This window comes from Deltaproteobacteria bacterium, from assembly GCA_016235345.1.
In the GTDB taxonomy this organism is placed as follows: domain Bacteria; phylum Desulfobacterota; class Desulfobacteria; order Desulfobacterales; family Desulfatibacillaceae; genus JACRLG01.
In genome coordinates this window covers 1-57671 of the sequence record JACRLG010000006.1, presented here as the reverse complement: position 1 = coordinate 57671, position 57671 = coordinate 1, and the positions used below count along the sequence as shown (strand labels likewise).

The window sequence follows — 57671 nt, the reverse complement described above, 5'->3', positions numbered from 1 at the left end:
CCGGGGTGCAGGCTTCCATGTTTTCGGCGGCTGACTCGACTGCATCCACAATCTTTTGATACCCCGTGCATCTGCAAAGGTTCCCGCTAATGGCGGTTCGTATTTCCGGGCGGGTGGGCTTGGGGTTGCGCCTTAGAAGGTCGGCGGCGGAAATGAGCATTCCGGGGGTGCAGTATCCGCACTGCACCGCCCCTTTTTGGATGAAGGCGTCCTGGAGCGGATGCAGTTCCTCGCCGCAGGCAAGGCCCTCCACGGTTGTAATGATTGCTCCCTCAAGCTGGCAGGCCATCATGAGGCAGGAAAGCCTGCTTTCGCCGTTAAAAAGCACAGCGCAGGCCCCGCATTCGCCTGATCCGCAGGATTCCTTGACCCCAGTGAGACCAAGGTCCTCCCGCAGAAGGTCCACTGCCCGCCGTTCGGCGGCGGCTTCAATGTTAATGGGCTCTCCGTTTAAAGTGAACTTTATCAGCATGGATTATAAGCCTTTTCCATTGAACGGCTTACGTTTTCGCCGGTAAAGGGCGCTTGGTGCGGAAACGCGCCCAAAGCATCGTTTAGCGCGCAGGCCACCGCCGGAAGGGGTGGCAGCATACCTATTTCACCCACGCCTTTCATGCCGTAAGGCCCCTCGGCCTCCTCGGTCTCTATGGACACCGACTCCATGTCGGGCAAATCCAGCGAGGTCGGGATGATGTAGGTTGCAAGGTCCGGGGTTTCGATTTTGCCGTTTTTTACGATGCAGGCCTCTGTCAGAGCGTAGCCGAGCCCCTGGGCCACCGCGCCGTGAATCTGCTGCTCGTAAACCATAGGGTTCAGCACCCGCCCGGCGTCCGTGACCGTCAGATAATCGCAGACCTTGACTTCGCCGGTCAAAAGGTCTGTTTCGATGCGGGCCAGATGGGCCGCGTATGAAAAAATGTTGTGAGGAAAACCGTGGGTGCTCGCCATGTCCCCCGTAAAAGGGTCCTTGGGAACGCGGACCATGAACTCGTTCACGACAACCCTGTCCTCATCGCCCATAACCCCCGCAATGACCTTCAAGGGGACTTCCTTTCCGGAGGGGATGTGCCGCACCTTTCCGGGCAGAAGCGCAAAGCCGGAGTCGTCCGTGATGAACATGACCAGGGCCGCCCGGTTGAGGAGCTTTTTCTTCATTATTTCGCAGGCGCCCATAAGAGCCCTGCCGTAGGTGAAGGTGGTGCGGCTGGCGGAGGATGACCCGGAAGGATGGGTGCGAAAGGTGTCCGGCTGCACAAGCTCCATGTCGCCCGCCCTCTGGCGCAGGATTTCCCCCGCTATCTGAAGATACGTGGCCGCGTTTCCCTGGCCCATATCCGATACGCTGTTATAAACTATGAAAGTGCCGTCTTTTTTAATCTCAAGTTTCGCTATGGCGTTATCCGGCACGCCCCTGCCGTAGCCCATTGCCTGAAAAAAAGAGGAAACCCCGATCCCCCGCTTTTTGTGCGGCCCGGCCTCTTGTTTCCAGATTTGCGCGCTTTTTCGCAAAGGATGGTTTCTTACGCCTTCAAGGCAGGCGGAAAGGCCGTTGGACGTGGTGATAAAGGCCCCGGATGGGTGCCTGTCGCCGCGCACCAGGGCGTTTTTCTCCCTTATGGCCAGCGGGTCCATGTTAAGCCTTGCCGCCATAAGGTTCATCATGGATTCCATGGCAAAGGCCGCCTGTGCCGCCCCGAAGCCCCGCATGGCCCCTGCTATGGGGTTATTTGTGTAGATTGCCCGGCCCCGGATTTTTGTGTGGGGAATGCGGTAGGGCCCCCCTGCGTGTTCGATTCCAGCGTTTAAAACCTCGCCGCCCAGGTGGGCGTAAGCCCCGGTGTCGTAATCAAGCTCGCAGGCAAGCGCCACAAGGCTTCCATCTGCGTCCGCCCCAAGCCTGTAATGCATTTTTGCAGGGTGGCGCTTGTAGCCGGAAAAAAAACTTTCCTCCCGGCTCCACCACATTTTTACGGGCCTTCCCTCGCTTTTCATGGCCCCAAGGGCCAGAAGGCACTGGACAGTGGCCCCGTCCTTGCCTCCGAAGCCGCCGCCAAGGTAAGGATTTATGATCCTGATGCCGCTAAAAGGAAGCCCTAAGGCGTGGCCGATCTCCATGCGGTCCCGGAAAGGGGCCTGGGTGGAGACAGTAAGGGTGATTACGCCGTCCTGGCCCATCCTGCCAGTGCCGTTTTCGGTTTCCAGAAATCCGTGAACCTGCATGGGGGTTTCAAACACGCCCTCAACCACGGCGTGGCATTTTGAAAGGGCGTCTTCAGCCTCACCCACGGAAAGCTCGCGGTCGGCGTAGACGTTTCCGCCGGGGCAGGAAGGGTGAAGCACCGGCGCATCCTTTGAAAGCGCGATATCCATGCCTGAAACAACCGGAAGGGGCTCGTAATCAACCCTTATAAGGTCCAGGGCCTTTTCCAGGGTTTTGCGGTCCTCCCCAAGAACCAGGGTCACAGCATCGCCGCAATGGCGAACAATTTCATCGGCAATAACCGGCTGGTCCTTCACCACTATTCCCTGGCGGTTGGTTCCGGGAACGTCATTCGCGGTAAGGATTTTGAATACGCCAGGAAGCGCCGCAGCTTCCGCCGTGTGAATCCTCAAAATTTTGGCGTGTGGGATTCCCGCGCGTTTGGCCGCAGCCCAGAGGAAGCCTTCGTCGTAGAAATCCGTGGCGTATTTTTCCCGGCCTGTCACCTTGGCCAGTGCGTCGGCCCTTGGCAAGGACTCGCCTATGTGGGGAACCTGGTTTTTCACGAGGATTGGGACTCCTCTTTCGATATCGCGTAAGATTGCTTTATAGTTGGCAATGATGATGATATTGAGATACCAAAAAATTTGCGCCGTAACAACCAATAAGCGTGTTTGCAGAAAGTCCGCCCTTGGCGGCCTTATTGAATGGAGGAACGGGGATGGACTCGCCCGAAAATTCAATTTTCGCCCTTGCCGCCCAATATTGCGCGGAGCATCGGCCCTTTGTTCTGCTTACTGTTGTGGGTGTCGAAGGCTCCACCCCGGCAAAACCGGGGTCAGCAATGATAGTTACGACGGACGGGCAATGCAAGGGAACCATAGGGGGCGGGCAAACCGAACACCAAGCCATTCAAAAGGCCCTGGCCATCCTTGGTGGGGAAGGCGCAAGCGTGAAGGAAAAATTCGAGCTTAAAGACCCAGGCGGCCTTGCCTGCGGAGGAAGCATGGAAATATTTTTCGATGCCCACCTCTTTTCACGTCAAGTGCTTGTTTTCGGCGCGGGCCACGTTGCCGAAGCCCTGTGCCCGATTCTGCAAGGCTGCGGCTTTTCGATAGCGGTTTACGACGAGAGGCCCGAACGACTCGCTCTTCCGGCTTTTAGAGGAGCGCGCCGGGTGGAAGGACCCTTCGGGGCGGTTTCGGGCGAGGCCGGATTCAGCCCGGAAACGCATGTTCTTGTCATGACCCCGGATCACAGCCATGATTACGAGGTTGTGCGCCAAGCCCTTGAAATGCCGTTCAAAAGCCTTGGACTCATGGCCTCGGTCAATAAACGCAAGGGATTTTTGAAAAGGCTTCTTGAAAACGGCGCAGACCAGGAAAAGGCGGGCCGCATCAATTCGCCGGCGGGCCTTAACATCGGGGCCGTCACCCCCAACGAAATAGCGGTGAGCATAGCGGCCCAACTGATAAGATTTGAAGCTGACCCTGAAAAGCTCGCAAAATGGCCGAAATCATCTTTGACGGAATAATCCTCGCAGCCGGGGAGGGAAGGCGCATGGGCCTTCCCAAGGCCCTTCTTGAAATCGGGGGAGCGCGGCTGGCGCTTCTTCAACGGAACCTTCTGATGGATGCCGGGTGCGGAAGCGTTGCCACGGTGATAGGAAGCGAGGCCCGAAGAGTGAGGGACGGCCTTGGCGATTTTCCCGGAATCGTGGAAAACCCGGATTTCAAGGACGGGCAGTTTTCATCGCTGGTAAAAGGGCTTCTGTCAATAAACCCCGAAAGATGGGCCGTCGTGCTTCCGGTGGACGTTTTCCCGGTTCAGGTTCAAACGGTAAAATTTCTCATGGAAAAGGCCTCTCCCCCACTCGATGCCGTAAGCCCGGTTTTTGACGGCAGATCAGGGCATCCGGTCATCCTCTCCCCAAAGCTTTGCGCATTGATTCGCGCCATGCCCCCCGCATCCTCCCGCCTGGACCTTGTCCTGCGCTCCTGCCGCCGCGCCTTCGCAGGCGTTTATGACAAGGCGGTTGCAAGCAACCTGAACCGCCCGGAGGATGCCCGCTGTTAAGATATCATCATTTTCAGCCAAGCTCGAAGGAAGTGATCCCGTAAAGCCGGTTGAGCGGGATATCGGGCTTTTCCCTGGAGTACATCCTTGCGGTTTCGAACATGACCTTCATTCCGAAGCCCTCCGCCAGCGCTAAGGCGTCCCGGTTGTCTTCCGGGGTATCGAGATAGAACGGCTCGTTGGGCCCCAGCCCGGATATCAGGGACTTGAAAAGCTCTCCGGCCACTTCCCTGCTGTCGGCAAAAAGCGGGCCTATCTTGAAACCCGTGCGGCATTTGCGAATGACCCCGCAGCCAATGAGTTTGCCGTTGTTTTCAAATCCCACTGCCTTGCAGCCGGGCTGGTTGATCCAGGCTTCAAGGAATAGCCTCCGGCCCTCAGGAAAGAACAGCCGGTCATATTCATCGACTGTTTCAAAAGGAAAATCGGACAGGCTTTTTATTGCCGGATTTTGAGGGAAAACCCCTCCGCCCTGCCCTTCATGCCGCAGATTCCTCCATGCCGTGAAAAAACCGGCTTTTTTGTAATTTTCCTGCTGGGCCACGACTCCGTCGCCACCCATGTTTCTTCCTTCGAGATACTTCAGCGCCGCTTCCCATATCGCAATGCCATAGCCCCTGCCCCTATGTTCCTCCTTTACGATGTAAAAGCCTATCATGCCCAAGGAATCCCCATATCTTACCGCCGAGATGGTCGCAACCGGCTCGTTTCCCAAAAGCCCGATGAAAAAGCCCGTGGGATCAGCCGAATAAAAACAGCCTGCATCGTAAAGACCGGGGTTCCAGCCTTCCTTTGCGGCCCAGTCGATGGCCAGATCGACTTCCCTGTGGGTCATCGTCCTTACGATGCAGTTATCGTCAGCCATGATTATCTCCGGGACGGAGTCAGTTCCCCGCCGAATCCAAGGTTGTCATGCCCGCAATTTTGCCTCTTTCCTCATTTTTCCCCACGCGTCGGCGGCCTTTATCATGTCGGCCACCACTTCCGGGGAGGTCTCGAAGGGCTCGTTGTGCATGCTCTCCCCTTCGGCGCAGGCCTTTTCGGCAACCCGGCAGAGGTCCTGGTCCGTGGCCCCGGCAAGGCCGAGATCGGAAAGTGTCGTGGGAAGGCCCACCGACTCGCAGAAGCCGTAAACCTGATCAACTTCCGAGGGGCGCCTGCCGGTTAAAAACAATGAGACCAGAACGCCGAAGGCGACTTTTTCGCCGTGGTAGTAATTCTTCGACCGGGGAAGCACCGTAAAGCCGTTGTGTATGGAGTGTGACGAGGCGAGCCCCGCGCTCTCGAATCCAAGGCCGCTCAAAAGGGTGTTGGCCTCCACCACGCGCTCGAAGGCGGACGTGACCACCCCGGCCCCGCAAGCCGAAAGGGCCGATGCGCCGTATTCCCTTATTGTGTCCCAGCAGAGCCGGGCCAGGGCGTAGGCGGTCATGGAGCCCACAGCTCCCGCGATATTCGGGGCTCCTTTTATCCGGCAGCTTTCGGCCTCGAACCACGTGGCCAAAGCGTCGCCCATGCCCGCCGCCAGGAAGCGGGCCGGAGCCCCGGCAATGACCCTGGTGTCCACCAGCACCGCGTTGGGGTTGTTGGGCAGGCAGTCAGCCCGAAGGAAGATTCCGTCCGGGGTGTAGACAACGCAGACCGAACTGCACGGAGCGTCCGTGGAGGCGATGGTGGGGACCATGATGCAGGGAGCCTTCGCCAGATGCGCAACGGCCTTGGCCGCGTCCAGGGTCTTGCCGCCGCCCATGCCCACCACAAGGTCGCTTCCGGCTTTTTTGAAGAGGCCCGAAAGCCTTTCAATTTCCTCGTCGGAGCATTCCCGCCCGAACGGCTCCACAACGACCCTTAATTTGTCCCGGATGCCCGTCAAAACCGAAGGCGCAAGATTTTTTTGCGCACTGGGCGAGGCGATGAGAAAGGCCCTGCCTCCAAGCCTTGCGCATTCGCTTCCCAAACCGGCGAGTGCCCCCTTGCCCTGGATGTAGCGGCCCGGAAACAGGGTTATGCTTGTCATGTCGGATTCCTTGATACCGGCGGCCATAAAACCGCCCTGGAGGAAATGTAATTCAGAGGAGTCGATTTCACTCCGTAACAGCCTATTGAAAAAGGCAAGATGCAAAGCCCGTCTAAAAACGATGAAGTGCAACGCCGCAGTTCGCGTTTTTAGACGGGCTGGTGCCGGTTATCCCGAAAAGGCCCTTGAGCCACGCCAGATAAGCCCCGTCATCGCACATGCCCTTTCCGGGGGAGTCGGAAATCTTGGCGACGGGGCGACCGTTAACGCTCACCATCTTGATCACGATGTCCAGGGGCGCTATTCCCGTGTCGTTGGTGAGGTTGGTACCTATGCCGAAGGCGGTTTTGATCCGGCCCGAAAATCGCCTGTGAAGCTCGATCATTACAGGAAACGTGAGGCTGTCCGAGAACACCGCCGTCTTGGAGGCGGGGTCGATGCCGAGGCTCTCGTAATGGGCGATGAGCTTTTCGCACCATGCCACCGGGTCCCCGGAGTCGTGGCGGCAGCCGTCGTAGAGCTTTGCCAGAAACGGATCGAAATCGGCCAGAAAGGCGTCAAAACCCAGTACGTCCGAAAGGGCGATTCCGAGTTTTCCCCGGTACTCGCTGGCCCAGGCCATGAGGGCCTCCTTCTGGCTCTCCCTTGGATGCACGTCAAGCTGCTGGTGGGCCTGGAGCCACTCGTGGGCCATGGTGCCCGCCGCCGGCAGCTCATGGATCATGGCCAGATGCAGGTTGGAGGTGCCCGCGAAACACTCCGGAATTTCACGCTTGATAATGGCCGTCAGCTCGTTCTCCCAGGCGAAGCACGCTCTGCGCCGGGTGCCGAAGTCCACGAAGCGGCATGGGCTGCCCTTTACTGAGCAGTTGTAAGATTTAAGGGTTTCGATCTTCCCCGAAAGCCTTTTCCGGGCCTCGGTGAAATCAGGCGGGCCAGACGATTCATACCGGGTATGAAGCTCGCTGATGATGGCCAGAAGCGGCACCTCGAAAAAAATGGACGCGTACCAGGAGCCTTCCACGGTGAGCGAAAGCCCGCCCGACGCGTTCATCTCCCATTTCACAAAGTCCGGGTTGGGCCTGAAAAGGCGAAGGAACTCAAGAAATCCCGGCTTGAAAAAGCCGAGCCCGAACAGATAATCAAGTTCCGCGCCGGTGTGCCCAAGCGAACAGAAATGCGCCACCTCGCGTTCCAGGTCATGAAGGAATTCCCTTTCCCTGCCTTCCGGGAGGTCTTTCCCCTTACGGCAGCGGTAGCGGTATCCCGCGTGCGCCTCCGGGTACCTGCCCCACACGGCCTGGCTCATGGTGTACTTGTAGAGGTCCGTGTCCAGAAGGCTTTTTATGATGGGCTCTTCGTTCATGGCCCTCAGTCGGCAATCGTCGCGCCGTAAATGTCTCTCATGCGCGAAAACGCCGCGCTTTGTGCCTCAGGGTTGAAATCGGCCACCAGGCTCTTTTGAACGATGCTGTGAATGTGACGGTTGATGAGATCGCCCACCGTGTCCATTACGCAGATGCTGGTGCAGACTCCGGCCACCTCCACCGGGTTGCCGGGAATTCCGGGAGGAATGCCCATCCTGTTGAGTGTTTCTTCGAGGTTTGTACCGTAAAATCCTGAATATCTCGTCTTTTCGATAATGTCGTACCAGTCGCCCTCGTCGAGAAGCTCCTTGATTTCCTTGATAATCTCCGCGCCCCATGTTCCCTTCACCGCGTGGGGCGCGAACATGGCGAACTCCAGGTCGTCCGGCGCGTGGGCGTCGCACAGAAAGATCACATGCCCCCCGTTCTTTCTGAATTCCAGGATTCTCTGCTTCACGGGGAGGATTATTTTCCGGGCCTCATCCCCGCAAAAGAGGGCTCCTTTGGGGTCGAGGAAATCGTTTAACAGATCGATCACAATCAATACCCTGGCCTGCATTGAAGCCTCCGAAGTCATTTTGGACGCACCGGAAAAGCTCGCGGCGCGGCCCCGATTCATTTGGGAACGCCGCAATCGAGCCCTTACGGACAATTTTACATATAGTTACTTTTTTCCCTTTTTTGAAATCCTGTCAAGGAATTTGCCCGGATGGGAGCACATGCCGACCCGCCTTATTCTGATTTTGTTTACATGGGGGAAGGATTACGATAAGGCTTCGGTTTAAAATCGATCATGGCGAGGGATGAATTTTAACGCCCGGATCAGTCATCGGAACCCGGATACCAGGCCCCCCCGATTCATTTCAGGCGGTTTCGCTGCATGATTTGCCGGGCAACCCACAATAAGGAGAAGCACCGTCATGAAGACCAAAAAAGCGAAGACTGTCTTTTGCGGAATTGCAATACTGCTGCTGCTGGCCGCTGCGGGCTGCAAGGGCAAGGCCGAAATAACGAGCCTTTCCCAACTGAGTGAGAGCGAGTTCGCCGTTCCGTCCGGGACAGCCGCCGACAAGCTGGTTCTGTCGAAGTTCCCCAAGGCCAAGTTCCAGTACTTCAACAGCGTTCTTGACGCAGCGCTTGCGGTAAAAACCGGCAAGGCGGATGTGGCGGCCTATGACGAGCCCATCCTGAAGAACATCGCCGCAAAAAACAGCGGGCTTGTGGTGCTGCCTGAAATGATAACCGTGGACAACTACGCGGTGGCAGTGGGCATCGACAACAAGGAACTGAAAACGGCCATCGACGGCGTTCTGGCCGAACTCAAGGCAAGCGGCGCATACGACTCCATGATGCTGAGGTGGTTTCCCAAATCCGGCGCTCCGGCGAACATGCCCGACCTGCCCTTAACCGGCGAGGCGGGAGTGCTGAGGCTCGGCACAGCAGCCATCACCGAGCCTTTTTCATTCATGGACGCCTCCCGGAAAGTGGTGGGTTTCGACATCGAGCTGGCGCAGCACGTGGCCCGGAAGCTCGGAAAGAAGCTGGAGATCGTCAACATGGATTTCGGTGCGATGATTCCCGCCCTGATCTCAGGCAAGGTTGATATGATCGCAGCCTGCATAACGGTCACTGAGGAGCGGGCCCAAAAAGTCCTTTTCTCCGAGCCTTACTACACGGGCGGAATAGCGGCCCTCGTGCGCGAGCCCAAGCAGAAATAAAGGATCGGTCTTTCTGTCATCGGAACCCGTCCCGAAACGTTTTTGGTGACGGGTTCCATCAGGCGCTTTTTACCAGCCATTTTTCCGGCCAGGCAGGAGAGTAAGGAAAGTTCGCATGGCGAGGTTTGTTTCAGCAATATTGCTGGCGGTTTTTTCCGCCGTTTTCACAGCAGGCTGCAATGGGCAAGAGACAGCCTTGTCGACGCTCAAGGACGCCGAACACGCCAGAATCGGCGTAATGGTGGGCTCAACCGGGGAAGCCGTGGCAAAGGCCAGGTTTCCCGAAGCCGACCTTCAGAGCTTTGACGATGTAATGGACGGAATCGCCGCCATGAGTTCGGGTCAACTGGACGCTGTGGTGATCTCCGAGCCCACCGCCATCCATCTTCTGAAGCTGAACCGCGAATTTACGATCATTCCCGAACCCCTTACCAACGAGGACACGGCCATCGCCCTTAAAAAAGGCGACCCGGAAATGCTGGCCGCCTTGAACAGGATCATTGCGGAGCTTAAAAGCGACGGCACCCTTTCTGACATGAAAAGGCGCTGGCTCAAGGCTGATCTTTCGCCCTACGAGGACAAAAGCCCCCAGGCCTCCACCGAGGGGCCGGTTTTTAAAGTGGGAGTTACCGCCACCCGCGAGCCGGTTTCCTTTGTGGACAAAAACGGAAAGGTTTCGGGCCATGACGCGGAACTGGCCAGAATAATTGCGGCAAGGCTAAAAAGGCCCGTTGAGTTTTTCAACATGAAATTCATGGCCCTTATTCCGGCCCTTCAATCGGGTAAAATCGATTGCATCATAAGCGGCATGACGGCCACCGGCGAGCGCAGAAAATCGGTGGATTTCTCCGAGCCATATTTCGCCAACAAGCAGGTGATGATCGTAAAAAAGCCTGTCGGGGATAAAAACGCCGCCGGGCTTTTGTACTCCGTGAACGATTTATACGACAAGCGAATAGCGGTCATTTTGGGCACCACCCACGACAAGTGGGCCACGAAGACCTTTCCCAAGGCCACAGTGCTTCATTTCAAGACGCCCTTTGACATGATACTGGCCCTCAAATCCGGGAAGGCCGACGCGGCGGTCTACACCTACGACGAGGTGGCCATTTTCCTTAGGGAGGCCAAGGAGCTTGCGGTCCTTGGCGAGCCCCTCTGGTCCAGCCAGGCTGCCATCGGTTTCAACAAGGAAAGCGTGGAGCTTCTGGCCGCGTTCAACCGTTTTCTGAAGCACATAAGGGAAAACGGCCAGTATGACGACATGGTGAAACGCTGGATGGAAAAAGGCGACACCGTCATGCCGGTCATCCCCCCCGCTTCCACCGATGAAGTGCTGACGGTGGGAATCCTGGGCGACAACGGGCTTCCCTTCGCCATCGTGAAGGACGGAAAGCTGATCGGCTTCAACGTGGAGCTTCTGGACAGGTTCGGCGCGTTCATCGGCAAAAGGATCAAGTACGACGACATGGAGTTCGGCAGCATCATAGCTGCGGCGGCCACCAAAAAAATAGACATGGTCGGCGCAACCATAGCCATAACCGAGGAAAGGAAAAAGCGGATCGCCTTTTCCGATCCCTATCACGAGCTGCACTCCGTGGCCTTTGCCCTGAAGAAAAACATAGCCCAATATCAAAAACCGACCCCGCCCGAAAAAAAAGGGGCGTTCTCCGCGTTTTTCAAGGGGCTCGGAGAGAGCTTTCACAGCAACATCATACTGGAAAACCGATACCTGCTGATTTGGGACGGGCTCAAAACCACCATGGTGATCTCTGTGTTTTCCACCATACTGGGAACGCTTCTGGGCGGGCTGGTCTGTTTCATGCGAATGTCGAAAAAACGCCTGCTGAACCTGCCAGCCCAGGTCTATATCTCCGTTCTGCGCGGCATTCCGGTGCTGGTCCTGCTGATGCTGATCTATTACGTCGTCTTCGCCTCGGTCAACATAAGCCCTGTGCTGGTCTCGGTTATAGCCTTCGGGCTCAACTTCGCCGCCTACGTGGCCGAGATATTCCGATCAGGCATAGAGGGAGTGGACAAGGGGCAGGCCGAGGCGGGCATCGCCATGGGTTTCACCAGGGCCGGAACCTTCGTCACCATCATCCTGCCCCAGACAGTGCGGCGCATAATCCCGGTTTACAAGGGGGATTTCATCACCCTCGTGAAGATGACCTCCATCGTGGGGTATATAGCGGTGCAGGACCTCACCAAGGCCAGCGACATAATCCGCAGCCGGACCTTTGACGCGTTTTTTCCGCTTGTGATGGTGGCGGTGCTTTATTTTTCCATTTCCTGGTTTCTGATGCTGTCGCTTGACTACCTGGACAAGAGGACCAATCCGAGGCTCAGGCGTAGAAACGGAGGGGCGGCATGATAACGGTTGAGGGCCTTTCCAAGAACTTCGGCGATACCGAGGTGCTCAAAGACATCTCCATCGAGATAAACAAGGGGGAGGTCATCGCCATAATCGGTCCTTCCGGCAGCGGCAAGAGCACCTTCCTGCGCTGCCTCAACCTGCTGGAACGACCGAGCGCAGGCTCCATACACATAGACGGAGTGGACATTTTAGACAAAAAAACGGACGTGCCCAAAATCCGCCGAAAAATGAACATGGTCTTCCAGTCCTTCAACCTTTTCGATCACCTGACCACCCTGGAAAACCTGACCGTAGCCCCCATGAAGCTCAAGGGCCTCAACCGGCGGGACGCGGAGCGCAAATCCATGGAGCTTCTGCGGCTTGTGGGGCTCGCCGAAAAGGCGCAAAGCTATCCCGACGAGCTTTCCGGCGGCCAGAAACAGCGGGTGGCCATAGCCCGGTGCATGGCCATGGAGCCTGAGATAATACTCTTTGACGAGCCCACGTCCGCCCTTGACCCAACAATGGTAAGCGAGGTGCTCTCGGTCATCCGGCGTCTGGCGGAGGACGGCATGACCATGGCCATAGTAACCCACGAGATGGATTTCGCCCGGGACGTGGCGAGCCGGGTTCTCTACATGGACGAGGGGGGCATTTACGAGGAAGGGACGCCGGAGGAGATTTTCGAAAACCCCAGGCGCGAGAAGACGAAGGCCTTCATCCACAGGATACGGAGCCTCGGCTGGACCATAACTTCGCCCGATTACGACCTCTATGCCATGAACGCCGAGATAGAGGCCTTCTGCGAAAAGCACATTTTGCCGAAAAAGACCAGGCACGGCCTGCTTCTGCTTGTCGAGGAGATGCTGCAGGTCCACGCGCCGATCCTGGGTTCAGCGACTTTGAACATAACCATCGCCTTTTCCGAAAAGACCGAAAAACTGGAGCTGACATGGGAAAGCGGAGGCCCGTCCGCCAATCCGCTTGAAAGCGGGGGGCTGCCCGACGAGATGGGGCTTTCCATCATCCGCAACCTTACCGAAAATATCGAATATCACAGGATCAATGACCGGAACCGTATAGTGCTTACCATGAAAAAAAGCTGACGAATACCATTCAGGGAGAACCATAAATGGAGATTCTTACGCAAAAAGCAGGCGGCGCGACCGTCATGACCCTTACCGGCAGGCTGGACGCCGTCACCGCTCCGCAGTACGAAAAAAACGTGCGGGTTCTGATCGAAGGGGACGACTGCCATTTCGTGGCGGATTTCACGGGCCTGGAGTACATATCCAGCGCCGGCCTGCGGGGCCTTCTGGTGACCGCCAAGCTCCTCTCGGCCAAGGGGAAACAGGTGCGTTTCGCCAACGTGACCGGCGCAATAAAGGAAGTGTTCGAAGTCTCCGGTTTCGACTCCATCTTCCAGCTAGACGAGTCGGTGGAAGCCGCCCTCAACGCCCTCGCCTGAAACGCCGTTAAAAAGCCTCCAAGCCGTTTTTCTCACGGGCGGAAAATCCCGCATCAAGAAGCGTTCTCATGAAGGAGAGCACCCTTGAAAAAATCGCGGAGATGTCCGAGGCTTGGCTAACGAAAAGGATGATCCCTCAACCAAAATCCAAGCCTTGAGCGGCCAACGCTTCGGGGGCGGGCCGGGCTACCCGAAGGCGGCGCGAACACGTAACCTTATGCGTGATGAACTTTTCTGGAAAGAGCCCAAATTTTCATTGCAGGGAAAAAACCTTCAAAGGCTTGCTCTTCCCCTTGGCCTGTAAAAACCTGGGTTCGGGATTGACTTCAATATCCTTTACCTTGTCATGGATTTCCTCAGAGATCAGAACCTCGCCTCCAAGCGCGTGGTCGCATATTCTTTTGGCTGTGTTGACGGTGTCCCCGATTACGTCATAAACCTTTACCTCCCTGCTCCCGACCAGGCCTTCCACCAAATGGCCAGCGTGGACCCCTGCACCTGACGAGAGCCCGTATTGTTTCAAAAAATTGTTTATTTCATGGCTGATGGTCATGGCTATCTTCAACGCGCTCTTTTCATCAGGAAAAACCGCCATTATTTCATCTGCAGTATGCTTTACCTTTATCACATCAGATATTTTCCATATCTGTTCAGCCTTTTCAAAATAGTTGTTCAACATGTTTACAACGGTTTCTGGCGACTTGTCTTCGCTCCATTTCGTGAAACCCCGTATATCCATGAAAAAAACGGTCCGCCTCTTTCTTTGAAGATTCAATGATTCTGAATCAGTGATTGCCGCCGATAAAAGCTGCCTTCCCAACAGCCATTCGGAATATTTTTTAAGCTGACCGGCAGTGTATTGCAAAAGACTCAAATAACGATTGGCGGTAACATTGGCCATTCCCAAAACAACGCCCAATAAAGGTATGACTATTGCTACGAAAAGATGGCTGTCATTGGAAAGAAATTTTCCGATACTGTTGTATTTTGGCTCGGTAATGGCCTCGAAAATACCGTACATGACCAACAGTATGCAAGTACGCACAAGATGAATGAAAATCGTTATTACGTCATGCGACTTGCCCGATGCCCTTTCTTCGATTTCCTGAAGCAACCCTATGGTAAAGGCGAAACCAAGAAAAGCAACGTGGTTGGGTCCCGTGAAAAAAATCGGGCCCTCGAAAAAAAATTCAATGCCCGTATAAAGCGCGGGAGCGATAAGGTTGCCCAACAAGCGGCGGCTGGGTTTTCCATGATATTTCCAGGTCCCGATAAACATGGCCTGAACACAGCAGGAAAATATTATCGTGTAAGGATCGGGCTCCCTGAAATATGCCAGGGGCCCCTTTAGCAGCAGTTCCAGGAAAATGTTCGCAAGCGGGAAATGGATGCTGTTAGTGAACAGCTCCTGGGAAATCGCCCCCGCCCTCGTGCCTTTAAGGCGTTTTTCAATTTCCATGTCATCCGCTTCCAATGATTAGTCTGCGAAAAACAGTAGGTTACATTGGCAGCCGAGGCCGCAGGGATAATATTTTCGCCTTTCCGGCAATGGGGAAAGCCGACCTTCAACAAAACCAAAAAGGAAGAACCGTCCGCCGGTTTTGAGTCCTGCCTACAAGCCCATTTCCAGTGCCGCAGTGGCTATGAGCCCGGCCTTTTCCGGAAAAAGCGCTTTCAGTATCTCGAAATCGATCAGCAAGGCTTTTTCATGGCCAGTCCTGCACTGGCCATATTCGCGCATGGCCTCGTCACGCTGGCCCTGCAAGAGCAAAGCATGGGCCAGGTTGATACGTATCCATGCCTGCCCGGAATCCAGGGCCAGACCTTCCCTTGCCGTCTCCACCGCCTGGATGAACCGTCCGGTCAAAAGGCTGGAGTAAGACGCGTTTCCAAGATTTATTGGGGACCTGTCATGGTAAAGAGCCGCCTCACGGCCTTCAAGAGCCCTTAAGAGCCAGTTTTGAGCCTCGGTGATGCTTTGGGCGAGTCCCTGACCCGTGGCATACATTTCACCCAGCCTTACCTGGCCCGAAGTATCCCCCTGCAAAGCGGCCTTGCGATACCATTCCGCCGCTTCGGCATAGTCTTTGTCCACACCCTGGCCGTTATAATACATCGCCCCGATATTGCTTTGGGCCTCTGCGACATCCTGTTCGGCAGCCTTCCGCAGCCATTTCATCGCTTCGGCGTAGTCCGTTGCGACGCCCTGGCCGTTGGCGTACATCACGCCGAGGTTGTTTTGAGCTGCTGCGTCACCTGTTTTCGCCAGGGGCCGGAACAGTTCCAGCGCCCTGGCGTATTGGCCACGTTTGTATGCCGCTTTCGCCTCTTCAAACTGGTCGGCCAAGGCTGTTGCAGTCAAGGTGAGGAGAAAGAAGGAAAGAAATGAAAAAGCTAATAATATCCGTTGCATGGGAAGTATCCGTTTGCCCTGAAAAGTAAGATGTCTGAAACCTCGTGGTTGTCTTATAAGGTATCCTGGACGCCGGGGCAACGGGCTTTTATCGCCTTTTGCACAAGGGCCTGCCCGCAAGGATTCATCGCCGTCAAGGGGTCCAACGGGCCTTGCAGCCGCTGGCGCCGCACCGGCGGATTTCAACCGTCAAATGGACGATGCCGAGCGATTTCGGCAACAGCGCGTAGTAATCGTCAATGCTTTGGGGCTCGGATGAGACAAGAACTATTTCCGCCGCGAATATTTCCGGCCCCACGGCCCAGACGTGAAGGTCCGACACCCGGTTGTCGCCAACGGCCTCGAGGGCGTTTTTCACTTCTCCGCTTATCGGGGCGGGAGCCTCCATATCCAGCAGAACGTGCGCGGAGGAAAGCAAAAGCCCCCAGGACCAGCGGGCCACAAGAACCGCGCCCACTATGCCCATAAATGGATCAAGCCAGTTTAAGCCGAGGTATTTTCCGCCCAGAAGCGCCAGTATGGCCAAAACCGACGTAAGGGCGTCTGCCAGCACATGCAGGTATGCCGACCATAGGTTGTGGTCCCTGGGCCTTTGATGGTGATGGTCGTGCGAACACGCCTCCTGCCGGTTTTCGCGACCATTTTCATGATCGGCGTCTTTTCCGGCCTCGTCATGGGAGTGTCCCCTGCCGCCCAGTATGACAAGGCAGACGCCGTTGACCATCAGACCGATGACAGCCACCAGGATCGCCTGATCGAATCCGATGGATACCGGCGAAATAAGACGCCGCACGCTCTCACCGGCCATGACCATCGCAAAGATGACCAGCATGACAGCGCTGGCGAAGGCCGCCAGTGAGTTGACCTTGCCGGTGCCGAAATTGAACCTCGCATCACTGGCGTGACGGCGGGTGTAGTAGTAAGCGAAAGCTGAAATGGAAAGAGCCGAGGCGTGGGAGCCCATGTGGAGGCCGTCGGCCAAAAGGGCCATCGAGTCGAACCATATGCCCGCCGTTATCTCCACCGCCATTGTGGCCAAGGTGATGAAGATGACCATCAGGGTGCGCCTTTCGCCGGACTTTTTCGCGTCCTGCCCGAAGGTGTGGTCGTGCGCCCATTGTTCGATGGATTCGGTGTGCATGGGATATTTCCTTATCCTAATATGACTTGTCCGGGTTTTGCCCATCTTGAAACCGAAGCTGCCTGGCCGATGGCATTTCTGCCGCAGGCATCAGGGTGCCAATATCCCGACACCCCAGAGGATTGCCCAATAGCGGAAGGCTTTTCCCGCCACAACCCAAAGGAGAAAGGAAACTGGGTTGACCCGTAAGACCCCCGCCGCCAGCGTGAGCGGATCGCCCACAACGGGCAGCCACGAGAAAAACAGAATAGGCGCGCCCCATCTGCCGTAGGTTCTTTCAGCCCTGATCCGGGCGCTGTCTTTAATTTTGATGTATCTTGAAAAAAGAAAGCGCCCTCCCCAAATCCCTACCAGGTAGTTTACCAGCGCACCCAGTGAATTGCCAATGGTGGCCACCGTCAGAATCATGACGGGGTTGAATTTTCCTCCGGCCATTAGGGCCACCGCCCCCTCGGAGCTTAAAGGGATGAGCGTGGCTGAGAGAAAGCTCGCCAGAAACAGCCCTGCGTAGCCGAGATTTTGCACGACGGCCTCGATCATTCGGAAATCCGCTTCATCTGAGGCTCCACCCAAGGCCCATTGCGGCCATTTTCGGAAGGCCGAAATCATCCATCCCGCCTGCCATCAGGGTTTTCTCCATATTACAGGGAGCGCAACTTGCTTCCATTTTCCGCATTTCCGAAAAGGCCGGGGATGAAAACCGGTCTTTCCTTTCTTTGCCGGGCTCCCTTAAAAAACCATGCCCCGCTTAATGACAGGACTTTACTTATCTGCAGGCTATTCCTGGGAAGACCCCTCCATGTCGAACCCTTTTTCTTTAGAGGGATCGAGGCCGACAAAGAGGATATCGCCAACGAAAGTTATCAGGTGGTTAAAGGTGTACCTGTTGTCCAACCTGGACCTTAAGGTCACGCCCTCTATGAGTCCCATCAAGGAAAAGGCCAGAAGTTCAGGGTCCACGTTCCGGATGAGCCCCTGATTGACTGCCTGCTTGATTTCCTGCACCAAAGGGCTTGTGATTTTTTGGAAAACCTCTTCAACCCTTCCTTTAGGCCATCCTCCGTGCGTCATCTCCGCCCGGAGCTGGTGGAGGATTTCGTTATATCGCTCGAAATTTTCAAAAAAGGTCCGGGCCCTTATCACCCACCTGCGCCACAGGTTGCCCTCGCCCTTTATCTCGACGGCCATGCCGCCAACTATAGCACGCACAACCTCGTCCACCACCTCCAGAAAAAGCTCCCTTTTGTCCTTAAAGTATACATAGAAGGTGCCTGTTGAGATGCCCAGCCCCTGTGTGATCTCGGCCACCGTCGTTTCATGGAACCCTTTTCGGGAAAAAATTTCGATTGCGGCCTTTGCGATCTCCTGCCGACGCTGATCGCGCGGAGTGTCCGGCGATTCCTCTTTGAACGGCAACTTCCCGGCGCTCCCTGCTTTGCGTTTTGTGCGTGAAATGGCTCGATTTTGCTCCTGCAGAAAGCTTAGGGGAAGATCAGTTTCCTTTTTCAGCCTTTCTATCTCCCTCAATCGCTCCAGATGCCTCTCATCGTAATACGCCATGGTCTGGCCGGTCTTGAAGGGCGGCGGAAGGAGGCCCTCCCTCGTATAATAATGAATGGTGGTGCGGGGTATGCCCGCAACCTTTTCCAATTCGCCGATGCGCATGTATTTTTTGTTTTTATCCACGACTTTTCACCTCTCCCCGGAAGCACCCACCCTGTCACAAGCGTGAGCAGTGCTAAACTATAGATGTTTTATATAGTTATGCCTTCATAAAATCAAGCAGATTCCGCTGTCTTGAAGTTTGAATATTTTTATAATTATTTTATATATTTATAATATAATAAATCCGGGGCGAAAAAATTTTAAAAATTCGGCTTGACATGGACGTTCTAAATCTATAGAGTGAAAACGAAGATTCATTCTAAACTATATATGTGGCCGGGGAGACTGAAAATGACAGCTTTTCGAGGGAAAACCAAAAACGGCAAGTCCGCCGGAGGGTCATGCCACAGGGCGAAAAAGGAGGGAGCATGAAGAGCGATAAAATCGCAATCATAGGAATTGGGGAAGTTCCCACGCGAACCATGCCGGAACGGAGCCGCTGGGACATCATCTACGACACCTGCATGGAGGCTGTGCGGGATTCGGGCCTCACCAAAAGCGACATCGGGGCCGTCATCTCCACGAGTCCCCAGGCCCAGCCGCAGCTTACGGCGGAACTGTCCTTCGGGAAGCTCCCGGAGGAACTCGGCTTCGAAAACTGCCGGGACACCTGCGTGGTGAACGCCGGGGGCGCCGGAACCAGCAACTGCCTTCGCCTTGCCGAGCAGTACATCAATTCGGGAGTGGCCGACGCTGTTTTGGTCCATCATGTGACCGTCCATTCAACTATTGCCGTTCCCGACCTCATCGCCTTTTTCGCCATCGCCGGGGTGGACCTCCAGTGGGAATACCCGTTCGGCTCCACCTACAACATCATCATGGGGCTCATGGCCAACCGCTACATGCACGAAACCGGATGTACGCCCATTCAAATGGCGTCGGTGGTCACGGCGCTTAGGAGCTGGGCCTCACGGGATCCCAATTCCATCTTTTTCGGCAAGGCCGTTCCCAGCCCGGAGAAAGTCCTTGAATCAGGAATACTCAATACCCCGCTGCATAAGAGGGAATCCAACATCCTGGCGGACGGCGGCTGCGCGATGGTGGTGGTCTCGGCGGAGAGAGCCAGGAAGATGGGCAAACCTGCGGCTTACAAGCTGGGCGAGTCGGTCCGGTACTTCTCGGCCACGCCCATGATGCGGAACTTTGAAAAGATGGCCTACGGAATGCGGGACACCGCCAATGAGGCCATTGCCCAGGCCGGCATTTCCAGGGACGACGTCAGCATCTGGAACGTCTATCTGGCCTATCCCCTGGCCCATCCCCTCATGGCCGAGGCCCTCGAAGTGGCGCCCTTCGGCCAGGGCGGCCAGTACTTCCTGGAAGGCCGTATGTCCTTCGGCGGAGACATCCCCTGGTCCACCATCGGCGACGCACCGGGCCGGGGCCACACAGGCTCGGGGGTTTCTTCCGCCGTTTACGTGGAAACGGCCCGCCAGCTCATGGGGCGTGCCGGCGAACGCCAGGTTCCGGGCTGCTCCTACGTGTATCAGAATACCTCCGGCGGTTCGGGATTCAACAACATTTCCACCATCTGGGGGAGGGAGCCCAAATGACCACCCAAGACACCCAAGCAAACCAGTTCGACATGACGCGCCCCTTGCCCGTTGTCCAGCCCTGGAGCGAAGCCTTCTGGGAAGGAGCAAGGGAAGGGAAACTCCTCTTGCAGCACTGCAAGGCCTGCAAGGCGGTAATTTTCTATCCCCGCAAGTTCTGCCCCGAATGCTGGAGCGCGGAGATCGAATGGAGGCAGGCTTCGGGCAAGGCCGTCGTTTACACCTTTTCCACCGCCTACGACATGGTGGAGCCCCGCTTCTGGGCCGACATCCCCTACACCATCGCCTACGTGGACCTTTTGGAAGGCCCCCGAATGATGACCCGGATCGTGGAATGCGCGCCGGAGGACATCAAAATCGGCATGGAGGTGGAGGTGGTTTTCTCCAAACTGGACGACAAATTCTTCCTGCCGTATTTCCGGCCGGTTACGAAATAGGTGCGACATGAGCGACTACACTACCGTCCGTTACGAAATTGATGAAGCCAATGCCGCTGTCTGCCGCATCACCTTGAACCGCCCGGACAAGCACAACGCCATTGACCGGGCCATGGCCGAGGAACTTGTCTCGGCTTTCCGGCGGGTGCGGGATGAAAATTCCGTCGGCGTCGTGGTTTTGACCGGGGCGGGGGAAAAAGCCTTCTGTTCGGGCGGCGACCTTTCCGTGTTCCCCTCCCTTGCCGAACATCAAAGATGCCTCGACTGGATGGCCCACCAGGGCGCGGACGTGGGCCGGGCCATGGCCCTTTGCGGCAAGGTCATCATGGGCAGGATCAACGGCCACTGCCTTGCAGGCGGCCTGGAACTGGCCCTTTGCTGCGATCTTCTGTATGCGCGGGCTTCCGCCAAGATGGGCTTCACCGAAATCAACATGGGGATTCTCCCCGGCTGGGGCGGCACCACCCGTATCGTGCGCAGCATGCCTCTCTTTCGCGCCAGGGAGATCATATACGCCGGGCGCAAGGACTACACGGCGCGGGAGATGTATGAAATGGGCCTTTTGACAAGGGTTTTTCCGGACGATGAGTTTGACGCGAAGTTCGAGAAAACGGTGGCCCTCATCGCATCCAAGAAGCCCATAGCGCTTCGCATGGCAAAGGAGGTCATGGCCTGCTCCGCCGACGGAGCGCCCATGGAAACGGCCCTTGCTGTGGAGCGGAACGGCATAACCTGGCTGGTGCACGCTCCCGATATCCAGGCCCTGCTGGATGCTTACCGGCAGACTCCCGTGTAGCAGCCTGTCTAAAAACGCGAACTGCGGTGTCGCGCTTCAAAGCCAATTCCGCCACGTACTTTCAGTACGCTTGCTCATTGGCTCCTCGCGCTCCTTGCATTTCATCGTTTTTATCCAGGCTTCGTATCGTGCCTTTTTTAACCGGCTGGCAGCACATTCGGGAGCATAAGAGCCGTAACCGGGCTTCGGGCTCCAGACAGTTCCAAGGAGGCAACATGGATTTTTCTCTTTCCAAACAGCAGGAAATGTTCCGTCAGGAGATGCAGCGGTTCTGCAAAAAGGAGCTTTCCCACGAATACGTCCTTTGGATGGACGACAACGTGGATTTCGTGCCGGACGAGCTTTGGAAGAAGTTCGCGGATCTCGGAATGTTCAGTGCGGGCATTCCTGAGCAGTACGGCGGGGACGGCCTTCCCATGATGGACCTAATGATCGGGTTCGAGGAAATCTGCAAGGCCTCCCTTTCCGTGGCCAACGCGGTGGGCGCAACCATAGGTTTCGGAACCCGCTTCATTGCGGAGCTTGGAAGCGAGGCCCAGAAGGCCGATCTCCTGCCCAGGCTCGGCAGAGGCGAGCTAAAAATGTGCATGGCCCTTACGGAACCGGCGGGAGGCACCGACATTCTGGGCTCTATTTCCACCACCGCAGAGGAAAAGGGTGACTCGTGGGTGCTCTCCGGCCAGAAGATATTCATCACCGGGGCCCACGTGGCGGATTACATGATCGTGATAGCAAAAACCGATCCTAACGAGAAGCCCAGCAGGTCGCTTTCGGTTTTCCTGGTTCCGGGAAAATCCAAGGGCATCCGCATAGGGCGGGTGCCCAAGATCAGCTTCCATCACTGCGACTCGGTTGAGGTGTTCTTCGACAACGTGGAAATCCCCAGGGAAAACATCCTGGGAACACGGGGCAACGGCTGGTACGAGATGCTGGCGGTCTTGAACCCGGAGCGCATCGGGGTGGCGATGATGGGCGTTGGCATCATCGCGGCCTGCTACGAGTATGCCTTCAATTACGCCCAGCAGCGCCAGGCTTTCGGCGGCCCCATCAGCCGGTTCCAGATACTCCAGAAGTACCTGGCCGACATGTTCATCAACCTGGAGAACGCCCGGAACATCACCTATAAGGCCGCGTGGCTGCACGACAATGGAAAGCCCTATCACGTGGAGGCAACCATGGCAAAGCTGGTGGCCGCAGAGGGCGCGCTGCACGCGGCGGTGCACGGAGCGGAAATCATGGGGGGCTACGGCATCTGCAAGGAGTTTCCCATGCAGATGTATCTTAGGGACGCCTTCCAGATTCAGTTTTCGCCCATATCCAACGAGATGAGCCGCAATATGCTTATGCAGTTTCAGGGGCTGCCCAAGTCCTGGGCTTAGAAGGAGCATTAGGAGGCTTCCATGTATACACTGGGTGACATTCCCCGCAAGAGCGCGCTCTTTCACGGAGACCGGACGGCGGTGGTGTTTGAGGATGTCCGGCTGACACACCGGGAGTTGAACAGCCGGGTGAACCGGCTAGCGGGCGCCCTGGCCGCATGGGGCATTGAAAAGGGCGTCAGGATCGCCATTCTTGGCGAAAACAGCGACCGATATCTGACCGCCTATTTTGCAGCCGCCAAGCTGGGGGCATGCGTGGTGCCTCTCAACTTCAGGCTCTCCGACAACGAACTTAAGCACATTCTCGAAGATTCTGAAGCGGGGCTCCTGTTCGCCGGAGAGGGTTACGAGCAAAGGGCGGCCACAATCGCCAAACAGGTACCTTCCCTGGGTCCGGTCATCGCTCTGGAAAAGGCCGCAAGCGGCATGGTGTTCCTGGAGGACCTGATCCGGGACAGGCCGGACCGCGAGCCGGATGCATACGTGCACGAGGATGATCTGGCGGTTTTGATGTACACCGGCGGAACCACCGGCCAGCCCAAGGGGGTCATGCTCTCCCACCGCAACCTCATGACCGCGGTCACAGCTATGGCGGTGATTGCCGGGGTCCGCCCCACAGATTCCACCTGTTTCGTGCTGCCCCTGTTTCACGTTTCCATCTGGCCGGTGTTCCTGCTTTTGCTGGCGGGCGGCAAGGTGGTCATCAACAGGAAGATGGACCTTGGGGAAATTCTGCGGCTCATACAGGATGAACAATGCACCCACATGAACCTGGTGCCCACGGTTTACACCTGGCTCATGGAGTACCCGCAGGCCGACCAATACGACCTGTCGAGCCTGCAAATGCTTTCATACGCGGGGAGCCCCTTTCCGCCGGAAAACCTTTCCAGGTGCATCCGCCGTTTCGGCCCCCTTTTCGCCCAGGGCTACGGCAGCACGGAAACCGCAGGCGGCCCGGTCAGCTTTCTTTCCATGGAGGATCACCATGTTTCCGGGCCGAACTCGCGCCTCTTGGCCAGCGCCGGAAAGCCCTCCGTGTGCTCGGAGGTGAGGATTCTGGATGAGGACGGCACGCCCCTGCCAGCGGGCCAGATCGGCGAAGTGGCCGTGAAGGGCCGACACGTGATGATGGGTTACTGGAAAAACCCGGAACTCACCGAAAAAACCCTGCGGGACGGCTGGCTCCACATGGGCGACATGGGCTTATTGGACCATGACGGCTACCTGTTTCTGCTTGATCGAAAGGCGGACATGATAGTCACCGGAGGCGAGAACGTATACCCCCAGGAGACCGAAAACGTTCTTTACCAGCACGAGGCGGTCCTGGAGTGCGCAGTGGTATCGGCCCCGGACGACAGGTGGGGCGAGAGAGTCCAGGCCGTGGTGGTTCTGAAGAATGAAGCAAAGGCTTCCGAAGAGGAACTCATCGCCCATTGCAAGGCGAAACTTGCCGGTTACAAATGCCCCAAAAGCATCGTTTTTCAGGAGACTCTCCCCAAGACGCCGATAGGAAAGATCCTCCGAAAGGAACTCAAGCAGGAATTCTGGAAAGGCCATAACCGCTCGATCGGATAGACAAACCGGTAATCCTATACATTGAAGGAGAAAGTCATGAGCATCAACGCGCTATTCGAACCCATCGCCATTGGAGACATGGAGCTTAAGAACCGCATAGCCATGGCCCCCATGAACCCCGGCTACACCGGACCCCTTGGATACCACAGCGACCAGAGCACGGCATGGTACGCCATGCGCGCACGCGGCGGGTTCGGGCTCATCATCACCGAATGCGTGGTGATGAACCCCCACCGCTGGGGCGGGCAGGAGTCCCTGAACACATCGCTATTGATCGACGAGCGCTATTATCGGTTTCACAGCGAGATGCTGGATGTGCTTCACCACTATAACGGCGTCAAGGTCTGCATTCAGCTTTCCCCGGGCTGGGGCCGCCAGGGCCACCCCCACGCCGAAAGCCGCGACTGCCCGGCGGGAGCCCCTTCGGCCATTCCCATGGAAACCGACATGCGCAAATTGAACAAGGGCTGGCACAAGCAGTTGAAGCGCCTTGCGCCCCCGGAAGTCGCCCCTCTTCTGCCCGACCTGGAAACCCTGCAAAACATGAACGATGAGGAGTACTCAGCCTTCAGGATGCTGGTCTACGAGGTCCTGGTTAAGCACATGCCGGACATGGCCCATATAATCTTCGGAGATACCCCGAGGGCCCTGACCATAGCCGAAATCGTTGACCTGGAAGACCGTTTCGCAGCCCAGGCCCGCGCCGCCTTCCTGCTGGGTTACGACGCCCTGGAGGTTCACGCCCCCCACGGTTATCTCATCCACCAGTTCCTGTCCCCCCGGAGCAACCAGCGCCACGATATCTATGGCGGAAGCCTGGAAAACCGGGCGCGTTTTCTGGTCAACATCGTCGGGAAGACTCGTGAGGCCGTCGGCCCCAACAAACCCCTGGGGGTCCGCCTTTCGGGAGACGAGCTGATGCCGGGAGGCATCACCCACGAGGAGGTGAAGCAGGTGGTGGCCATGTGCACTGCCGCAGGGGCCAACTTCTTCGACGTGTCCCAGGGCTCATACGAAAATCCAGGCGCGGCCTTTGCGCCCGACGGCGAGAACGACTACACCCGCTGGGCTCCGGGTTTCAAGGAGGCGTCGAAGGGCCTGCCTGTCATAACCCCCAGCTTCATCAACCCGGAAACCGCCGCTGCCGCAATTTCAAGCGGCAAGACCGACATCATCTCCCTGGGACGCCAGTCAATCGCCGACCCCTTCTGGCCCGCCAAAGTAAAAGAAGGCAGGGAAAAGGACATAGTGAAGTGCGCCCGCTGCGGCAGGTGCTACGCCGACCTCATGACCGCCCACTGGCTGGGCTGCACGGTAAATCCCCTGGCGGGAAAGGAAAAGCTTTATCCTCAGTTCTGGCTGGACACTCCGGGGCTGAAAGCCAAGGTGGACAAGTTCATGAACAAGGCCCACGGCCTGCCCCAGATATGACAATAACGCACCAGTCGAGGAGACCGCCGCCATGACAACGGAAACGAACGTAAAAGACGATTTCTTCAAGATAGACCCGGAAGCCCATCTCATCGGCGACATGGAGGCGGTCAACCATTTCCCTGGCGTTAGGATGTGGTGGAAGGCAATAGAAAACATTTCCCGGCCCATGGTCACAGGCATGCCGGACTCGTTCCTCTTAAGCCTTGAGGAATGGGAGATGATCAAGACCGCCGACCCCGGCGCAATCCTGCGGGCGATGGACAAGCACGGGGTGGACGTGGCCTGCCTTCTGCCGGAATCCATGATGGACACAACGGGCTACACCAGCCGGTGGTGCACCAACGGGGAAATGGCGAAGGTGGTGGAATCCAACCCTGACCGGTTCATGTACCAGCCCAACATCTCCCCCATCAAACACAAGGGGGTTAAAAACACCATCTGGGAGATGGAGTACTGGGTGAAGGAGAAGGGGGCCAAAATCTTCAAATTCTACCCACCCGAAGACACCTATATCAACGATCCCGATCTCTGGCCCTTCTACAAAAAGGCGGAGGAACTCGACATCGTGCTGGACATCCACACCGGCTTCTGCTGGGTGCCGCCCGGAAAATCCAAGTACGCCCTGCCCGTTCTCATTGACGATGTGGCCCGCGATTTCCCGGACCTTAAAATCGTGGCCTTCCACATGGGCTATCCCTACTGCGACGACCTCAACATGGTGGCAATGGGGCATCCCAATGTTTACGTCTGCCTGTCCCTCCTTGTGCCCTGGGCCTTATGCGCACCCCGGAAGTTCGGCAAGATAATAGGCGAGGCCCTCCGGTGGGTGGGACCGGACAAGATCATCTGGGGGACGGACTTCGCGGGCTTCGGGTTCCAGATGGCAGCAGCGGTCAAGGGTATGCGGGAGTTCCAGATTCCAGAGGATATGCAGAAAGGCTACGGATACCCAGCCATTACCGAAGAGGACCGCAAGAAGATCTTCGGCGAAAACCTGGGCAGGCTTTTGGGAATGGATACCACTAAGCGGCGCGTCAAATAACCGATAAGACGTTTCATGGGAAGATGAATTTGCCCTTTTATCGATAGATCCAACCGGAGATCAAACATGGAACCGAGCCATATCCTGACCATACAGCTTGCATCCGCCCTGGCCGGTCTGGAGGAAAACAGCGTCGAGTCCGTTCTCGAAAAATGTATTGAGAATGATATCCCTCCCCTGACGATTATCGACGGCTTGTCCAAAGGTATGGAAGAGGTGGGAAACCTTTACCGGCAAGGGGAATATTACCTTTCCGAGCTGGTATATTCGGGCGACATTTTCAACAAGGCGATGGGCCGGGTAAAGCCCCTGATCCCGAAGGGTGCTGCCGGGGTAAGGAGCTCTGGCATGGTGGTGATGGGCACCGTCAAAAACGATGTCCACGACCTGGGCAAGAATATTGTTGTCACCATGTTGGAATGCTCGGGTTTTACGGTCCATGACGTGGGTGTTGACGCAGAGCCCGAAAAATTTGTGGAGGCCCTGAAACGCAGCGGAGCAAGGCTTGTGGGCATGAGTGTTTTACTCACCACCGCCTTCGGGTCGCTTCAATCAACCATTGACGCCGTAAAGGAGGCGGGCTTGGGCGAAAGGGTGAAAACCGTCATAGGCGGCGCGGTGGTAAACGAGGACATAAGGAAAAAAATGGGCGCGGACTATTTCGGGGCCGACGCCATCCAGGCGGTTGACATAGCTCGAAAAGTTTATTCGGAGGTATCGGAAAAATGAATTCCTTCGAGCGAATTGAAGCGGCCATAGCCCTGGAAGTTCCGGACAGGGTTCCTTTGGGGCCTCTTTTGGATCACTGGGCCGCGACATATACCGGGATATCCAATGCGGAACTCATGACCGATCCGGAAAAACGGATAAGGTCCGTATTGAAAACAGCCTCCGATTTCAAATGGGACCTAACCTACATTGCGGACACAGCCAATGCGGACATACTGAGGCTGGGAGTCCCGGCCAGGCTGTTGATACCCGGCGTGGAATTGCCCGCAAACCAGGTGCATCAGTTCGACGAAAAAGAGGTCATGGGTGTTGAGGACTACGCCTTCCTCGAAAATGAAGGCGTAATGCCTTTTCTCGAACGCATCATGAACCGCATCTATCCCGGCATGAGCATGGAGTCCTCGCTGATGGAGTTGGCTGCCCTCGGAGCTACCATCGCCGGTCATATAGAGCGGGTCCGGGAGGCCGGAATCGAGCCTGCCGTGGGGTTCGTACTGATTGGCCCGGCCATGGAAATGCTCAGCTTCACGCGAGGAATTTCAAATGCGCTGATCGACCTTAGAAGATATCCCAACGAGGTGAAAACGGCGGCGAACCTGCTGAGGGACTTTTTCCTTCCAATGGCCGTGGAGGGCGCCAAGGCAAATGGTGTCAAACGCGTATTCCTGGGGTGCTCCAGGTGCTCTCCCACCTTCGTCTCCCCAAAGCTCTTCGAGGAGTTCATCCTGCCCGACCTTATGGCCTATATTCACGGGTTTGTCGACTCCGGGCTGACGCCATGGCTGCACATGGATACGGACTGGACCAGGTATCTCCATTATTTCAGGGACATCCCGAAGGGACGTTGCGTCGTCGAGTTGGACGGCGCAACCGACATCTTCGAGGCGAAAAAAATTCTTGGTGGCGTGGCCGTAATCAAGGGCGACGTCCCGGCATCCCTTACGGCCATGGGGACGAAGAACGAGGTAATGGCTTACTGTAAGCGTCTGATCGAGGAAGTGGGAAAAGGGGGAGGTTTCATTCTTGGTTCGGGCTGCTCGATACCTGCCAACGCAAAGACGGAAAATATCCAGGCCATGACGGACGCCGTATTCGAGTGGGGATACTATTAGGGAGATTGCCATGTTCACCGTCATAGGAGAAAGGCTCAACTCGTCACGGCCAAGCATCCTTCGCGCCGTAGTTGATAAGGATGAGGCATTTATCAGTGAGGAAGCCAAGAAGCAGGAAGCCGCAGGTGCGACCCATATAGAGGTGAATGTAGGGTTAGTGGCTGAAAATGAAGCGGCTGACCTGGCCTGGGTTATGGATATCGTACAGCGGGCGGTGGATCTGCCTTTGTGCATAGACAGCCCCAACCCCAAAGTGCTGGAAGATGCTCTGGTTCTTGCAAATAAGCCACCCATCGTAAACTCCATAAGCCTTGAGAAAAACAGGCTGAAACCGATGCTCTCGTTTTTAAGGCATAATGACTGCGGCGTGGTGGCCCTGTGCATGGATGACAGCGGAATACCGAAAACCGCAAAGGACGTAATAGAAAGAGCGGGAAGACTTATTCAGATCCTGGAGGACGCCGGGATTGCAAGTGATCGGATTTACGTGGATCCCCTGATCCAACCCATCAGCACGAACGTTTCCTCGGGAGCCATGGTTTTGGAAGCCGTCAGGCAGATAAGGCAGAGCCATTCTTCGGTTCATATTTTATGCGGGCTTTCCAACATAAGCTTTGGGTTGCCCCAAAGACATGCCGTGAACCGCGCCTTTTTATCCCTTCTCATGGGGGCCGGCCTGGACGCCGCCATTCTCGATCCGTTGGGTGAAAAGGTTTGCTCGGTTTTGAAAACGACTTGGATGCTCTTGGGTAAAGATCCCTATTGCCGGGATTTTTTAAGAGCGGCCAGAAGAAGTCTCATTTAATCAGCGCTGAAAGGAGGAACACGCCATGACAATCTTTTACAGGATCATGAGCTCATGTGCGGCTGTACTTATGGCTCTAACGATAACGGGGGAATGTTCGGCGGCTCAAAAAATCAGCTGGAAAGTGGCCACCCTGGCTCCCCAGGAAATCGGATACGCCAAGGAATTCAAGGCGATCCTCCTTCCGGCCCTTTCCAGGGCCACCGACGGCGACCTTGCGGTAAAGGTTTACTGGGGCGGAGTCATGGGAGACGACCGCCAGTACCTTGATAAAATGCGGGTGGGGCAGCTTCAGGGCGCGGGCCTGTCCGCCCAGGGAACCCTGAACATGTCAAAGCCTGTCGGAGTATTGAGCCTGCCCTTTCTCTTCAACAATTATGAAGAGGTCGACTACATCAAGAAAAGGATGCTCTCACGCTTCGACGGCCTCATAGCCGCAGACGGTTTCAGGCTCCTCATGTGGCTGGACCAGGATTTCGACCAGATATATTCAACGAAATTTCCCGTAACCAAGCTGGCTGATTTTTCCAGGGCGCGCTTCATAATCTGGCCGGGCGTTCTGGAGGGGAAATTCCTGGAGCGGCTTGGCACGCAGCCCGTGATATCGGGAGTCACGGAAATTCCTTCGTCCATAAAGTCCGGTGTCGCCGATGCGGCAATCTCGCCGGCCATCTTTGTGGTGGGAGCCCAGCTTTATTCGACGTTCAAATACATAAACACCACGAAGGTCCGCTATTTTCCGGCCTTTACCGTATGCAGCAACAAAGCCTGGGACCAATTGCCGCCGCAATATCAAAAGGCCATTTCGGAAGGGCGCGAAAAATGGTCAAAGGATTTCTGCGCACTGACCCGCGATGACACCGCAAAAGCCGTCAAGGCCATGAAGCAGTACGGGCTGCAAATAGTCAATTCGTCTCCGGGGGAGATCAGGGATATCCGCGAAAAAACCCTTCCCCTCTGGGACGAGCTTTCGGGAAAACTCTATTCCCGCGAACTTCTGAATGAAATCAAAGAGAATCTGGCCCAATACCGCTCTTCCAGAAAAAGCGGATAGAAAGGTTCAGGGTACAAGGAGCGTATGGATGCATTTGAACTGGATTGGACAGTTTTGCATGGATGGCGGGGTATCAAGTGAAATACAGCGGGGAAAGGGGGAGCTGTTTACGGATCCCGATCCTGACCGTGCCAGGAAGTTCTTTCGTCAAAAGAGCAGGCTGATGAAAGACAAGACCATGCCGCTTTCAAAGGCTGTCGAAGCCTTTGTCCATGACGGCGATTACCTGGCCCTGGGCGGCTTCGGCGGAAACCGCGCGCCCATTGCGGCCTGCCACGAGATACTGAGGCAGGGCAGGAAGCGCATGGGGCTTGCCGGGCACACGACCACCCACGAGTTCCAGATTTTAAGCGCGGGGGAAGTCTTCGACCGGGTGGACGTAAGCTATATCGTGGGCCTTGAGGCTCGTGGGCTGTCGCCGTGCGCCAGAAGATACATGCAAAGCGGCAGGGTGAAGGTTACCGAGTGGAGCAACTACGCCATCTCCGCAAGGCTCAAGGCTGCGGCCATGGGGATCCCATTCGTCCCCACTCGCACTCTTTTAGGCACCGACACCTTTGAACAAAGCGCCTGCATCATCATGGAGTGCCCCTATACGGGAAAGAAGCTTTCCCTTCAACCGGCGCTGTACCCCGATGTGGCGGTCATCCACGTTCACGAAGCGGATGTTTTCGGGAACTGCCGGATTCGGGGCATCCTGAAATCGGACAATGACCTGGCCTGCGCCGCAAAGCGGGTGATTATCACATGCGAGCGCCTCATAACCAATGAGGAGATACGCCAAAGCCCCTCGGAAACCACCATACCCTATTTCCTGGTGGACGCGGTATGCGAGGTGCCGTTCGGCAACTACCCGGGCAACATGGTCTATGAATACTTCTCGGATGAAGAGCACCTGAAGGAATGGCTGAAGGTCGAGGCTGACCCCGAAACTTTTACGGAATTCCTGCAGAAGAACATATACGGCTGTAAGGATCATCATGATTACATCAACAAAAACGGCGGGATGGATAAAATGCTCAAATTAAGAGCCATGGAACACCTGTTGTACAAAGAGGCGGCCCGATGACGGATGCCTATAATCCCATGGAGCTTATGATCTGTGTCGCAGCCAGGGAGCTTCTGGACGGCTCCACCGTGGCGGTTGGGACCGGAGCCCCGTGCGCGGCGGCCATGCTGGCCCAAAAAGCCTATTCGCCCAACCTGTCGGTGATATTCGAGGCCGGAAGCCTGTGCCCGCTTCTTCCCGAAATGCCCATATCAGTCGGCGATTCGCGGGCAGGGCACAAGGCGGTCATGGTTACCACCATGGGAGCCGTCATGGAAACCTGTGCCAGAGGATATGTCGATTATACCTTTTTGGGGGGCGCACAGATCGACATGTACGGCAACCTTAATTCCACCTACATCGGCGGAACCCACCAGAAGCCGAAGGTGCGATTTCCGGGCAGCGGCGGAGCGAACGACTTCGGCAGCTTCTGCTGGAAGATGATGGTCCTTACCGTTCAGGATAAGAGGCGCTTTGTCGAAAAATGCGATTTCATCACGACTCCCGGTTGGCTTAAGGGAGGCAACAGCCGGTATGAGGCCGGTCTGCCCGAAGGAACCGGGCCTTACAAGGTTTTCACCAACATGGCCGTCATGGATTTCGATTCCGAAACGAGGCGAATGCGGGTGATCTCCGTAAATCCGGGCTACACCATCAAAGACGTGGAGGACAACTGCGGGTTCGAGCTTTTAAAAGCCCCTAAGATAACCGAAACCGAACCGCCGACGGAAGAGGAGCTTAGGATATTGAGGGATGATGTGGACCCGCACAGGTACTTGATTGGCAGGTCGTGAATTCTCCCGAAAATACACTCCTTTATCCTGATTTCCGAATCCGCTCTTTATGGATGAGAAGAATGTGGAGTCGCTGCAAAGAGCTGCGTAGTACCATTCCGCTAAATTCGCCCTTCAATTCCAGGTGGGAACCGTTTGGGATACCCCCTTGTCCTTTTACTGGTTCCCACTCCCGCCTGCTCAAAAGCGGGCGCATGTTTATGATTGGATACAAGGGCCGCTGTGTTTTGCAGGGAGGCTTGTTGCCATGAACCAATCTGTTTTGATGAATGAAAAGAAGTGGGTGCTTGTTACCGGGGCGGCATCGGGAATAGGAAAAGCCGCCGCCGAGTTGCTCGCCCAAAACCGGTTCGGCGTGTATGCCGCAGATATCTCGCCGGAAATACCGGATGCTTTTAAACGGGAAGAAAGTATCAGGCCCATAAGGCTTGACATCACGGACCAAGTTGAGGTGGACCGGGCTTTCGATTTTATCTCCGGGAAGGGGACGGGGCTTTTCGCCCTGGTCAACAATGCAGGCATCTTCAGCCCAGGCCCCCTGATGGAGATGGATATTGAAAGGCTCGTTGAACAATATGATGTAAACGTTTTCGGCACTCATCGGGTGACAAGGGCTTTCTTTCCCCTGCTTCTGTCAAAAAAGGGCAGGATCGTGAACATGTCCAGTGTCGCCGGATTTGTGGCCACCCCATTTTCCGGATCCTACGCCTCCAGCAAGCATGCCCTTGAAGGTTGGTCGGATGCCTTGCGCTGCGAACTATCGCCGCTTGATGTCAAAGTCATCGTCATTGAGCCGGCCCTTATCAACACGCCCCTCTGGGACAAGGACCCTGAAGGAAGGATATCGAAGTACCAGGGCAGCATATTTTATGAGGCCAACAGGAAAAAGCTGGCTGCCGAGGCGGAAGAGGCCAAACGGAACGGCGTCCGTCCCCGTGTGGTGGCGAATGCGGTGGTCCGTGCTCTTAAATCGCCGAATCCCAAACCGCGATATCTGGTGACCAATCACCCGGTTAAACACAGGCTTGTGAAGTTTTTGCCCGACGTCCTGACGGACTGGCTTGTGACGAAAGAGATTCGAGGATTGTTGAAGAGATGCAGGATATGAATGCTACGATAAAATTGCAGAAAGCATTGTGCATTTTGCGGACTGTGACTTGGAAATTCCGGTAATTATAAGAGATGAATAAAACACTTCCCAAAATGAAAGTTGGAGGAATGAACGATGCTCGATGAAAACTTGATCAAGGAACTCAAGGCCATCGTAGGCCCCAAAATGGTTTCCACAGCTCCCACAGTGTGCGAATCCTACGCTTACAGCTTTTCACTGAGTATCGACTGGGTGACCCGGCCGGAAATTGTCGTGATGCCTGTCACAACCCGGCATGTGTCGGAAATCGTCAAGCTGGCCAACCGGTACAAGGTGCCCATCACCCCCAAAGGGGCAGCTGGAATGACCGGCCATGGCGGCCCTCTCCATGGCGGCATTCTTCTGGATTTTATCCATATGGACAAAATTCTCCTCATTGACGATAAAAACATGAAAGCAGTAACTGAGCCGGGATGCAGTTTTTTCAAACTGGCCCAGGAATTGTTCAAAAAAGGGATGATCCTGCCCACAGCCGAATACGGCCCAGGCCCCAATGTGGCTGCTTCCGCAATTACACCGGTCAATGGATTCGGAAAAACGCGGTACGGAAGAAATATCGATCTGGTGGAAGGGTTTGAGGTGGTGCTCCCCACTGGCGAAATCGTACATATCGGCTCCATGGCCTATGCGGAAACCGATTTCGGCCCGTTCTTCAGATATATTACAGGCCCCGATCTTATCGGCCTTTTTGCCCAGTCCAACGGCGCCTATGGCATTGTCACTAAAATTGCCTACCGATGCCTGAAAAGACCGCCCTATTGGTCCTTCTTCACCTACTATTGGCCTTTGGAAAAGATCCAGAAGTGTGCCGAAGTTTTGCAGGAAACTACGGCAATGGAGCTGTTTGATGTGCATATCAACGATAAATGGAAATTTGAAGGATTCAAAATGCTGACCGGAGTTTCACTGGTTCCGGACGATTGCTATTTTTGCGTGATTTTTTCCATTAACGGATTCAGCCAACAGGAACTGGAGGAGAAACGAAAAACGGTCGAGGCCCTTTGCTCCGACCTTGAAGGAAAGGAACTGCCCGGCATTGCAGAAACCTTTTTTGATGCCTGGCCCACCTTTTTTTGTCCCCCCACACATCCTGTGGCGGCACAGCTGGCGGATGCCGGATATAAGGCCACCAATGGCGGATACATGTATATGTACGACAGCATGAATTATCCCCTCTCCTGGTTTCCCCAGGTGTATGAAAAAATCATGGAGATCGCACAAAAACACAAAATTCACGGCCCCCCCAGGCTGACGGTCTTTGACGGCTTCCCTATGAAATCCCAGGTGATGTGCTCTCAGACCTGGGCCTTTGTTAACCGGAAAGATCCGGAATGGATGCAGGCCATTCATGAATCCAAAGAGGAGCTAAGGGAGTGGTTCGGGAAAAGAGGCGGCACTTATCAGCAATGCTTTCCGCCGGTAGTGCCGGATTTTACATGGACCAACCAGAAATCCGCCCATACACTTATGAAGCGCTTTAAACAATTTCTGGACCCCAACAATATTCTGAGCCCGGGAACGTTTTAAAAAAGGAGGGATTATGCCGGAATTTAAAACCTGGAACCTGGATCAATTTAAGAATTGGATTGATATGTGCCTGCACTGCGGCGCATGTTATGCAAGAGGCCCCATTGTTCCCCATAACTGGAGGGAACTGCCGCCTCATGAATATGCCGCTCCCCATAAGAAATGTCCGCCCTTTGAATATTTCAAATTTAAAAACTACTCTCCCCAGGGCAGACAGATACTGGCATCACTGATCTTCAACGATAGATATGAAATCGATGAGGAGGTGATCCGATCCTTTTTTTCGTGCACTTCCTGCGCCATGTGCAACGAAATATGCATTCCCTACCAACCTTTATATACAGTGTTGGCCATGCGGCAGGAGATCGTGGAAAAAGGGTTTGCAATCCCCGGTCGCTTAAAAAAGATGACGGACAACATAAAAAGCAGCGGAAATATTTTCGGCAGAAAGGAACATCCCAAAACCCTTGAAGATTTGTCGCTTCCTGAAACAGGTGAGGCTATCTTTTATTCAGGATGCTATGGGACCTATCTGCAGCCGGAAACGGCCCTGGCAAGCGTGAAAATTTTGAAATCAGCCGGGATCGACGTCGCACACCTCGGGAAAAAAGAGGGTTGCTGCGGCGAGATGTTGAAACAGTCCGGCAACATGAAGCTGTTTAAAGAGACGGCCGTTGCCAATGTGGACAAATTAACGCAAGCAGGCGCCAAACGCGTGATTATCTCATGTGCCCACGGGTATTCAACATTTAAAAACGACTATACTAACCCCCATGTGGTGGGGACCTTGCCGTTTGAAGTGATTCACATCACCGAGATGATTGCATCCTTATTAAAAAAAGGACGCGTCCGGTTTTCCAAAAACTTGAACAAAACAGTTACCTATCATGATCCCTGCTTTCTGGGGAGACAGGGCGGCGTTTATGCGCAACCCAGGGAAATACTGGAGGCTGTTCCAGGCCTCAGGCTTAAAGAGATGGATAGGCACGGTAAATGGTCCTACTGCTGCGGCGCAGGCGGCAAAGTAACCTTGAACGCGTTTCCGGAAATGGCCAAGGAAACCGCAAAGGAGCGTCTGCTGGAAGCCAAGGCCGTGGCCGATACCTTGGTAACCAGTTGTCCCACCTGTTTGGCCCATTTGAAAAAAACAGCGGAGACAGAAGGCATTGACATCGAAATTGTTGATCTGTCGATGCTTGTTGCAACAACCATGGAGCTTAGCTACTGATTATGGAAATCAGAGGAAAAAAAGTTCTCATAACCGGTGCGGCAGGCGGTATCGGCAAAGCCCTGGCGATGGAATTGGCCGCTCGAGGAGCCGAGCTTTTCCTGTCGGATATCAATGATGACGGTCTCAATCAGATACGCCATCAAATTGAATCCATGGGGCGAAAGTGCCATATCACGCAAACCGACATCTCCCAAAAAGACCAGGTCAAAGAGATGATTGATGATGCAATTGATCGCATGGGTCAAGTTGACATCTTGATAAACAATGCCGGTGTTACCATCATCGGTGAAATCAGGGATGTGCCTCTTAAGGACTGGGAATGGATCATGGGGGTCAACTTGTGGGGGGCCATATACGCTGTACATCATATCCTTCCCCATATGTTGGAACGGCGACAGGGACATATCGTGAATATGGGATCCATGGGCGGTCTCACTGCTGTTCCGGCTAACGGAACGTACAATGTCACCAAATTCGGTCTTACCGGTTTCAGCGAAGTATTGCGGGCGGAGCTCAAGAAGCACAATATCCGGGTAACTTTGATCTGCCCCGGGTTTCTGAGCTCTGGAGCGGAGTTTGAAAAACGAGGGCGTGTTCGCGGATTCAAAAAATTCAAACCCGGGGCATTTGCAAAGGGCGACTCCTTGCCTGTGGACAAGGCAGCAAAACGATTTGCCGATGCTATTGAGAAAAATCAATTCCTGGTCACTACCGGCATCGTCGGCCCGTTTTATTACGGTATCAAACGAATCTTTCCATGGTTGTATTACCGCATCGGAGAAAAAATGGCTGCAGATTTGGAGAAGTGGCATTAACAAAGGAGTAAAGATATGAAATCGGTACTGATCACGGGAACATCAACCGGTATCGGCCGGGCAACCGCCCTGCATCTGGACAAACTTGGGTACACGGTCTTTGCCGGCGTTCGGAAGGATGAAGACGCCAAAGCTCTCAAACGGGAAGCATCCGAAAATCTGGTTCCCCTCATGATCGATATGAATGACACCGATTCAATGGAAAGCGCCTTTAAACAGGTTTCCAAATTTACAGGTTCGGAAGGGCTGGCAGGTTTAGTGAACAATGCCGGCATTCCCATGGGCGGCCCCCTGGAATTTTTTAATCCGGATGAGCTTCAAAAAGGACTGCAAGTAAACCTTCTGGGCCATATCCGGATGATCCAGCTGTTTCTGCCTCTCATCAGAAAACGCAAAGGACGCATTGTCAACCTCGGCTCCATCGGCGGCATATTCCCGGCGCCTTTCACCGCACCTTACAGCGCCTCCAAAGCAGCCATGCACGCCCTTACCCATGCTCTTCGCAGGGAGCTGTTGCCGGAAGGGATTCATGTCGTCCTGATCATTCCCGGCAATATCAAAACGTCAATCTGGAAAAAGGTACAGGACGGCACCAAACCAGCGTCCCATTCAGTGGAAGCCCTTTACGGAAGCGCCCTTCGGTCCATGGAAAAATTGACAAAAGAAATGGGCTCCCAAGGGATTCCGCCAGAAGGCGTAGCGAAGATAGTGGAAAAAGCATTGATCCTAAAGCGCCCGAAACCCGTATATATTGTCGGGACCGATGCAATACTGCAGAGCATTGCGGCTGCTGTTCTCCCCAAGCGCTGGATCGATCGTATGTTATTGTTCGCCCTGGGGATCCGATCATCCGCCCGAAAGTAATGAATTGATTTAAAATAGGAGCAAAAAGCATGGAGATAATGAAACCGAACCGGAAAAACGCTTTAATCACCGGGGCAACCAGCGGGATAGGGGCTGCATACGCCCATGCCCTGGCTGAGCGGGGATATGATCTGATTCTTACCGGCAGGAGGCGGGAGGTCATCGAAGGCGTCAGAGAAAAGATCGAGAACCGGTTCAAGACCAAGGTCAGAGTGGTCATGGCCGAATTGTCCGACTCAGGCGATCTGGATCAGCTCCTTCATGCGATACATAAGGCGGGTCCCATCGATATGTTGGTGAACAATGCCGGCTTTACCACAAAAGGCATCTTTCACCGGCAGGACATCCTGGAACTTGAAAAAATGGTTCTGGTTCATAACATCGCCATGATGAAGCTCACTCATGCCGTCCTTCCGGGCATGATCGAGAGACAACACGGCGTTATCATAAACGTATCCTCCATCCAGGCCGTAACTCCCATGTCATTGAGTGTTGGCTACACCTCGGTAAAAGCATTCATGAAAAACTTTTCAATCAGCCTCCATTGTGAGGTCAAGGATCACGGGGTGAAGATCCAGTGCGTGCTCCCCGGTTTTACACGAACAGATCTCGGGCGCGGCATAGGGGTGGACATGAATACCATCGAAGACAGGCGCATGATGCGCTGGATGCTTCCCGAGGAAGTCGTCCGGGTCTCGTTGCGAGAGCTCGATAAAAAAAATAAAGTGATTTGCATCCCCGGTACTGGAAACAAGGCGCTCTATGTGGCGGCAAAGCTTCTCCCTGAGCGCTGGTGGTATTTGATAGCACCAAAAATTGTCAATAATATGCCTTAAACTGACGTTCTTTTCGCCCATGCGGCCGGGTAGGTGAAACGCTTTCCAAAGAAAAATTGGAGGATGTGCCAATGCTCGATGAAAACTTGATCAAGGCACCCAACCGCCCAAAAGACCTGACCCATCCGTACCGAAACCGGAAATCGAAAACCTGGGGACGATGGGACGCCCCCCCCTATATCATTTGTATGTGTGGGATTTTTGAAAGTTTTCGGCTTTCTCTTTAGGTTGAAGCCTTCGCGGTTTTCGGGGGAGGCGGCGGGGTGCTGGCTGCCGAATGCCTCGCCGGAGTTGACCACCGAGGTGCGGTTGCCGACGGCGTTATAGCGGTAGTCGTATTGGGAGATGACGCGGGCTCCGGCTTTGTTGAGGACCTGGGTTTTGACGTCGCGCTTGTCTTCGTAGGTATAGTTGGCCGTGACCGGGGTGTAGGCTCCGTCCGTGCGGGCGGTGGACATACCGGATGATGTAAAAGAAAGGCCGTGCAAAACATCACACGGCCTATCCGTACATGCACCCACCACGGCGCTCGGGTCGCTCCCCAGCGTTGCCCTATCCTCCGAGCGGGTATTTGCCTTTTACTCAAAGGAGGTCAAAACCTCAACCTGGAAATGTCAACCGGCCAGCTTGAGGGTCCATGCAATTTTCAAATGTGCGAAAAATTCTTGACGCTACCGACTTGCTTACCAAGACCGGCCCTTTCTGCAAGTTTGGCCGGATCGCTGGTCATAATGCTCCGCGCCGGTCAGCGTGAAGGAGCCGTCGGAGTTGTCGTGGCCAGCGACTGAGAGGCAAACTGTCCGGCAGGTCCTTGACTTTTACAGCTAAACTGCCAGCAGGTCCTCGACTTTTACAACTAATTAGCGGACCCTAAAACAATATCATATACTATCTTTGATCCATGCTTATTGACTGTGAACTGATACTTATCGCAAACTGAGTATGTAGCGCCAAGTTGTAGAGGTATTGCTGAGTTAAGTTGTTCGTATCCGAATGGCTCCTGACCGTATATAAACATTTTTAATCTCGCATCTGTAATTGGTTTTAACGTCCAAACCGGGGTAATTCTATACTTATCAATTCTGTCTATAGTAAATTCATAAAATTTTTTTCCTTTACCTATACAATGTTTATATTTACTAATACAAAAAACAGGCTGTAATGGAATATTAGAATCTTTAATTGATAAATACCACTGTTCTTGACAAGAATACATTAAAAATATTAAAATTAGTAATAATTGGAGTTTGATAAAATATTTTAAAATATACATAACACGACCTCATGTAATTGATGTTATACATATGTAGGCATGGAAATGAAAGAATATGCAAAACTTATTAGCTAAGTAGTATATTGATATTACTATCATGGTGGTTCGTTATTTAATAATATCAAAGACCTAATATACTTCAGAACTTTAATAAATTTATGATCGAATTTTCCTTTTCTATAAATTCTCGAAGGTGTAGTAGACTGACGCCATGAATATGCCATATCCTCAACTATCTGAGCTTGCTGCTCAACATTAGCTTTTAAAAAATATGTTAATAATTTATCAGGATCGTAGATAAATGTTGGATAATCATATGGATCATAATCAGAAAATGTTTCCATTCCTTTTAATATTGCGGCTGGAATTGAAACATGTTTGCCATGCTGCCTTTGCCATATGTGAAATAATTCATGGGCTACACCACTAAAATAAAATGGTCTATAAAGTCGCAGCTCACAATTATCATTGTTGTTAAAAAAGTACTCTTTTGGTAGACGAATATCTTTAACAGTTAATGAGTGTCCTGGATCAAAATCAAAGAATGCTATTTGCACATCGACATCATTAATATTCAGTGATAGTCTAAAAAAACTAAATAATTGCTTTTTTTCATTAGCAGTAAATGGTCTTAATCCTTTATAGTCTAAATATTTATTAGAATTATTTAATGCAGCAGAATATAGATTAATTCCTCCTCTTTCATAAATTATATCTCTATTTGTAAATCTTCCTAAGTTAGTTGAAAGATATCTATATCCATAATAATACATATAAATTTCGAAGTCAAAATATTTACTAGAAAATTTAAATGGATTATTTTCAGCGGAATATCCATTATAATACAAAATATTTCCACTTATATTGTATTCGTATTGTGAGGCAACGTTGCATGTATTAAAATTTATTAATTGAGTCACATTGCCGTTGGCATCATAGAGGTAGCAATTGAAGCTATTGCCACATTCACTTGTCATTGAAAGCAATCCACCGACTCCACCTGCACCTTGCATGGACTGGCTGAGGTCCAATCCCCAGACATAGGAAGTTGTTTCAGGTTGGGCGCTACCTGTTGTAACAGTTTCGTCCGTCATGAGCCAGCCATCCCAAGTAAAGGTGCGGGATGATGTGGGTGACCATGCGTTGTTATTCCAGGATGATACTGATTTGGATATTCTGCGGCCCATGAAATCATAAGCAAAAGTGACTTTTCTGACGAGGGAAGATTGCGTTTGAATTGTCACGTCAACAAGCCTGTTTTCGCAATCAAACGAATAGATAGTATAACCGGTAGCATCAGAAATGCTGGTCATGTTGCCGTCGGCATCGTAGGTGAAGGTGGTGGAGCCGTCGGCAAGGCCGGAGGTTGCGCCAGCGCTCGCGCTGCACGACGAGGACGTGCCGGTTGTCGCGCCGGTGTACTGGTTAAGGCCGTTGGTGTCGTAAGAGGAGGTTTTGCCGTTTTCCGCCGCGTCGCAGCCTTCCGTTGAATTCGTGCGGTTGCCGATGGGATCATAGGCGTAGGAACGGTATTCGGGTTTGACGACATCCACGGGGTTGTCAACGTCGGTGCCGGAATATCTTTTGGATTCGGTGACTTCGCTTCGGCTGTTGTAACCGTAAAGGTTGAAGCCTTCGCGGTTTTCGGGGGATGAGGCGGGGTGCTGGCTTCCGAATGCCTCGCCGGAGTTGACTACCGAGGTGCGGTTTCCTACCGAGTTATAGCGGTAGTCATATTGCGAGATGGTCCGGGCTCCGGCCTTGTTGAGGACCTGGGTTTTCACGTCGCGCTTGTTTTCGTAGGTGTAGGTGGCCGTGACCGGGGTGTACGCGCCGTCTGTGCGGACGGTGGACATTCCGGCCAGGAGGTCCGAGCCGGGGACATAGGTGTAGTTCGTGGCTCCCGGCACGCCGCCGACGCCATTTGTTCCGCCCACGTTCCAGGAGACCTGATTCATGCGGCCCTTTTCGTCGTAGCCGTAGGAGACAGAATAACCCGCGCCCACCGAGATGCCCGCGTAGCGGCCTTTCACGCCGGGGACGGAATCGTATGATCTTGAAAGTACCTTATCATATATACCCGTGACGGCCTCGGACGCAAGGGAGAAATCGGCGTTGTACGCAAAGGTGCGCACGCCCGCAGCGTCGGTGATCTCTTGCTGGCGGCCCATTCTGTCGTAGGAAAAGGAAACGTCCGGGGTTGAATCGGAGTAGTCCACTCCCGTCAATTCGCCGGTTTGTGAATCATATGAATAGGTTGTGACGAGATCGTTTCCGCTTGAATCCGTGCGCGCCCACTTGCGGGTGAGAAGTTTTCCGTCCAACGTGTAGGTGTAAACCGGGCCTTTTTCCTCGTTGTCGTGCTTTTCGGTGAGAAGTCCGGACTCCGGGTCGTAAATCCAGGTGGTTGTGTCCCCTGCCCCGGCGTTCGAGGGCCAGGATTCCGAGTTCCAGTCAACGCCTGACGTGCGGTAGGTGAACATCTTCACCTTGCGGCCGTAAACGTCGTATTCGTAGGAAACAGGATAGGTTGCGTCTCCCCAGACGTGGATGACCTGGCCCTTTATATCGTACCCGGTGCGGGTTGTGTGGCCGAGCGCGTCGGTCTGGGCGATGGTGCGGCCCGTGACCTCGTCGTAGGTGAGCGTGGTTTTATGCCCCGCCGCGTCCGCGACCCAATCCACCCTGCCCTTCGGGTCGTAATGGGTGGTGCTGGTCCCCTTGCGCTGGTCGGTGACGGATATCTGGCGTCCCAGGGCGTCATATATAAAGGTGGTGGTTACATTGGTTTTGCCGGTGGCCGAGACGGTCAAACCGAATCTTGTCACGCTTGTTTCGTCGGTGTCGGAGTCCGGGTAATCGGTTACGCTGGTTCTTCTGTGGTCCGCCCGATCAAGGTAAGTTCTCGAAATCGTGACGTTTCCATTGACGTCAAGGGATTTTGACTCGCCGGTGAGCCCGCCCGCGCCAAGGCCGGTGAGGCGCTGCAAAGCCTGTCCGGTTACGGTGGCCGCGCCGCTTGGGTCCACGTAGACCGACTGGGAGGATTTCTGCCACCAGACGCCGCCATCCAGCACGAACGTGGATTCCGAGGACTGGACCCGGTCCGGGCCGCCAATGTCGATGAGGTCGTTTCCGTTGACGTCGAGGGCGGTGAACGCGACTTCGCCCAGCTCGTCGTAAACGGTGAGGGTTCCAGCCCGGCCCGTGGCAATGGTTCGGGCCAGATGGCCTTTTGTGTCGTAAACGTTCACCGTCTCCACGATGCCGCCGAAGCCCGGTTTTTCGGTCTTTATCGTGCGCCCGAAAAGGTCGGTGGTGGTGGTTTCCCACATGGCCGAATCCGGCATCACCATGGACGTTTTGGTCCATTGGGTGCCGTCGTCGTTCACGCCGTATTCGTAATGCTGGGGCGTGGATCCGGTGCCGGTGACGGATTTGGTGCGCCCGTCGGCGAAAGATTCCGTCACCTGGGTGGCCCCGCCGGGCTGGGTGACCGTGTTGGTGGAGATGTGGAAGGTGCCGTCGTAGGCGTAGGCGTAGGTGGTGACGAGGCCCGCCTCGTCGGTGGTGGAAATCTGGCGGCCTGCGGTGTCGTAGGCGGTGGAGGACATCTGCACGATGCCGCCCGCCGTGACCCGGCGCGAGAGCTCGCGGCCTGCCGCGTCCAGAACAAAGTCGGTGACGACGGAGCCGTTAAGGCCCTCGCGGGTCTGGGAGATCACGCGGCCAAGGTCGTCGTATATAAAGGTGGTGGTGACGCCTTCCGCGTCGGTTTCGGATTCCTTCTGGCAGCAGGTCCAGCCGGTTTGGGTGAAGGTGCCGTCGGAACTGTCGGTGCGCTCCACGCGGCCCAGGGAATCCAGGGTGTTGCGGGTCCACGAAACGCGCGCGCAGGCGCTGCCGTCGTAGACTTCGGTTTCCGAATAGACGCTGACGCCGGTGGGGGTGTCCACGGAGACTTCGCGGGTGGTCTTGCCGGCGATTCCGGCGGGGCTTGATTCCGTGCCGTGAGTGACACTTGTGCGCAGGTAAAGGCCGCCGCCAACGGTGAAGGCGGAGACGCCGTCGAAGGAGCCGTAATCGTAGGCGTAGGTGGTGAGGCGGCCATCCGGGGACAGCACGGATTTCAGCTTGCCGCTTTGGGCCTCGCCCTCGGCTTCCGGGTAATAGGTGGTGACGGTGCGCAGGTTGTGCGAGTCGCCGTAAACCGCATAGCCCGCCCAGGCTTGCTCGGAAATCTCGGTGATCGCGCCGTCGGACGCAATAAGCCGCGCGGAGAAGGTTTTGCCGGTGACCTTGCCAAGCACGGTTTCGGTGATCACACGGGGCTCCCAGAAGGACTCGGGCGTGATGGTTTCGGCTGCGTCCACGGGGGAGTAGGAGTAGGAAACTGCGCGGGTGGTTAAACGATCAAAGGACACGCCGCCCGAAAGCCAGGGCCGGAACTCGCGGGTGACGCGGCCGTGCTCGTCATATTGGTAGGCCACCCAGCTTCCGTCGGGCTGGGTGCGGCTTTTGATCCTGCCGTAGCCGGGCGCGGACGGGTCTTCCCAGTAATAGGTGATGGTTTCGGTGAGGGCGAAGCCGTCGGGATCGGTGACGATCTTTACGGGTTCCTCGCCCCAGGGGTATTTGTGGAACCAGGTTTTGGTGACGCTGGGAGCTCCCGCCGCGCCGGATGTCGTCTCGGTCAGGATACGGTCGCCGTTGGCGTCAATGGAGTTGGCTTTGGCATCCACGCGAAGGCCGTTGCCGGAGGTTAGGGTCCAGTCTTGGGCGGTTTCGATCCAGGCGTAGCTGTAAACGCGGTTTCCGGTACCGTTTTCGGTGATGGAAAGCGAAGTGCCGTCTTTGTCCGGGTCGCTCACTATCCAGGACTTGATGGGAATCGCGCCGGAATTCACGGTGTAAAGGCCGTCGGTTCCCATGGGGCCGACGGCGGAGGGGGAGTAGAAACGGAGCTCATAGGCATGACGGTCAAACTTAACAATATCCTCGCCGTTCACCGCCTCTTTATAATAGACGACCGCCTCGCCATCTTTATAATAGACGTCCACCACCTCGACGAAGGTTTCGGGCGCGAGAATCTGCCGGATTTCCCCGGTTTGGCCGTAGAGCACCTCGACACCGTCGGCCATGGGGGTGAAGTTGAGGCCGTACGGAGTCGCCATGCCCGGATCGGGCGAAAGGGAATGGATGTAAAGCTCTCCGGCGGAAAGGCCCTCCCCTGCCCTGCCCATGTTGAAGCGCACGCTGACACAGGAATTGGAAGCGTCGCAGCTGCCGGGGACTTTTTCGGCGCAGCCCGTGGTACACGCCTGGCAGCCTATGGTGATCAGCCGGTCCATATAGCAGGAGGGAATGTCGGCGTTGGCGGCGCGCAGGAGAATCCAGCCCGAGCCTGATTCCTTGTCAACGCTTACAACGCAGGTATCGCCGTTGGGATGAAGCTGCCTTCTCACGGGCGCTGACTTGTCGTTGTGGCCGGTCTCGACGATGCTCCAGACGACATTGGAGACTCCTGGGGATTTTACCGCCCTGAAGTTGGCGGCCTCGCCGCTGCCGATGTGATAAGTCTTGTCTCCCGGACTCTTGTGATCGCCGTCGCGCTTTATGCTCTCGATGCATGAACGGATTGGGAAGGAGACCACGGAGCCGTTGTCGCCGTTGGGCACCGCCGCGAAACCGAAGGAGGCGCCAAGGTCGACATCATTTACCCTGGCTGTAAAGTCCGTTTTCCCTGGTCCTTTGACACGGCCAAGTATCCTTGGCTTGGAGAGATCGAAGACGTCCACGACGTGAATGCCGTTGGAATCCCCAACGTATAGCAGGCGGTCACGTTTTGAGGCTTTTACGGTGGAAGTGCCATTAAAGGACAGCCTGTAATCAACATCGTTAAGCAACCTGGCAGTGGTTCCTGTGATTTCGTAAATGAAAAGCTGATAAATGGTATCAATGATTTCTTCATGATAGTATATATACTTCTTCCCTGCAACAAACACCACATTTTTGCTTGGACCTGATTCAGCCTGAGTATAGGCGTAAGGAAAGTCGGCCACGGCATCAATGGCAATAGGATAAATTTTTTCCGCAAGTACATTAGTTTGGTTGCCACTAATTAAATATAAATTTTCTGAATCACCAACTATAGCAGTGCTATGCAAGTCATCGATACATTTCGGAGTCGGTATTTCCCATCCCAAATTTAAAAAACCGTTATTGTGATCTATCGTTCCGTTTTGAGCATTCAATACATTTAGGCCGGGCTCAACATTGTTTCCTATGGTCGCATTCCAATCAGGCGTCATATCTTCGATTGGGGCAAACTGGACTCCAACGCCCAGGTTGGCGATGCATGCAACTCCGCCTATTACAGACACAGCCATTGATACTCCTGAATAATAAGGAACATTATTCAGAGTGATGCCATTTAACAAAGAAACGGAATCCATTGAAATCAGGGTGCGGCGATATGACTGCATATCCGTAGGAATAAATCGCACCTGGCTTATGTAATTAGTTCCACCGCTTACTGCAACCACTCCGGTATACCCTGCCGCCCCCCTGGCGATGGCAACTCCTAAGGTGTTTCCCGAAATGTTATGTTCCGCACCTGTTCTTTTAAGCCTTACGGGGATACTGGTGTCTACGATAACGACGCCTTTGTTTTGGGACTCCGAATCATTTTCGGCCTTGCCGTTGGCCACATAAATCCTGTTGTCGTCAAAAACGGCAATGTCACGGGGTGTTGCGATACCCACGGCCCCCAGAAAGCGCGGGCAGAAAGTATGGAAGGTGAACGTTTTCTGGCAGTCAGGAAGAGGGGCCAGATCAATGGTTTTTCCGCCGTTTCCGTCGTCCTTTTCGATCTGTCCGTTAACGCCCGTAAGGGTTACTGTGTAATCCGTGTCGTATTTTAGGCGGCGCTCTGGAACGAAGGTCACGCCTGCGGCCACCGGGGAGCCGACGGGTGCGTCTGTGTAGTCAATGGCTGAAGCATGCCCGGTGCCTGGTTTTTCCTCACCTACCAGGTCCTCGAAAAAATCCCCTCCCCCGGTCTCGGCCACAGTCACCTTGATGGTGTTACTTATGACAGGTTTGTCGAACAACACCTGGATGCCGCGTTCAACAGGCACGTTGGTCAGGTTATCAGAAGGCGAGCGGGAAATGATGTTGGGCTCCCCCTGTTCAGTGACATCAGGCAGGTAGATATCCTCTATTGCATCAAGAGAGTCGATCGGAGGGAAATTGATTGGGTCGAGTATGTGACCATCAATTGGATCAACGCCGCCTATAAAAAAATCACTTCCCATCGGGGCCATGACAAGGGGGCATGTCATTGGCACCATAATTTCAACGTACAACCGGGTAGAATCGTTCCAGCCGAATACCACTCCACCATAGTCCAATGATTGAAGATTTTTTATAAATGGAGATAATGGCGCAATGTATAATTTCGCCACAGACATGGGAATAAAAGGCCTTACAAAAAAGTAATCACCCTTTTCCTCCGCTCCCGGGAAGGGGGGCGAGGCGGTGGTGAGGCGGTTGTCGGCGAGGCGGGCGATGTTGTTGAGGGAGTATTCGGACTGGCCAGCCACCTCGATCTCTTTGAAGACGAAAACCTGGCTTTGCGGGGTGAGGCCGCTTCCCTCCGGGTTTGCGATGGAGAGCTTCAACTCCTGGGTGGCCACCACGTCGCCCATGTCGAGATCGATTCCGCCCAGGAACTCGAAATCGGGGGGAAGCGCTTTTGGCAGTGCCGCTGCGGAGATGGGCGCGAGCTTGATTTTGGTGCCTTCGGGGACGGCTCCTTCGGGGACGATGGCGTAGATATTGCTTGGTCCGGGCACGGTTCCGCCCGCCTCTCCCATGATGTAAGCGCCGTCATCGGTGCGGAAGGGGCCGGGGGAGAAGGTGGTCTCGTTGCCGTCAGGATCGCGGTAGGTGATGCCAAGCCTGTCGGTGACAAGGGCCGCGATGGAAAGCGAATACGAGCCGTCCGCACCGCTCGTAACCGTCACGCTTTCACCGGTTATAAAGTTGGTGGCGATGACCAGAACCTTCGCCGGGGCAGCGCCCAATTGGCGGTGCTATTTTATTGATGGTATGGAAGACGGACGAAAAATCCGCGCCAAGGGCGTTTCCGTAGGAATCGGTAACAGTGCCAGACACAGTTAAAGTATAGGCCGAAGCCTCGGCCAGAAGCGCAAAAGGCGTGAATGCGACGGAGGTTCCGTCGGCGGATACTCGAACCGAGCCGGTCAAAACCGCGCCGCCCTGCCCTTTTAAAGTCACGGTGTCGGCTGAAAGGCTCGCGGGAGCCATCGGGCGGCTGAATTTCACGGTTAATGAGGAAGCCGGGTCGACCCCGCGCGCGTTGTGGGCGGGCGTGACCGAGGTGACAAGGGGCGCGCCCTTCATGAGATATAGGTTCGCCACGCTGGATCCGCCCTGGCTGACCTCCGCCACGCTCCGGGCCTCTGCGCCGTCGGTGAGATCAATGGCCGTGACGCCTGCGCTTCCCGCAGGGGCCGCCAGCACGTAGGCCGCGTCGCTGGCCCTGGTGAACGAAACAAAGGGAAGCCCGTTTGTGGAAACCAGAACGCCGGGAGCGTCCGCGCCGTTTTTCTGGACCCGGCCCGTGATGAAGCCCACCGGCCCCGCCACTCCCACGATGTAGTATCGACCGCCATCCGTGATGCCGGTGACAGGGAAATTGGCGTCACCGCCCGTAAACGTCACAACCTGGCCCGCCACGCTGCCTTTGGCGACAAGCTCCAGAAGCCCGGTTCCGGCGGCCTCGGCGGTGCGCACCAGGAGCACGGTGAGGTCTGACGAGGGTGCTACGCCAAGGTCCACGGTCAAGGTTGCCGAAACGGGGAGCGATTTTCCGCCGAGATCGAGGTCCACCCCGGCAGGACCGCCAAGGCGCACGAGGCGGGTGTCGGAGGAGACGGCCTTGTCCCATTCCGAAAAAACGCCGAGCCTCACCGGAACCGGGCCGTCAAGGAGCCCCGCACCCATCGAAAGGCTTGCGCCCTGCGCTGCAACAGATCCGCCAGCCGGAGAAAACACGCCAAGGCCGCGTGATTCACCGGGCCTGTTGACGGATATTTCAATGCCACCTTCATTTAAAAGAGCCGGGTCAAAGCTGCGCGATGGGGTGGCGACAAACTCACCGGCAAGGCCACCCTGGGCGCGGTACATGATAATGTCCTCGCCACGGGGATCAACGAGGAGTTTCTGGCCGTTCAACAGGATGTAGGACTCGTCGTGGTCCGCCCTTATGACGGTGCCGGACGGCAGGCCTGCGCTTGAGGCCAGTGTCACCGTTACGCTTGATTTCTGGCCCGGCTGCATGAAAAGGATGTCGGGGGATGACGATATCTGGGCGACGGCGTCTTGGGGAATCGGGATGGGAGCGACGCCCGAAAGGGCCTGGCCCACCTGGGGCAGGGCAGGGGCCGACGAGCCCGCGTCGGGACGCGCGAAAACAACGGTGGTAAAGCCCGGCATCACGGCGCTGATCGCGCCGTTCAGAGCGCTTGATTCGGCCCTCACCCAGCGGGAGCTTGCTGCGTCCCACCAAGCGGCCACGAGGTTTTCCGGGGAATTGCCGACGTTTGAAAGCCCGGTGGCCGTGATGCTTAAGGCGAGGTTCACCGGCCAGCCGGAGGGACCTGCGGCAAAGCCCGAAACCGGGGTCCAGCCAAGGGGGAGCGGCCCCGGAAGGCCCTGGGCCGAAAGCCTTGTGAGGGAGACCGGACGGGTTTCGCCGAAGGAACCGGCTGGAACGGTGAGCGTAACCGCGCCATTATCCAGGGACACGGCCCCGCCGGAAAGGCCTGTGATTTCGATTGACGGCGAAATCGGGGTTAGGCGCGCGTCCAGGGGTTCGGTGACCGCGTCGGCGGCCACGTAAACCGAGCGGTATGAAATCGTGTAACCATCCTTTATCACGCGCAAAACCGCGAGCCCCTCGGATAGCTCCAGGGAGTACCGCCCGGCAAGGTCGGTCACGGTTCTTATGGGATCAATCAGTCCGAGCCCGCCCGCCATGCTGACGATGACGTCGGCTCCGGTGACAGGAAGGGATGTCGCGTCGTCGTATGCTTCGCCAATTAAAAAGCCCCTGCCGAGCGCGGCCACGGTGGCTGAAAACTCAGCAGAATCCGCGTGGTTGCCCGAAAAATCCACGGCCCTTGCCGTAAAGCTTATCCGGCTTCCCGGAGCCGCGTTGTGGGGAACCGTCCAGGCGAAATTGTAAGGCGCTTCAAGGCCGGTTCCGATCAGGGCTCCGTTTGCATAAAACTCCATGGAAAAAAGACCGCCCGAATCCGTGCCCGTGGCTGAAAGCTCCATGGTCTCGCCGGGTTTCACAATGGCCGGGGCAGAAACCGCCACGCCATTGGGAGCCGTGGTGTCCGGGTTTTCGATGATATTGATGACGGCGCTTGCGCTTGCAGTGTTGCCCTCCGCGTCCATTACCTCAACCGCAACCGTTGCGGCGCTTCCGGTTGCAAGGGTTGCAGGCACCGAAAACTCTGCGGAAAATGGCGGCGCGTAGGAATCGGCGAAGGCCTGGTCATTATAGATAAACCTAACCCGGCTCACTCCCCGGTCGTCGGAGGCCATGACCCCCACCCGCGCCTTTTCGCCGGGCGCGGCGGACCGGGGAGCGATAACCTTTATAACAGAGGGCGTGACCGAGTCGGCCTCGGAGACCACGGCAACGCTGGCCCGGGCCTCGGTGAAGTTCCCGGTCGCATCGCGGGCTATGGCCAGGATGTCCAGGTTTTTGCCTGAAACCCCCGGAGCCGTGCATGAAAAAAGGAAGGGAGCGGACACGAAGTCCTGGCCTGGGCCACGGTGATCTGGAAAACCTGGACCGCGCTTGATCCCAAGCTGTCCGTCACCCTTATGGCCGCTTCCTGCACTCCGGCCTGGGATGCGCCCGGAAGCCAGGACACGAGCCCGGTGTAGAGGTCTACACTCATGCCGGCAGGCCCGTGGTCCAGGGCATAGGTGATGGAGTCGTCGTCCGGGTCCTCGCCCCTTGCCTGGTAGGAATACGGATAATCCGCCTCGGCGGCGGTTATCGCGCCTGACGTGAAAACCGGCGGCCTGTTTGTCTGGGCCACAGTGACCGTGACGTTTTCTGTGTCGTAAAGTCCGGTGTTGTCCGAGACAGTAAATGAAATGGTGTAGGAGCCTGACTGGTCAAAATCCGGGGTCCAGTAAAGGACTCCGCCCGCTGCATCGAAAACCGCGCCGCGCGGAAGCGAACTTACCGAGAATGTGAGGCTGTCCCCGTCCAAGTCGCTTGCCGAAACCGTGACGGTTACGGGCGCCCCCTCCGCCGCCGCCACCGTGGCCGGGGCCGTGAGCACGGCCGGGGCCGTGAGCACCGGCTTGTAGGCCCTGTCGACGGTAATGGTCACCTGGTCCGGCTCGCTTGTGGCGCCCGAATCGTCCGTGACGAGAAGGGTGAAGACGTGGACCCCCTCCGAAAGAACGAGGGTTGGCGAGGCCGCGTCATCGGGATTGGGGGAGCCGGTCCAGAAATACGAGGCCACCTGCCCGTCCGAATCCGTGGAGCCAAGGCCGGTAAGGCTTACTTCTATGGTGTCCCGGTCCCAGGCCATGTTGACGACGCGGCTTTCACCTGCCTCGGCAACGGGCCTGCGATTCACGCGCACGAAAACGGAGGCCGTGGCGTGTCCGCCGGGGCCGGTGGCGGTTATCGTGTAAGTGGCTGATTCAGTCGGGGTGATGGTGATGGAGCCGGACAGCGCAAGCACTGTTTCGCCCGGGGAGATGGAACAGGCACTGGCGTGGGTCGAGGCCCAGGTGATGGTTACGTTTTCGCCCAGGGTGATGAGCGCGCTCGAGGCCGAAACCGTGACCGTGGGAAGGTGGTAAACCGTGAGAGTCGCGTAAGCTCTGGTCGTTCCGCCCGGGCCAATGGCCGTTATGGTGTAGGATGTCGTCTCGGACGGCGACACCGTCATGCTTCCCGCCTGATCAACCTGCCCGATTCCGGGCTCGATGACAACCGTGTCCGCGAAATTCGTGTTCCAGGAAAGGCTTGCGGTGTTGCCCTCGATGATGGTTCCGGGCGAGACGGTCAGGCTTGCCGTGGGAACATGGTGGACGATGAGGGTCGCCGACGCCCTGGCGACTCCGCCCGGGCCTGTGGCTGTAATGGTGTAGGAGGTCGTTTCGGACGGCGAGACTTCGAGGTTGCCCTCCTGCGAAACAAGGCCAATGCCCGGCTCGATGGAAACTGTGTATGCGTTGGCCGAACTCCAGGCCAAGACGGCCTTCTGGCCTTCGATTATGCTGGCTTCCGAAACCGAAATGCTCACCGTGGGAACGTGATAGACCGTCAGGGTCGCGTGAGCCCGCGTTGTCCCGCCAGGGCCGGTGGCCGTAATGGTATAAGTTGTTGATTCTGAAGGTGAAACACTCACGCTTCCCGACGGGTCGACCTGACCGATTTCGGGCTCGATGAAGACGGTTTCGGCGTGATTCGTGTTCCAGGAAAGGGTGGCGTTTTCGCCCTCGATTATCGCATTGGGGGAGACGGCAAGAGTCGCCGTGGGTATTTTTTGGCGACCCCGCCCGGGCCGGTGGCGGTGATGGTGTATGTGGTGGTCTCGGAAGGCGCTATCGAATGGGTTCCGTCGGGATCAACGGTTCCGATGCCTGGCTCGATGGAAACGGTGTCGGCGTTTTGGCTGGTCCAAGAAAGCGACGCGCTCTGGCCGGCTATTATGGCTGCGGGCTCGACGGCAAGCGTCGCCGTGGGCGGAACGTGGACCGTAACCGTGGTGGAGGCCGTGACAGAACCGCCCGCTCCTGTTGCGGTCAGAACGTAGGTGGTGGTTTCGGTCGGCGTGACCGCCGAAGAGCCGCCGGGGGCGACAGCGCCGACACCGGGGGATATGGAGACGCTTTCGGCGTCGGTGGTGGTCCAGGCAAGGACGCTGGATCCGCCAAGGATAATGGCGGCAGGGTTGGCCGAAAACGCCGCCTCCGGCCTGTTGTAGACGGAAACCGTAACGTGGCTTATGGCCGATCCGCCGGGACCCGTGGCGGTAATTATATAGGTGGTGGTGTCGGCGGGCTCCACCGTAAGGCTTCCGCTTGGGGGAAGCGCCACCGAGCCCGGTTCCAGCACGCAGGAATCGGCGTTTACCGAAGACCATGTAAGTGTTGTGGATTGGCCGCGCACAAGTTCCAGCGGGTTTGCCGCAAGGCTCACCTGGGGCGCGGAATCCGGGCATTCAAAGGCGATTTTTATTTCGAGCCCGGCCTTGTACTGGCCGGTAAGGGCGATGGAGAAAAAATTCAACAGACGCACGGAAACCGGCTTTTTGAAGACCGTATCCGGCCCATCCAGAAAGGAATCGAGGCTTATGCTTTCGCCGTTTAAAAAAATCGTGCCCGAGTTGACTCTCTTGTCCGGCGTGGCCTTGGTGACGGTGAGGTAAGCCGTGCCGTAGGCGTTGGACTTGAAAACCGACGTGCCCACGTAAAAGCGCGGCATTCGAACCGCGCATGTTTTTTCAAAAATCGTGAGCCCGCCCTGGGGCATGGGGGTGACGCTTACGGTGGCGGTTTTCGTGACGGTTCCGCTCTGGCCGGTGGCGGTAAGGGTGTAGGTGGTGGTGGCGGTCGGAGCCACTTCCTTCACGCCGCAAAAGCCCACGGAGCCGACACCCTGGTCGATGCCGACGCTTGTGGCTCCGAGGCTCGACCAGTAAAGTTTCGCCTTCTGGCCCGCGAAAATTGTCTTTGGCAGGGCCGAGAAAAAGGCCACCGGCGGACGGTTGACAAAAACCTTGGCCTCTGATTTTGCGAAACCCCGGGCGTTTTTGACCCAAAGCGTGTAAACGGTGGTGCAGCCGGGCTTTACGGACATGGATCCGCTGGCGGCGACGGGGCCGATGCCTGGATGGATGAAGCACTGGCCCGCGCCCGTGGAACTCCACGAAAGGACCGCGCTCTGGCCCTCCACAACCGTTGCGGGCGCGGCTGTAAGGCTCGCCGTGGGAGGCGCTCCGCCTGCCAAAGCAAGCCCCGGCATGAATAGCAGCATAATCAGCGCCGTCAACACCACAAATTTTACCGTCAACCTCCGCATCGTTTGTAATCCGCCTTTATAATCCCAAGCACTTTCCTGCCACGCAAACAGTCAAGCATGTGGCCGTCTATCAAAATTAGGTGTTTTGCCGTAACACGCGTCGAATCATGGCGGGCCGTCACAGTATTGCTTATAAGTAAAGAAAGAACCTTTATTGCTGAAATCTCCGGGAGCACCCACCACTATCCATCCATGTCCCACAGAAACGCAGGACCCGTAAGCGTCATACCAAGGATTCGGCGCGGGCACTGTTTGAGGCGCCGAAGGATGGCGCGAAAGCATGGGAACGAACTGTCCGCTGCCATTTTTCACATAAAAATTCATAGCTGGCTGGAAGTTCACGCCTGAACTTGCCACGGCAAGGTAATCGCCCCACAGGGAAACCGTACTTCCGAGTGTCCCTGAAATCTGCGGGTTGGGATTGGGTATGCTTTGGAGGTCCTGAACCCGTTGCCATGCATTACCCGTAAGCAGATAGACATAAGCCTTGCTGAGTCTCCCATACTGGGTAATGACGACGTAATTGCCGCTCATATCCAGGGCGTAGGCGAAATAATTTTGATAGCCCGATGACACGGGCGGATTTATGCGGCCATTCGCCGGGATGACCCATTGCCCGTTTGACTCCCTATGGAGGCAGAACACGGCCGAGCCATTATCACAGACCATGCTTGCCATGGCCCAGTCACCCCAGATCGACACCGCCTGCCCCAGGTGCGACAAGGGATAAACCGCCGAAGGATCGAAAGACAGCTTTTTGACAAGCTGCCAGCCCGTTGACATTTTTTCGTATACATAGACAGCGCCCCTTGATCCATCTATATCCGAAGACGATCCGACTATGGCTCTGTCGCCATAAATATCTATGGTCGATCCAAACCCGGAATTTGTCCTTGGCGCATCCGAATAAAGGACGCCTTCCAGTTCCCACCCTGCCTGCGTGCGCACATACACGGACGCCGAACCGCAATTTGCTACGCCGTTCACGTCGTCGGTCGTGTCTCCGATAATAACGCGATCACGCGACAAGGCAACAGGAGCGCCTAAATTATGTGTGTCGCTTCCCGTATTGGCGTGGCCTTGAAAATAAAGTGGGGTCTGAGTCCAGGACGTCCCGCTGCGCTCATATATGAGAAGCGCCCCGACAGTTGTTCCGGTGCTTAGTCCGCCGTATTGGTATCCTCTGGCTCCGACCGCCAAATATTTTTCTGAAACAGCCACTCCTGATCCGGCATTGCTGTTTTGAAGCAAAGGCGGCGCAATGCGAAATTCCGTATTTGTAATGTTGCAGGCGGTTCCAGGCGCAAGGATAACCCCATTGCAATTTTTGTCCTTGTTGTCACCGGGAAATTCCGCATGGCCAGGATATCTGTCGGGATCATTGTCGTCACAATCTCCGTCGAGTTCCGTGAAGCCATCACCGTCGTCGTCCGTGTCGAGCGGCGTGATTCGAGGTCTTATTGTGAAAGTCGACGCAATAGATGTGATCATATGATTGCCTACAATGTCACATACGCCTGTATTAACCGTGAAAGTATATTCCTTTCCAAGAGCGAGGGATATATTCGGCGTGAATACGGCGCTATTCACATCAGGCATTGAAAAAACGCCAGTAATGGCCCTACCGTCGGCGTTTGCGAGTATAAGCGTGGATTCATTTATAGAAGCCTGCAAAACTGCCTCGTTAAAGCTGACCATTAGAGCGGTTTCAGGCTCGATCATGGTGGCTCCGTCGGGCGGCACCATATTCACAACATATGGCGGTACAATATCTTTGACTTTAAGAGAAATAACGGAAGCCTCTCCTCGATTTCCGGCTGAATCATAAGCAAAGGCATTAATGCTGATATAACTGCCGCCTGCTGCAGTTGACGGCACAGAAAGTGTAAACTGCCTGGACGCTGTTGCAACTACAGGATCAATGGCCATTTCCTGATTCCAGGTAGCGGATCCCCAGGCATGGCAAGTCAATCTGGCAACAGAATAATTATCAGCCGAGTTTACGCTTATGGTGACGTCGGTTCCGGGGATCACCTCGGAGTTGTTGGCCGGGCTCGTTATCGAAACAGAGGGGGCCGTGAGGTCTGCGGCGATGAGGCTTACGGGCGCGGCTGAAAGGGCGTTTTCTGAGGAGTCCCAAACAGTGGCCGTCACCGGTATGGAAGTCCCAAGGGGCGTGCCTGCGGGCACGGTGAAGTAAAAATCCTGAATCGAGTGCGATGAAGGCGTGACGTCCCGGACCTGTGAGAAGAAGTCGCCCACGTTCACCTTAATTTTTGCGATCCCCACGTTGTCGTCCGAGATCACCCTCAACAAGCGCTGACGTCCGGGTTCGACGTTGTTGCCGCCGAGGCAGGCCACCGTGGCCGCGCTGGGAATAACGTGGTCGGCGGGCCAGATGACGAGGTTTTTGGTTCCGGTGTTGCCCGCGCCGTCCGACACGGTTACGGTCACGTTAACCGGGCTTGTGGGCGCGGCCCCGGCGGGAATGACAAGCGTAAAGGTGTGAGAAACCGGCGAGCCGCCCGGAGTGTTGAACCACTGGGTGTGATCGGCCGTGGCTCCGGTGACCGAAAGGTCGATATTGCCGATGCCGCTCGAATCCGAGGCCGTGACGGTGAGGCTTATTGGGGTTTCGGGCTCGAAGCGGCTTCCGTTTGCGGGGCTTAGAATGTTCACCGCAGGAGAAAGATGGTCAACCACCGAAAGAACCACGTCGCCCGCGTCGGCTGAAAGCCCCATGCCGTCAAGGGCCGAGGCGTGAAGGGTGACGGGAATCGCCCTGTCCCAGTCCTCCGGCAGGGAATCGCCCTGTCCCAGTCCTCCGGCACCGTGAACGAGAAAGAAACCGAGCCAGCGCCCGATGGAACTGCCGTGGTTTTTGCGAACAGGGAGCCGCCTGCCGCCGTAAGGGTGACTGATGCCGCGCCCACGTCGTCGGAGACATCGACGGTGACGTTTACGATCTGGCCAAGGCCGGTCTCGCCGCCGTTTTCGGGCGAGCTTATTTCTACTGTGGGAGCCTGGTTTTCAAGGATGGAAACGGTGAGATACTCCCGCTCGCTACGGTTGCCGGAGGCGTCGTAAGCGATGGCCGAAATGATGATTTCGTCGCCGTATTCGGGCAGAAGGTTCAAGCCGAATACAAAGGGGGTGCCAATATCCGTTGCGAACAGCGCGTCCCCCACGAAAAATTCAACCCGGGCCACGCCCGTTCCGTCGCTGGCTTCCGCAGTCACGGGAACCGTGGTGCCCGCCACGAGGCTCGCGCCGTCCATGGTGGAAAGGCCCGAGATTTCAGGGGCAAGGGTGTCCGTGGTGGAAAAGCGCGTCGTTACCGGGGCGGCCGTGACGTTGCCCACGAGGTCGGCGACGCTGGCGGCAATTTCCACCCGATAGGTCCTGTCGGTCAGAAGCGCATCGGGCGCAAAGGCCCAGACCCTTCCGCCGAACCCGGTGACCGGGGCGAGAGTTCCGGTCACGGTTCCGCCGCCGGTTTCATAGGTAAGTGACAGGGCGCCCGAAAGCGAGGCCTGGGTAACGGGCTCCGAAAAAGTGAGCCGCAGAACGCTTGCGGTATCGACGTTGATGGCCCCGTTTGCCGGGCTCATGCTGACAAGACTCGGCGGCCCGGTGTCGCCGGT

At 55.7% G+C, this 57671-nt stretch carries 43 protein-coding genes (1 of these 43 running past the window's edge); 25 read left to right on the top strand and 18 right to left on the bottom strand.

Going from position 1 to position 57671, the window contains the following annotated elements:
• Positions 1–472 carry the 5' portion of a (2Fe-2S)-binding protein gene (locus HZB23_03210; protein MBI5843663.1) on the bottom strand. Its footprint begins 41 nt before the window's first position, so 472 of the gene's 513 nt are visible here — the first part of the coding sequence; it begins with the start codon at positions 470–472; its stop codon lies off the left edge, out of view.
• Complete coding sequence (locus tag HZB23_03205; protein MBI5843662.1) at positions 466–2766, bottom strand: xanthine dehydrogenase family protein molybdopterin-binding subunit; 2301 nt, start codon at positions 2764–2766, stop codon at positions 466–468. Before HZB23_03205 ends, HZB23_03210 begins: the two co-directional genes overlap by 7 nt.
• A gap of 155 nt (positions 2767–2921) precedes the next feature.
• Here HZB23_03205 and HZB23_03200 point away from each other — a divergent pair, with 155 nt between their 5' ends.
• Both HZB23_03200 and HZB23_03195 read left to right on the top strand, forming a co-directional pair.
• The gene (locus HZB23_03200) at positions 2922–3734 is read left to right on the top strand and encodes an XdhC family protein (protein MBI5843661.1); all 813 of its coding nucleotides are present in this window, start codon (positions 2922–2924) and stop codon (positions 3732–3734) included.
• On the top strand, positions 3707–4276 hold the full coding sequence (locus HZB23_03195) for an NTP transferase domain-containing protein (protein ID MBI5843660.1): 570 nt from the start codon (positions 3707–3709) through the stop codon (positions 4274–4276). The genes HZB23_03200 and HZB23_03195 overlap by 28 nt, the downstream gene beginning before the upstream one ends.
• 13 nt (positions 4277–4289) lie before the next feature.
• Here HZB23_03195 and HZB23_03190 read toward each other — a convergent pair whose 3' ends face one another.
• The 4 genes from HZB23_03190 to HZB23_03175 all read right to left on the bottom strand — a co-directional run bounded on the left by HZB23_03190 (position 4290) and on the right by HZB23_03175 (position 8219).
• A complete protein-coding gene (locus HZB23_03190; protein MBI5843659.1) occupies positions 4290–5141 on the bottom strand; it encodes a GNAT family N-acetyltransferase in 852 nt (283 codons plus the stop codon).
• Between the two features lie 45 nt (positions 5142–5186).
• Entirely contained in the window at positions 5187–6293 is a 1107-nt protein-coding gene (locus tag HZB23_03185; protein ID MBI5843658.1) for a glycerol dehydrogenase, read from the bottom strand.
• A gap of 112 nt (positions 6294–6405) precedes the next feature.
• On the bottom strand, positions 6406–7659 hold the full coding sequence (gene pncB / locus HZB23_03180; GenBank protein ID MBI5843657.1) for a nicotinate phosphoribosyltransferase: 1254 nt from the start codon (positions 7657–7659) through the stop codon (positions 6406–6408).
• A 5-nt stretch (positions 7660–7664) separates the two neighbouring features.
• Positions 7665–8219: a cysteine hydrolase gene (locus tag HZB23_03175; protein MBI5843656.1), complete on the bottom strand. Its 555-nt coding sequence runs from the start codon at positions 8217–8219 to the stop codon at positions 7665–7667.
• 361 nt (positions 8220–8580) lie between these two features.
• Between HZB23_03175 and HZB23_03170 the strand changes: the two genes are divergently transcribed.
• The 4 genes from HZB23_03170 to HZB23_03155 all read left to right on the top strand — a co-directional run bounded on the left by HZB23_03170 (position 8581) and on the right by HZB23_03155 (position 13199).
• Positions 8581–9378: a transporter substrate-binding domain-containing protein gene (locus HZB23_03170; GenBank protein MBI5843655.1), complete on the top strand. Its 798-nt coding sequence runs from the start codon at positions 8581–8583 to the stop codon at positions 9376–9378.
• A gap of 115 nt (positions 9379–9493) precedes the next feature.
• A complete protein-coding gene (locus HZB23_03165; GenBank protein MBI5843654.1) occupies positions 9494–11749 on the top strand; it encodes an ABC transporter substrate-binding protein/permease in 2256 nt (751 codons plus the stop codon).
• The gene (locus tag HZB23_03160) at positions 11746–12837 is read left to right on the top strand and encodes an ATP-binding cassette domain-containing protein (GenBank protein MBI5843653.1); all 1092 of its coding nucleotides are present in this window, start codon (positions 11746–11748) and stop codon (positions 12835–12837) included. Before HZB23_03165 ends, HZB23_03160 begins: the two co-directional genes overlap by 4 nt.
• Before the next feature lie 26 nt (positions 12838–12863).
• A complete protein-coding gene (locus HZB23_03155; protein ID MBI5843652.1) occupies positions 12864–13199 on the top strand; it encodes an STAS domain-containing protein in 336 nt (111 codons plus the stop codon).
• A gap of 253 nt (positions 13200–13452) precedes the next feature.
• On the opposite strand, the gene HZB23_03150 is transcribed toward HZB23_03155, so the two are convergent.
• The 5 genes from HZB23_03150 to HZB23_03130 form a co-directional block, all read right to left on the bottom strand.
• The gene (locus HZB23_03150) at positions 13453–14658 is read right to left on the bottom strand and encodes an adenylate/guanylate cyclase domain-containing protein (protein MBI5843651.1); all 1206 of its coding nucleotides are present in this window, start codon (positions 14656–14658) and stop codon (positions 13453–13455) included.
• Positions 14659–14811: 153 nt separating this feature from the next.
• On the bottom strand, positions 14812–15612 hold the full coding sequence (locus HZB23_03145; protein MBI5843650.1) for a sel1 repeat family protein: 801 nt from the start codon (positions 15610–15612) through the stop codon (positions 14812–14814).
• Between the two features lie 133 nt (positions 15613–15745).
• Positions 15746–16753 (bottom strand): CDF family Co(II)/Ni(II) efflux transporter DmeF, encoded by a 1008-nt coding sequence (gene dmeF / locus HZB23_03140; GenBank protein ID MBI5843649.1) that lies wholly within the window; start codon positions 16751–16753, stop codon positions 15746–15748.
• Between the two features lie 90 nt (positions 16754–16843).
• The gene (locus tag HZB23_03135; GenBank protein MBI5843648.1) at positions 16844–17293 is read right to left on the bottom strand and encodes a DedA family protein; all 450 of its coding nucleotides are present in this window, start codon (positions 17291–17293) and stop codon (positions 16844–16846) included.
• 237 nt (positions 17294–17530) lie between these two features.
• Entirely contained in the window at positions 17531–18439 is a 909-nt protein-coding gene (locus tag HZB23_03130; GenBank protein ID MBI5843647.1) for a MerR family transcriptional regulator, read from the bottom strand.
• A 347-nt stretch (positions 18440–18786) separates the two neighbouring features.
• Here HZB23_03130 and HZB23_03125 point away from each other — a divergent pair, with 347 nt between their 5' ends.
• The 19 genes from HZB23_03125 (at position 18787) to HZB23_03035 (ending at position 38599) form a co-directional block, all read left to right on the top strand.
• Positions 18787–19971: a thiolase family protein gene (locus tag HZB23_03125; protein ID MBI5843646.1), complete on the top strand. Its 1185-nt coding sequence runs from the start codon at positions 18787–18789 to the stop codon at positions 19969–19971.
• A complete protein-coding gene (locus HZB23_03120; GenBank protein ID MBI5843645.1) occupies positions 19968–20408 on the top strand; it encodes a Zn-ribbon domain-containing OB-fold protein in 441 nt (146 codons plus the stop codon). Before HZB23_03125 ends, HZB23_03120 begins: the two co-directional genes overlap by 4 nt.
• A 7-nt stretch (positions 20409–20415) precedes the next feature.
• Complete coding sequence (locus HZB23_03115) at positions 20416–21204, top strand: enoyl-CoA hydratase/isomerase family protein (protein ID MBI5843644.1); 789 nt, start codon at positions 20416–20418, stop codon at positions 21202–21204.
• Positions 21205–21419: 215 nt separating this feature from the next.
• Positions 21420–22583, top strand: a complete 1164-nt coding sequence (locus tag HZB23_03110; protein ID MBI5843643.1) for an acyl-CoA/acyl-ACP dehydrogenase — start codon at positions 21420–21422, stop codon at positions 22581–22583.
• A gap of 21 nt (positions 22584–22604) precedes the next feature.
• Positions 22605–24158, top strand: coding sequence for a long-chain-fatty-acid--CoA ligase (locus HZB23_03105; GenBank protein MBI5843642.1), 1554 nt, complete (start codon positions 22605–22607; stop codon positions 24156–24158).
• A gap of 36 nt (positions 24159–24194) precedes the next feature.
• Positions 24195–25589: an NADH:flavin oxidoreductase gene (locus HZB23_03100; protein ID MBI5843641.1), complete on the top strand. Its 1395-nt coding sequence runs from the start codon at positions 24195–24197 to the stop codon at positions 25587–25589.
• Between the two features lie 31 nt (positions 25590–25620).
• Positions 25621–26634, top strand: coding sequence for an amidohydrolase (locus HZB23_03095; GenBank protein ID MBI5843640.1), 1014 nt, complete (start codon positions 25621–25623; stop codon positions 26632–26634).
• Positions 26635–26700: 66 nt separating this feature from the next.
• Positions 26701–27363, top strand: a complete 663-nt coding sequence (locus HZB23_03090) for a cobalamin B12-binding domain-containing protein (GenBank protein ID MBI5843639.1) — start codon at positions 26701–26703, stop codon at positions 27361–27363.
• Complete coding sequence (locus HZB23_03085; protein ID MBI5843638.1) at positions 27360–28475, top strand: hypothetical protein; 1116 nt, start codon at positions 27360–27362, stop codon at positions 28473–28475. The genes HZB23_03090 and HZB23_03085 overlap by 4 nt, the downstream gene beginning before the upstream one ends.
• Before the next feature lie 10 nt (positions 28476–28485).
• Positions 28486–29280, top strand: coding sequence for a dihydropteroate synthase (locus tag HZB23_03080; protein ID MBI5843637.1), 795 nt, complete (start codon positions 28486–28488; stop codon positions 29278–29280).
• A 25-nt stretch (positions 29281–29305) separates the two neighbouring features.
• On the top strand, positions 29306–30334 hold the full coding sequence (gene dctP, locus HZB23_03075) for a TRAP transporter substrate-binding protein DctP (protein ID MBI5843636.1): 1029 nt from the start codon (positions 29306–29308) through the stop codon (positions 30332–30334).
• Between the two features lie 58 nt (positions 30335–30392).
• Positions 30393–31403: a CoA transferase subunit A gene (locus HZB23_03070; GenBank protein ID MBI5843635.1), complete on the top strand. Its 1011-nt coding sequence runs from the start codon at positions 30393–30395 to the stop codon at positions 31401–31403.
• Positions 31400–32176 (top strand): 3-oxoacid CoA-transferase, encoded by a 777-nt coding sequence (locus HZB23_03065; GenBank protein MBI5843634.1) that lies wholly within the window; start codon positions 31400–31402, stop codon positions 32174–32176. The genes HZB23_03070 and HZB23_03065 overlap by 4 nt, the downstream gene beginning before the upstream one ends.
• Before the next feature lie 247 nt (positions 32177–32423).
• Complete coding sequence (locus HZB23_03060) at positions 32424–33284, top strand: SDR family oxidoreductase (protein MBI5843633.1); 861 nt, start codon at positions 32424–32426, stop codon at positions 33282–33284.
• A 117-nt stretch (positions 33285–33401) separates the two neighbouring features.
• Positions 33402–34853 carry an FAD-binding oxidoreductase gene (locus HZB23_03055; protein MBI5843632.1) on the top strand — a complete coding sequence of 484 codons (1452 nt, stop codon included), beginning with the start codon at positions 33402–33404 and terminating at the stop codon, positions 34851–34853.
• A 13-nt stretch (positions 34854–34866) separates the two neighbouring features.
• Positions 34867–36081, top strand: a complete 1215-nt coding sequence (locus HZB23_03050; protein MBI5843631.1) for a (Fe-S)-binding protein — start codon at positions 34867–34869, stop codon at positions 36079–36081.
• 2 nt (positions 36082–36083) lie between these two features.
• Positions 36084–36899 (top strand): SDR family oxidoreductase, encoded by an 816-nt coding sequence (locus HZB23_03045; GenBank protein ID MBI5843630.1) that lies wholly within the window; start codon positions 36084–36086, stop codon positions 36897–36899.
• A 15-nt stretch (positions 36900–36914) separates the two neighbouring features.
• The gene (locus HZB23_03040; GenBank protein MBI5843629.1) at positions 36915–37763 is read left to right on the top strand and encodes an SDR family oxidoreductase; all 849 of its coding nucleotides are present in this window, start codon (positions 36915–36917) and stop codon (positions 37761–37763) included.
• 29 nt (positions 37764–37792) lie between these two features.
• Positions 37793–38599: an SDR family NAD(P)-dependent oxidoreductase gene (locus tag HZB23_03035; protein MBI5843628.1), complete on the top strand. Its 807-nt coding sequence runs from the start codon at positions 37793–37795 to the stop codon at positions 38597–38599.
• On the opposite strand, the gene HZB23_03030 is transcribed toward HZB23_03035, so the two are convergent.
• The 7 genes from HZB23_03030 to HZB23_03000 all read right to left on the bottom strand — a co-directional run.
• Positions 38596–39087, bottom strand: a complete 492-nt coding sequence (locus HZB23_03030) for a hypothetical protein (protein MBI5843627.1) — start codon at positions 39085–39087, stop codon at positions 38596–38598. The genes HZB23_03035 and HZB23_03030 overlap by 4 nt on opposite strands.
• A gap of 880 nt (positions 39088–39967) precedes the next feature.
• The gene (locus HZB23_03025) at positions 39968–47959 is read right to left on the bottom strand and encodes an Ig-like domain-containing protein (GenBank protein MBI5843626.1); all 7992 of its coding nucleotides are present in this window, start codon (positions 47957–47959) and stop codon (positions 39968–39970) included.
• Positions 47904–50726: an Ig-like domain-containing protein gene (locus HZB23_03020; GenBank protein ID MBI5843625.1), complete on the bottom strand. Its 2823-nt coding sequence runs from the start codon at positions 50724–50726 to the stop codon at positions 47904–47906. The genes HZB23_03025 and HZB23_03020 overlap by 56 nt, the downstream gene beginning before the upstream one ends.
• The gene (locus tag HZB23_03015) at positions 50654–52351 is read right to left on the bottom strand and encodes a cadherin-like domain-containing protein (GenBank protein MBI5843624.1); all 1698 of its coding nucleotides are present in this window, start codon (positions 52349–52351) and stop codon (positions 50654–50656) included. Before HZB23_03015 ends, HZB23_03020 begins: the two co-directional genes overlap by 73 nt.
• Positions 52352–52446: 95 nt before the next feature.
• Positions 52447–53982, bottom strand: coding sequence for a hypothetical protein (locus tag HZB23_03010; GenBank protein ID MBI5843623.1), 1536 nt, complete (start codon positions 53980–53982; stop codon positions 52447–52449).
• A gap of 150 nt (positions 53983–54132) precedes the next feature.
• Positions 54133–56769, bottom strand: coding sequence for an Ig-like domain-containing protein (locus HZB23_03005; GenBank protein ID MBI5843622.1), 2637 nt, complete (start codon positions 56767–56769; stop codon positions 54133–54135).
• The coding region (locus HZB23_03000) for an Ig-like domain-containing protein (protein ID MBI5843621.1) at positions 56703–57671 on the bottom strand (969 nt) is incomplete at its 5' end. The genes HZB23_03005 and HZB23_03000, both read right to left, overlap by 67 nt.

Coding starts and splice junctions, on each gene's coding strand:
- HZB23_03105 (MBI5843642.1), top strand. CDS start 22,605: ATGTATACACTGGGTGACATTCCCCGCAAGAGCGCGCTCTTTCACGGA.
- dmeF (MBI5843649.1), bottom strand. CDS start 16,753: ATGCACACCGAATCCATCGAACAATGGGCGCACGACCACACCTTCGGG.
- HZB23_03070 (MBI5843635.1), top strand. CDS start 30,393: ATGGATGGCGGGGTATCAAGTGAAATACAGCGGGGAAAGGGGGAGCTG.
- HZB23_03150 (MBI5843651.1), bottom strand. CDS start 14,658: ATGGAAATTGAAAAACGCCTTAAAGGCACGAGGGCGGGGGCGATTTCC.
- HZB23_03050 (MBI5843631.1), top strand. CDS start 34,867: ATGCCGGAATTTAAAACCTGGAACCTGGATCAATTTAAGAATTGGATT.
- HZB23_03135 (MBI5843648.1), bottom strand. CDS start 17,293: ATGATCGAGGCCGTCGTGCAAAATCTCGGCTACGCAGGGCTGTTTCTG.
- HZB23_03170 (MBI5843655.1), top strand. CDS start 8,581: ATGAAGACCAAAAAAGCGAAGACTGTCTTTTGCGGAATTGCAATACTG.
- HZB23_03080 (MBI5843637.1), top strand. CDS start 28,486: ATGTTCACCGTCATAGGAGAAAGGCTCAACTCGTCACGGCCAAGCATC.
- HZB23_03035 (MBI5843628.1), top strand. CDS start 37,793: ATGGAGATAATGAAACCGAACCGGAAAAACGCTTTAATCACCGGGGCA.
- HZB23_03175 (MBI5843656.1), bottom strand. CDS start 8,219: ATGCAGGCCAGGGTATTGATTGTGATCGATCTGTTAAACGATTTCCTC.
- HZB23_03165 (MBI5843654.1), top strand. CDS start 9,494: ATGGCGAGGTTTGTTTCAGCAATATTGCTGGCGGTTTTTTCCGCCGTT.
- HZB23_03095 (MBI5843640.1), top strand. CDS start 25,621: ATGACAACGGAAACGAACGTAAAAGACGATTTCTTCAAGATAGACCCG.
- HZB23_03120 (MBI5843645.1), top strand. CDS start 19,968: ATGACCACCCAAGACACCCAAGCAAACCAGTTCGACATGACGCGCCCC.
- HZB23_03195 (MBI5843660.1), top strand. CDS start 3,707: ATGGCCGAAATCATCTTTGACGGAATAATCCTCGCAGCCGGGGAGGGA.
- pncB (MBI5843657.1), bottom strand. CDS start 7,659: ATGAACGAAGAGCCCATCATAAAAAGCCTTCTGGACACGGACCTCTAC.
- HZB23_03160 (MBI5843653.1), top strand. CDS start 11,746: ATGATAACGGTTGAGGGCCTTTCCAAGAACTTCGGCGATACCGAGGTG.
- HZB23_03005 (MBI5843622.1), bottom strand. CDS start 56,769: ATGGGGCTTTCAGCCGACGCGGGCGACGTGGTTCTTTCGGTGGTTGAC.
- HZB23_03200 (MBI5843661.1), top strand. CDS start 2,922: ATGGACTCGCCCGAAAATTCAATTTTCGCCCTTGCCGCCCAATATTGC.
- HZB23_03110 (MBI5843643.1), top strand. CDS start 21,420: ATGGATTTTTCTCTTTCCAAACAGCAGGAAATGTTCCGTCAGGAGATG.
- HZB23_03125 (MBI5843646.1), top strand. CDS start 18,787: ATGAAGAGCGATAAAATCGCAATCATAGGAATTGGGGAAGTTCCCACG.
- HZB23_03115 (MBI5843644.1), top strand. CDS start 20,416: ATGAGCGACTACACTACCGTCCGTTACGAAATTGATGAAGCCAATGCC.
- HZB23_03060 (MBI5843633.1), top strand. CDS start 32,424: ATGAACCAATCTGTTTTGATGAATGAAAAGAAGTGGGTGCTTGTTACC.
- HZB23_03085 (MBI5843638.1), top strand. CDS start 27,360: ATGAATTCCTTCGAGCGAATTGAAGCGGCCATAGCCCTGGAAGTTCCG.
- HZB23_03155 (MBI5843652.1), top strand. CDS start 12,864: ATGGAGATTCTTACGCAAAAAGCAGGCGGCGCGACCGTCATGACCCTT.
- dctP (MBI5843636.1), top strand. CDS start 29,306: ATGACAATCTTTTACAGGATCATGAGCTCATGTGCGGCTGTACTTATG.
- HZB23_03010 (MBI5843623.1), bottom strand. CDS start 53,982: ATGCTGCTATTCATGCCGGGGCTTGCTTTGGCAGGCGGAGCGCCTCCC.
- HZB23_03045 (MBI5843630.1), top strand. CDS start 36,084: ATGGAAATCAGAGGAAAAAAAGTTCTCATAACCGGTGCGGCAGGCGGT.
- HZB23_03190 (MBI5843659.1), bottom strand. CDS start 5,141: ATGGCTGACGATAACTGCATCGTAAGGACGATGACCCACAGGGAAGTC.
- HZB23_03040 (MBI5843629.1), top strand. CDS start 36,915: ATGAAATCGGTACTGATCACGGGAACATCAACCGGTATCGGCCGGGCA.
- HZB23_03185 (MBI5843658.1), bottom strand. CDS start 6,293: ATGACAAGCATAACCCTGTTTCCGGGCCGCTACATCCAGGGCAAGGGG.
- HZB23_03090 (MBI5843639.1), top strand. CDS start 26,701: ATGGAACCGAGCCATATCCTGACCATACAGCTTGCATCCGCCCTGGCC.
- HZB23_03145 (MBI5843650.1), bottom strand. CDS start 15,612: ATGCAACGGATATTATTAGCTTTTTCATTTCTTTCCTTCTTTCTCCTC.
- HZB23_03065 (MBI5843634.1), top strand. CDS start 31,400: ATGACGGATGCCTATAATCCCATGGAGCTTATGATCTGTGTCGCAGCC.
- HZB23_03055 (MBI5843632.1), top strand. CDS start 33,402: ATGCTCGATGAAAACTTGATCAAGGAACTCAAGGCCATCGTAGGCCCC.
- HZB23_03100 (MBI5843641.1), top strand. CDS start 24,195: ATGAGCATCAACGCGCTATTCGAACCCATCGCCATTGGAGACATGGAG.